Raw genomic sequence first — 57,671 nt, 5'->3', positions numbered from 1 at the left:
AGCTGACGGCCAGCGGCACGAGCATCAGCAGGAACGCGTGCACCGGGTCGCCGGTGTGGGACAGCAGGGTGAGCGAGGGCACCGTCACGACGGCGCCGAGCACTCCGAACGCGATCAGCATCGGACGGCGCCCCACCCGGTCGGAGAGCAGGCCCATGACCGGTTGCAGCACGACGAACACGAGCAGCGCGCAGAAGTTGATCCAGGCCGCCGTCGGCTTGGCGATGCCGCTGGTGTTGACCATGAACTTCTGCAGGTAGGTGGTGTACGTGTAGAAGAACAGCGTGCCGCCCATGGTCAGCCCGACGACGACCAGGCACTGCCGGGGGTAGGACAGCAGCAGCCGCAGGCTGCCGCGCGCGGGGCCGCTCCCTGGGTCCTCGCCCCCGCCCTCGGCCGCGGCACGCCGGTAGCTCTCGGACTCGTCCATGCCGCGGCGCAGCCACAGCACGACCACCGCCCCGGCGGCGCCGACGACGAACGCGATCCGCCAGCCCCACGCCTCCATCTGCGCGGAGCTGAGCAGCGACTGCAGGACGATCTGGATGCCGAGCGCGGTCAGCTGCCCGGCGATGAGGGTGACGTACTGGAAACTGGAGTAGTAGCCGCGGCGGCCGGGCGAGGCCACCTCCGACATGTAGGTGGCCGAGGTCGAGTACTCACCGCCGACCGAGATGCCCTGCAGCAGCCGCGCCGCCACCAGCAGCACCGGAGCGGCGACCCCGATGGAGCCGTACGACGGGGTCACCGCCACGATCAGCGAACCGGCCGCCATGAGCGTCACCGACAGCGTCAGCGCCGCGCGCCGGCCGCGCCGGTCGGCGTAGCGGCCCAGGACCCAGCCGCCGATCGGCCGCATCAGGAAGCCGACGGCGAACACCGCGGCGGTGTTCAGCAGCTGGGCGGTCTGGTCCCCCGAGGGGAAGAACGCGGCGGCGAAGTACACGCTGAACGCGGTGTACGCGTACCAGTCGTACCACTCGATCAGGTTGCCGATCGATCCGCGCACGATGTTGCTGACGACCCTGCGTTCGCCGCGGCGCGACTTTTCGCGCACGGCCGTGGTCTGTGTGGCCATCGGAACTCCCTTGTCTGCGGCCCGGGAGCACACAGAGTCGGCGGCACGGCGCGGCCGTTCAACAGCGGGGAGCAAGTCCTAACAGTCTCTTAGGGTCCGGGCGCCCGTTACCTTATGGAGCCGTGGCGGACATACGCGGGGATGTGCGGGGGTGGTGGCAGCGGGGCCGGGCGCTGGGGGCGGCCAATCCGTTGCTGGTCGACATCGGGATCGCGCTGCTGGTGCAGGCGGCGATGACGATGCCGTTCGTGGTGCCGCGCCCGCCCGAGCTGGAGCCGGCCACCTGGCCCGCGTACGGGCTCACGACCCTCACCGTGGTCCCCCTGGTCTGGCGGCGGCGCGCTCCGGTCGCCGTCCTGCTCGCGATCATCGCGGCCAGCGCCCTGTACCGGCTGGCGCTGGAGGGGCCCGGGCAGCCGCTGCCGTACCCCGGGCTCGTCATCGTCTACACGATCGCCGCGCTGTCGTCGCCGGCCAAGCGGCTGGCCACCGGGCTTGTGCTGCTGGTCGCCGTGCCCGGGTCGGTGTGGCTCAACACCCGCTCGGCGCGTGAACTGACCTTCTCCGGCTTCGTGTTCGCGGCGGCCTATGTCTTCGGGCGGCTGACCGATGCCCGCCAGCGGGCCAACCGGGTCGAGGCCGAGCAGGCCGCGGCGCGCGAGCGGGCCCGGATCGCACGGGAGATGCACGACGTCCTCTCCCACGCGGTGAGCCTGATGATCGTGCAGGCGGAGGCCGGCCCGGTGGCGGTCCGTACGGCCCCGGAGCGGGCGGAGGCCGCCTTCGACGCGATCTCCGAGACGGGCCGGGACGCCATGACGCAGCTGCGCCGGATGCTGGGGGTGCTGCGCGAGGGCGACGAGCCGGGGGCCGCCCCGCTCGAACCGCAACCCGGCCTCGCGGAGCTGCCGGATCTCCTGGACCGGGTCCGGGCCAGTGGTCTCGATGTCGTGCACCGGACGGCGGGGGCCGCGCGTCCGCTGCCGGACGCGACCGGGGCGACCGTCTTCCGGATCGTCCAGGAGGCGCTGACGAACACGGTCAGGCACGCGGATGCCCACACCGTGTCCATACAACTCACCTACGGGGAAACCGACTTGTGCATCGAGGTGACGGACGACGGACGCGGTCCGCAGTCCGGTTCCGGCGGCGGCCACGGACTCGTCGGGGTCCGCGAGCGGGCGGCGGCGCACGGCGGTACGGCGGTCACCGGGCCCGGCCCGGACGGCCGGGGCTTCCAGGTGCGGGTGCGTATCCCGGTACCGTCACCGTCCTTGGCGGAGGTGGCGCGTTGACGATCCGCGTGGTGGTGGCCGACGACCAGGAACTGGTGCGCAGCGGATTCGCGATGATCCTCGACGTCCAGCCGGACATGGAGGTGGTCGCGGAGGCGGGTGACGGGGCCGAGGCGGTCGAGGCGGTACGGCGGCACGACCCCGATGTGGCGCTGCTGGACATCCGGATGCCCCGCATGGACGGGATCGAGGCCTGCCGCGCGATCAGTTCGGCGGGCGACTGCCGGACGGTGATGCTGACGACCTTCGACTCCGACGAGTACGTGTACGAGGCGCTGCACGCGGGTGCGAGCGGTTTCCTGCTGAAGGACGTGCGCCGGGACGATCTCGTGCACGCCGTACGGGTGGTGGCGCGAGGCGACTCGCTGCTCGCGCCGTCCGTGGCCCGGCGCCTGGTGGAGCAGTACACGCGCCCCACCGCCCGCCGACGGCGGCCCGACCCGCGGCTGGACGTGCTGACCGGGCGGGAACGGCAGACGCTGCTGCTGCTCGCGCGGGGCATGTCGAACGCGGAGATCGCCGCGGAGCTGGTCGTCAGCGACCACACGGTCAAGACCCATGTCGGCAATGTGCTCGCCAAGCTGGGGCTGCGGGACCGGATCCAGGCCGTGATCTGCGCCTACGAGACGGGGCTGGTCGCGGCCGGGGATCCCCCGCCCAGGGGAGCGTCCCGTCCCGGTTCCTCCCCCGCGCCGGTGAGGGACTGACTCCCCGAAGACCGCCTGCGCGGGCGATCCACGACAAGCCGCCGCTCAGCAGGATGGAGCCGTCCATCCCAAGAGCACCTGAGCAACAAGGGTGCCCATCCATGGAGTTGAGCATGAGGCACACGACCCGCACCCTGCTGGCGGCGGCGCTCGTCCTGGGCGTCGCGGCCGGCCCTTCGGCACTGCCCGCCGCGGCGTCCACCCCGTCCGCCCCCTCCGCCGGGGCCTCGGCACCATCCACGGACCCCGCCCCGCAGGACCCGCTGCGGACCGCCATCGCGGGCCTGCCGACCGCGGACGCGACGGCCGCGCTGGTGCGGGTCGGCGGAAGGGAGGGCGTCTGGCGGGGCAGTTCGGGCGTGCACGACCTGAGGACCGGCCGGCCGGCCGATCCGTCCGCCCGCTTCCGCGCCGGTTCCGTGACCAAGGTCTTCACGGCGGCGGTCGCCCTGCAGCTGGCCGCCGAGGGCAGACTGAACCTGGACGGCAGTGCCCGCTCGTACCTGCCGGACCTGATCCCGGCGTCGTACGGGGACGTCACCGTCCGGCAGTTGCTCAACCACACCCACGGCATCCCGGCCCCCGACTTCCCCGGGACCACGGTCGAGGAGGCGTACGCGAACCGCTTCCGGATCCATGACCCCGAGGACATGGTCCGCTCGGCGACGTCTGAGCGACGGGAGTTCGCGCCGGGCGAGAAGCAGCACTACCTCAACATCGGCTACACGATCGCGGGTCTGGTGATCGAGCGCGTCACGGGCGACTCGTACGAGCACCAGGTCGCCCGCCGGATCCTGAAGCCGCTCGGGCTGCACGGCACGTACTTCCCCGGGACGAACCCGCGCATCATCGGCCCGCACAACCACGGCTACCAGACGATGCGGCTGGACGACGGGACGACCGGACTGCGCGACGTGTCGGTGTGGGGGACGACGGACGGCTGGGCGGCCGGCGACATCGTCTCGACCACGGCGGACCTGGAGCGCTTCACCAACGCCCTGTTCCAGGGCCGGGTGGTGCGTGGCCCGCTCCTGGAGGAGATGTTCACGCTGCCTAAGGTGACGGACTTCAGGAGCGGCGACCCGGCCGCCTACTCCGTCGGCCTCTCGATGAAGAAGCTGGGCGGCCGCGAGGTGTGGGGCAAGACGGGCGGCCGCTGGGGCTACAACGCGGCCATCGCCTCCACCCGCAACGGCTCCCGCACGCTGGTCTACAGCGTCAACTCCACGGACGCCAAGGGCCAGGACATGAACAAGGTGGCGCAGAACATCATGGTGGCGGCGTACGGCAGGCCATAGCGGCACGCCCGGTACCTTGGTGCGGGGGGGTGCGGAATGAGCGACTCTTCCCGCTGTTCGGTCTGCCCTCCCCCGTGCCCGCGCAGGCACGGGGGCGGTTCACGTGCCGGCGTTCTCGGCCAGTGTGTGCGCCACGAGCGCGTTGGCATGGCCGTGTCCCAGACCGTGCTCGGTCTTGAGCCAGGTGACGAGCTCCCTGTGCCGGGTCAGCGGCGAGGCGCGGATCAGGTCCTTCCACTCGGTGATCGGACGGCCGTACTTCTTCTCGATGGAGGGGAAGTAACTGGCGGGGCCCTTCACGGATGCGGTCACGTCGGTCGGTTCCTTTCCTTCACTCGCTGTCGCCGGTATGACCGGCCCGGCGCGAGGAAGCAATCGGCCCTGGCCGGTGATCCCGGTCACACCCTCCGCAGGACGGCGCGGGCCGGGAGGACGGTGGCCGCCGTGGCGAGCAGCAGGCAGACCGTCACCACGCCCGCGACCCAGGGCCAGGCCACCGACAACTCCACCGGCAGGCCCAGTTCCTCGCGCAGGCCGTGGACCGTGCCGAGCAGGGCGGGAGCGGCCACCGTCAGGCCGAGGGCCGCGCCCAGGGTGACGACGCAGCACGTTTCGGCCGCGAGCGCCAGCAGCACCTGACGCGGCGTCGCGCCGGACAGGCGCAGGACGCGGAGATCACGCACCCGGCCCAGGGTGGCCGTCAGCAGGGTGGAGGCGACGGCAAGGGCGGTGTAGCCCGCCGACAGGGCGACGAGGATCAGGGTGAACCGCAGGACCAGCCGGTCCTCCTCGGCGTCGTCCGAGGCCGCGTAGGCCGCCACCGGCATCTCTTCGGCGCCGAGTCCCGCGGGGAGCCGCGTCCCGTCGGGACCCGTTCGGTAGGCGACATCCGCCAGCGCCGAAGGGTCATGGGCGCGTACCAGTTCGCGGGGGAGGAAGACCTGGTACGGCATCGAGTCGTCGGCCACGGCTGTCACCCGCAACCGCCGCGTACGGCCGTCCTCGAACGTGAGGAGGGCGACGTGGCCTGTCCGCCAGCCGTGCGCGGCCGCCACGGCCGCCGTGACGACGACGGTGTCACCCCGGGGCGCGGGCACGGCGTACACCTGCCGGAAGCCGGACGACACCCCGGCCGCGGACAGGGCCGCCCTGCCCTCACCGCCGTAGACCGTGGTCGCCAGCAGCGCCGTGCCCTCGACCCGGTCGACCGCCGCGTCCGACAGGCCCGGCGTCCCCCTGGGCACCACCGCCGCCTCCGCCCGTACGGCCGCGGCCTGCCGGGCGGTGTCGGCACTCTGGGTCGTCTGCACGGTGCTGGTGATCAGTACGGCGAAGGCGACGGTCGCCAGCACCGGGGCGACGGTGGAGGAGGTGCGGCGCACCGCGGTGAGCATGTTCTCGCGTACGAGCAGGGCCGTCGCACCGGGACGCCGGGCGAGCGGCCGGGTCAGTGCCCCGATCACGGGCCCGACCAGCGCGGGCAGGAGGAGGGTCAGGCCCGCCGTCAGGCCCATCGCCGCGCCGAGGGCCAGCAGCACCATGCCGTCGGCCCCCGCCAGGGCCGTGCCCACCGAACAGACCGCGCCGACCCCCGTCAACGCCAGCCCGGCGGCCCACCGGCGTCGCGTCATCGGGTTGCTGTCCACCACCGCCTCCCGCATCGCCTCCAGCGGCCTCACCCGGGCCGCCCGTCGCGACGCGGCGCCCACTCCGGCGAGTGCCACCACCACGCCCAGAGCGACGGCCGCGGCCGGCACCCACCACCGGATGCGCACCTCGAAGCCCGCCGGCTGGAAACCCGCGTCGATCAGCAGCCCGGTCATCGCCGGCGCGAGCACCACGGAGAGCAGCGCCCCCGTCACCGCGCCGAGAAGACCGACCGTCAGCGCTTCGGCGTACACCATGCGCCTCAACTGCCGCGGTGTGGCGCCGATCGTCCGCAGCAGGCCGAACTCGCGGCGCCGCTGCGCGACGGTGAACGCGAACGTCGAGGAGACGACGAAGACCGTGACGAAGGCGGAGAGCAGCGCCATGGCGGTGAGCACCTGGCCGCCGATCCAGCGGGTCATCTCGTCCTGCCTCGGCGCGAGCGCATCGCGGGAGGCACCGGTCAGGACCGTGCCGTCGCCGCCGACGGCACCCCGCGCGGCGGCCGCGACGCGGGCGGGGTCGGCACCGGGCTCCAGGAGCAGCCCGATGACCCGTACGCCGCCCGCCAGTTCGGCGGCCCGCCGGTCGGTGACGTAGTAGCCGGGGCCGTTCACCGTGCCGGACACCGACCACCGCCGCGGCCCGTGCGCCGTCAGCACCGTGACGGTCTCGCCCGGCGCGCGGCCGAGTGCCTCGTCCACGACGATCTCGTCCGCCGTGGCCGGCCCTCTGCCCGCGCTCAGGCCGTACGCGGCGAGCGCCGCGGCCGACCAGGGGTGGCCCTGCCGTTCCCCCGCCCGCTGTTCGCTGCCCACCGCCTGTGCGTAGAAGGACCGGTCCGCCACCGCCGAGGCCACTCCCGGCAGTTCGGCCAGCGTCCGCCGCAACGTCTCGGCGCGTTCCGGTGGCCACGGCGGGTTCTCCACGAACACCCCCTCGGATCGCGTTCCGGCCGGGCTCTGCACCAGCACCGGCGCCCCCGCGAGCCGTTCCGGCACCCCCGTGCCCTCCGACAGCAGGACCAGCCCGCTCATGGCCACGACCGCGACGCCCAGCGCCACGGCCACGAAGGACCCCAGGAAGGAGGTCCATCGTTCCCGCACCGTCGCCAGGCTGATCACGACCGCACCTCCAGTGCGGCCGTCCGCGCCGCGATCGCCTCGGCACCGACGGCACCCGGCAGTTCGTCCACCAGCCGTCCGTCGGCCAGCAGCGCCACCCGGTCCGCGTACGCCGCGGCGGCCGGGTCGTGCGTCACCATCACGACCGTCTGTCCACGGCCGTCCACCAGGTCCCGCAGCAGCCGCAGCACCACCCGTGAGGCCCTGGTGTCCAGTGCCCCGGTCGGCTCGTCGGCGAAGAGGACGGCGGGCCGCGCGATCATCGCGCGGGCGATCGCGACGCGCTGCCGCTGTCCTCCGGACAGTTCGCCCGGCCGGTGCCCGTGACGGTCCGCGAGGCCGACCGCGTCGAGCGCCGCCCGCACCTCGTCCGCCGCCGGACGGCATCCGGCCAGTCTCAGCGGCAGTTCGACGTTCTGCGCGGCGGTCAGCGCCGACACCAGGTTGAACGCCTGGAAGACGAACCCCACCCGTTCCCGGCGCAGCACGGTCAGCGCGTTCTCGTCGAGCCCGCCCAGTTCCGTACCGCCGATCAGCACCTCGCCGGAGCTCGGCCGGTCGAGGCCCGCCGCGCAGTGCAGCAAGGTGGACTTGCCGGACCCGGAGGGGCCCATCACGGCCGTCATCGTCCCGGCGGCGAAGTCCAGGGTCACGTCGTCGAGAGCGGTGACGGCCCCTTCCCCGGCGCCGTAGCGCTTGGTCACCGACCGCAGCTCGACGGGCCGGACGGCCGACGTGCCCGGTGTCGTGGTCGTGTTCCTCGTGGTCGTGTTCCTCGTGGTCATGTGCCAAGGCAACGACGGGAACCCGGTCCGGCACATTGCCGCCAGGGCGAGAGCCGATACTCCATCTGGCACTACTGCCGTCGCCGGCCGGCGCCGCTACGGTCGACCGTGTGTCCCCTCGAACCGTTCTGGAGGCCCTGACCCGCAGCCCGTTGGGGTTCCTCCGCAGCGTCTGGCCCTGGCGGGCACTGGGGCACCTGCTGTCGGGCGGGGTGTTCGCGGCCGGTGCCTACCTGGCTGTCGGCGGACTGTTCACCGCGCCCATCGGCACCTTCGCCAGGGTGCTCTGCGCGGTCGCCGTCGTGGTCTTCGCCGCTGCCCTCGCCGGCCCCCTGGAGCGGCGCCGCCTCGCCCTCGTCGACCGCGGCGACCGCGGTGACCGGCCGGAACCGCGCAGCGGTCCGCGCACCGCCGGCTACGGCGCCGTGTCCGTCCTGGCGGTCGGCTGGATGGACCTCGCCCTCGTCCTGGTCTCGCTCGGCATCCCGGGCTTCCTCCTCCTCACGCCGCTGCAGCCCACCGCCTCCCCCTGGCAGAGCGTGGCCGGCCCCGTCGCGGGCGCCCTGCTCCTGCCGGTGGCCGCTTATCCCGTCGGCGCGTGGGCCGGTGTCCGCGCCGCCGTGACCCGTGCGGTCCTCTTCCCGCCGGACCGCGAACTGCGCGAGGTCGTACGCTCCCGGGCCCGGCTCGTCGACGCCTTCGAGGCCGAACGCCGCCGCATCGAGCGCGACCTCCACGACGGTGCCCAGCAGCGCCTCGTCGCCCTCACCGTGAAACTGGGCCTGGCCACCCTCGACCTGCCGCCCGGCAGCCCCGCGTCGCAACAGGTCGCCGAGGCCCACGCCCTCGCCAAGGAAGCGCTCACCGAACTGCGGGAACTGATCCGTGGCATCCATCCCCAGATCCTGACCGAGCGCGGCGTGCCCGCCGCCGTGCGGGACATCGCCGGGCGCTGCCCGGTACCCGCCGACCTCGACATCGACCTCCCCGGCCGGCTGCCGGCCGCGGTCGAGCAGACGGCGTACTTCGTGACCGCCGAGGCCCTCACCAACATCGCCAGGCACAGCGGTGCGGACCGCTGCCGCATCACCGCCCGCTGCCACGACGGCGTGCTCCGCCTCGACATCGAGGACAACGGCGGCGGCGACGCGGACCCCGCTCGCGGTACGGGCCTGACCGGACTCGCCGACAGGATCGCCGCCGCCGACGGCAGAATGCTCCTGTCCAGCCCGCCCGGCGGGCCCACCCTCCTCAGAGCGGAGATACCGTGCGGCACCCCCTCCGCATAGTGATCGCGGAGGATGCCGTCCTCCTGCGCGAAGGCCTCGTCCATCTGCTCCGGCGCTTCGGCCACCAGGTCCTCGCCGCCGTGGGCGACGGCCCCGCCCTGCTCGCCGCCGCCCGGGAACACCGGCCGGACCTGGTGATCACCGACGTCCGCATGCCGCCCGGGCAGACGGACGAGGGGCTGCGCACGGCCCGCCTCCTCCAGGCCGAGCAGCCCGCACTGGCGGTCCTCGTCCTCAGTCAGTACGTCGAGCAGACCTTCGCCGAGGAACTCCTGGACGACCGCCGCGGCAGCACCGGCATGGGGTACCTCCTCAAGGAACGCATCGGAGACGTCGAGGAGTTCGCGGACGCCGTCACCCGCGTCGCCGCCGGCGCCACGGTCGTCGACCCGGAGGTCGTACGCCAGCTGCTCGCCCGCCGCCGCGACCCCCTGGACCGGCTCACCCCCCGTGAACACGAGGTTCTCGCCCTCATGGCCGAGGGCCGTTCCAACGGGGCGATCGCCCGCCGCCTCGTGGTCACCGAGGCCGCCGTCGCCAAGCACATCGCGAGCATCCTCCAGAAGCTCCGGCTGCCCCCGGCGGCCCCCGACGACCACCGTCGCGTCCTTGCGGTGCTGGCCTATCTGCGCGCCTAGGTGTGCTGTCCGGGGACGTCGGGGACGGCCTTCACCAGGCCCGTCTGGTAGGCGATGACGACCAGCTGGGCGCGGTCGCGGGCGCCCAGTTTGGTCATCGCGCGGTGGATGTGGGTCCGTACGGTCAGCGGGCTGAGCACGAGGACCTCGGCGATCTCGTCGTTGGACCTGCCCTCCGCGGCCAGGGCCATCACCTCGCGCTCGCGGACGGTGAGTTCGGACAGGCGCTGCGGGGGCGCCAGATGGGTGTCGGGGGCGGGGGACATGAGGAAGCGGGTGATGAGGGAACGGGTGGCGGCGGGGGAGAGGAGGGACTCGCCGGAGGCCACGGTGCGCAGGCCGGCCAGGAGGGTGTCGGCCGTGACGTCCTTGCCGAGGAAGCCGCTGGCACCGGCGCGCAGCGCCTGGGCGACGTAGTCCTCGGTCTCGAACGTGGTCAGGATGAGGACGCGGGTGGCGGCCAGCTCCGGGTCGGCGCAGATGGCGGAGGTGGCGCTGAGGCCGTCCGTGCCCGGCATCCGGATGTCCATGAGGACGACGTCGGGGTGGTGGGCCCGGGTCAGTTCCACCGCCTCCGTGCCGTCCGAGGCCTCGCCGACCACCGCCAGGTCGTCGCAGGAGTCGATCAGGATCCGGAAGGTGGCCCGCAGCAGGGCCTGGTCGTCGGCGAGCAGGACGCGGATGGTCATGGGGTCGTTCCCTCTTCCGGGGCGTGCGAGTGCAGCGGGAGAGCCGTGGTGACTTCGAAGCCGCCTTCGGGGCGGTGACCGGCGCTGAGGCAGCCGCCGACGGACTGGGCACGCTCCCGCATGCCCATCAGGCCGAAGCCACGGTCCGGGCCGGGGGGCGGGGTGGCGGCGGCGGTCGCGCTTCCGTTGTCGGTGACGCTGATCGTCAGCCGGTTCCCGGAGTACGCGAGGCGAATGTGTGCCGTCTGCGCGGCAGCGTGCTTGGTGACGTTGGTGAGTGCCTCCTGGACGATCCGGAAGGCGGTCAGGTCCACGCCGGGTGAGAGGGGCCGCGGCTCCCCTTCGGTGGTGACCGTGACCTTGAGTCCGGCGGACTCGCAGGCCGAGACCAGCTCGGGGAGACGGCCGAGCCCGGGGGACGGCTCCAGGGACGCGGCGTCCGGGTCGTTCGGCCTGCGCAGCACGCCGACGGTGGCCTTGAGTTCGCGCAGCGCCGAGGAGGTGGTGCCGGTCAGGTCGTCGAGGATCTTCTGCGCCTGGGCGGGGCTGCTGCGCGCCAGGTGAGCCGCGGTGCCGGCCTGGGCGTTGGCCAGCGCCAGGTGGTGGGCCACGACGTCGTGCAGCTCGCGGGCGATGCGCATGCGCTCCTCGGTGACCCGCAGCCGCGCCTCCTCCTCACGGGTGCGCTCGGCGTGTTCGGCGCGGGCCTGCACCGACTGCAGGTAGGCGTGACGCAGCTGGGTCATCTTGCCGGCGGCGAGGGGCATCAGCAGCCAGAAGACCGGGCCGATCGTCCTGAGCAGCATCGAGAGGTGGCCCATGCTGTCGGAGAACACGGCCGCGAGCGTCACCGCCGCCATGGTCGTGAGGCCGTATGCGCGGGTGGTCGTGCGGTCGCTCTGGGCGGCCAGCCAGTAGAGCGCCGCCATGACGGGCGCCAGGAGCAGCGGCGTCACCAGGTAGCCCAGCGCGACCGCGGCCACGGTGCAGACCGCGGTCACGGCGACGGCCATCCGCACATGGGTACGGTGCTTCAGCAGGGCCAGGCAGGACACGCCCATGAGGGCGGTGGCGGCCCTCTCGTGGTCGGGCGGGTCGGCGCCGGGCATGGTGAGCGAGCTGCCGAGGGCCGCGCAGCCCATCAGCGCCAGGACGATCACGAGATCGACGGCGTGGGGGTGGCGGCCCTGGAACTCCTCGATGCGCTCCGCGTAGCGCCGGTCGAGTCCGAGCGACGCGCTGTCCCGGGGTCGCTTGCTCATCGGGTTCTCCGGTCGGTGTACTGGGTCCATCGTGACCGCTCCCGGCGGGAACGGGCGCCGGGGCCGCCCGTGTCCTTCGCCACGGGCGGCCCCGGCCGGGGGGATCGCCGGATCAGGTGCGCGCCACTTCCAGGTCGGCGGGAGCGGGATCCGGCGCCTCGGGCCGGCGGCTGAGCGCCTCGCCCTCCACGTCGACGCGGGGCAGGATCCGGTCCAGCCACTTCGGCAGCCACCAGGCCTTGTCGCCGAGCAGGGCGAGCACGGCGGGCACGATCGCCATCCGTACGACGAACGCGTCGAGCAGGACGGCGGTGGCCAGGCCGAACCCGATCATCTTGATCATGGAGTCGCTCTCGCCGATGAACCCGGCGAAGACCGCGATCATGATCAGCGCGGCGGCCACCACCACGCGGGCGCTGTGCCGGAAGCCGGATATGACCGCCTGACCGGGCCGCTCGCCGTGGACGTACGCCTCCCGCATCCGGGAGACGAGGAACACCTCGTAGTCCATGGCGAGCCCGAAGACGATGCCCACCAGGAAGATCGGCATCAGGCTCATGATCGGGCCGGTCTGCTCCACGCCGAAGATCCCGGCGCCGTGGCCCTGCTGGAAGACCACGACGACCGCGCCGAGGGAGGCCAGCACCGACAGCAGGAAGCCGAGGGCCGCCTTGAGCGGGACGAGCAGGGAGCGGAAGACCACCAGCAGCAGCACGATCGCCAGGCCGACCACGACCACGAGGTACGGGACCAGCGCGGCCTGCACCTTGTCGGCGATGTCGATGTTCAGCGCGGTGGTGCCGGTGACCTCGAAGGACGCCCCGGTCTCCGACTCGATGCCGGGACGCTCGCCCCGGATGGTCTTCACCAGGTCCTTGGTCTTCTCGTCGGTCGGCGCGGTGGACGGCACGACCGAGAAGACCGCGGTGTCACCGGCGTCGTTGAAGCGGGCCGGGGAGACGGACACGACGCCCTCGGTGGCGCCGATCTCCTTGGTGATCGTCTCCGCGGCGCCCTTCGGGTCGGAGTCGCCCTTGGCGTCCACGACGACGGTGAGCGGCCCGTTGAAGCCCGGCCCGAAGCCCTCGGCGAGCGCGTCGTAGGCCCGCCGCTCGGTGGTGGAGGCCGGCTTCGCCTCGTCGCCGGGCATGCCCAGCTGGAGCTGGGTCATCGGCACCGCGAGGGCGCCGAGGCCCACCACGCCGAGGAGCAGCACGGGCAGCGGGCGGCGCAGCACGAACCGCGCCCAGCGGGTGCCCCCGTTGTTGTCGGTGCTCTCCTCGACACGGCCGCTCTTGCGGGCCCGCCGCCGCAGCACGGCGTTCGGCCAGAAACCGAGGAAGGCCGGGACCAGCGTCAGCGCGATCAGTACGGCGACGACGACCGCGCCCGCCGCGGCCAGGCCCATCTTGGTGAGCATCGGGATGCCGACCACCGTGAGTCCGGCGAGGGCGATGACGACGGTGAGGCCCGCGAAGACGACGGCGGAACCGGCCGTGCCGACCGCCAGGCCGACCGCCTCCTGCGGGGTACGGCCCCGGGCGCGTTCCTCGCGGTAGCGGGAGACGACGAACAGGGCGTAGTCGATGCCGACGGCGAGGCCCAGCATCATCGCGAGGGTGCCGGTGGTGGTGGACAGGCCGAGCGCGTCGGACAGGGCGAGGATCGTGGCCATGCTCACGCCGACGCCGACGACGGCGGTCAGCAGCGGCAGCCCGGCCGCGGCCAGGGAGCCGAAGGTGATCAGCAGCACGACCGCGGCGACCGCGATGCCGATCACCTCGGCGAGCCCGCCCGGCCCGCCGCCGCCGTCCATCGCGCTGCCGCCGGCCTCGACGGTCAGCCCGGAGCCGCGGGCCTCGTCGATGGCCTGCTCCAGGCCGTGTCGGCTGGCGTCGGTGAGGTCGCTCGACGTGACCTTGTAGGTGACGGTCGCGAACGCCGTCGAGCCGTCCTTGCTGATCGCCTTCGCCTGGAACGGGTCGACGGCGCTCGCGACCTGAGATCCGTCGGCCAGCTCGGCCACGGCGTCCTCGATGGCCTGCTTGTGCTCGGTCGCGGTCACCTTCTCACCGCTCGGCGCGACGAAGACGACCCGGGCGGTGGCGCCGTCGGCGGAGGCGCCGGGGAAGCGCTGTTCCATCAGGTCGAAGGCTTTCTGGGACTCGATGCCCGGCATGGAGAACCCCTCGTCGGATGCTCCCGGAGCCTTCAGGGCGCCCAGTCCGACGGCGGCCAGGACGGCCGCCCAGACCAGGGCGACGTACCAGCGTCGCCGGAAGGCCAGGCGGCCCACTCGGTAAAGGAAAGTTGCCACGACAGGGGTCTCCACATCTGGTGCCGACTGTCCGCCCAGGCTGCCGGGATGTGTGCCGTCCTGTCGTCGTGCGCCTGCCGACAATCCCCCCTACTGAGAACGCAGTACGAACCGGCCTCCAGGTCCGCCGCTGGTACCACGGGCGCGGTACGGATGTCAGTCGGCGGAGGCCAGGCCGGTGGGCGGGCCGGCCAGGATGCCACCGTCCAGGACGCACTCGGATCCCGTCGAGAAGGTGGCGTCGGTGATGATGAAGAGCACCATGCGGGCGACCTCTCCGGGCTCGCCGAACCGGGGGACGGGCTGTCCCCTGACGTAGGAGTCGTCGAAGCCGGCCGTCATCGGGGTGCGGAACCCGGCCGCGCCGCACCCGCCCCCCACCAGCATCGGCCGCGGCGGGTCCGGGCCGCAGCCCGGAACGGCCCGGACGGTGTCACTGGCCCGCGCTCCCCTGATCGCGTTCCTCCGGCCAGGACGACGGCCACCGGACGGGCGCCTCGTCCGGCCCGAGCCGGGACAACGCTTCGTTCAGGCGTTCGCAGACCTCCTCGATCTCCCGCAGGGTCTGGTTCCGCTCGGTGACGACCGCCGAGAGCAGCAGGGCGGTCAGTGCCACGGTGCCGTTGAAGGCCTGCAGGATGACCATCTGGGCGAGGAGATCGTGACCCGAGAACGGTCCCGCCCCGTCGGCTCCCGCATCGATGGCGATCACGGAGGCGATCAGCGCGCACGGGGCGGCGCCGACCAGCTGGAAGCGGAAGGCCGCCCAGATCAGGAAGGGGACGACGACGAAGAGCAGGTTGACCGTACTGCGGGTGGCCACCGCGGTGAGCACTGCCGTGCCGCCCAGCAGGGCCACCGCCTCGGCCCAGCGGAGCACGGGTACGCCGCGTGGCCATCGGGCGGTGCGTACGGCCAGCAGCAACGGCGCGATGACCAGGACTCCCATCGCGTCGCCCGTCCACCACACCGACCAGGTCGGCCAGAAGTCGTGGGAACTCAGTGCGCCGGAGGCCACCAGGACGCCCGTGCCGACCGTCGCGCTGATCAGCATCCCGCCCAGGGCGCCGAGGAAGATCAGCGCCAGAGCGTCCTGCAGCCGGTCGAGAGCGGGACGGAACCCCACCCGCCGCAGCAGGAGACAGGCGAAGACCGGCGCCAGCGTGTTGCCGACCGTGATGGCGAGCACGGGGAGGATCGACGGCCCGAGCATCACGTTCACCACGAACGCCCCGAGAGCGATCCCCGGCCACATGCGCAGGCCCCACAGCAGCAGGGCGACGACGGCGATGCCGGTGGGCGGCCAGAACGGCGTGACCTGCCCGCGCACCAGTTGCTGCTGCAGCCCCAGCTCGGCGCTGCCGTAGTAGGCGGCCAGGACGGCAGCCAGCCGCAGGCCCTGGACGGCGTACGGCCGGAACCGGTTCGCGCGCGCCGGGTCGGTCATCCCGGCCTGCCCGGGCGGTCATGCCGGGCGAGGCGGGCCGCACCGGGGTCGTCCAGGCCGCGCATGGTGCTCACCCTTCGCCCTGCCCCTGCTCCCGGAGACCTCCGTACCGAAGGACCAGGACCGCGGCGTCGTCTCTGTGGCCGGTGAAGTCCGCCACCTTGATTATGTGCGCGGCCAGCTCGTCCGGCTCGGCGCGACAGGCGCTGCCGGCCAGTGCCGCCACCCGTTCGAGCCCTTCCTCGATCGGGTAGCCGGGGCCTTCCACCACGCCGTCGGTGAGCAGGACGAACGCTCCCTCGCCGGTCAGCGACCTACGGGTCGACGGGTAGCTCTGGCCGGCCTGGATGCCGAGCGGCAGACCGCCCTCGTTCAGCACGATCTCGCAGTGGCCCTCGGACCAGGCCCAGACGGCGGGGACGTGCCCGGCACGGGCGTCGACGAGCTCGCTCGTGACCGGGTCGAAGCGCAGGAACGAGCAGGTCACGAACAGTCCGGAGCCCAAGGCGACGAGCAGGTCGTTGGTGCGCCGGAGCACCTCCGCCGGGTCCGTGGTGGCGGTCGCGACGGCCCGCAGGCAGGTGCGCACCTGCCCCATGAGAGCGGCGGCCTCCACATCGTGGCCCTGCACGTCCCCGATCGCGAACCCCACCGAGCCGTCCGGCATGAGGAAGCCGTCGTACCAGTCGCCCCCGATGTCCAGCCCGGCCCGCGCGGGCGCGTACCGTCCCGCCACCCGCAGCCCGGGCAGGACCGGCAGCTCGGCGGCGAGGACCTGACGCTGCAACGCGGCAGCGAGCTCCACGCGGGCCTGCTGGAGCTTGATCCGCTCCAGTATCCGGCCGGTCAGATCCCCCAGCTTGTGCAGGAGATCTTCGGGCGTACTGGACGAGACGGCACGACGGCGGGGCATGGCATCACACTCCGGTTTCGTTCGGAGTTTGCGCCATTTGTCACGTCTCTCACGGTACGCCTGCGGGGGCGGCCGGGACCTCGGCGTCGATGACGAGCTCGTCGCCCGGACGGGACGTGCCGGCACTGAACTCAAGGTGCCGGAACCTTGACCCGCCTTCCCCGCGGCACGTACCTTCCCCACCGTCGGTAAACGGTTACTACCTAATTCTGTCGGCCGCAGAGCGGCGCGTACCGGCGCGGCCCTCGAGGGAGAGGTCCTCCACGATGAGACCTGCACGAGACCAGGACGAACCCACCGCGGACAGAGGCGGGCGCTCGGGGGCGCTGTCCCGCCGGGGGATGCTCAAGGGGGCGGCGGTCGCCGCCGGGATGGTGGCGATGGGGCCGGCCACCACGCGGCCGGCCTGCGCGGCGGACTCCTCGGGCACGGACGCGGACACGGCCGACGCCACCGCGCGCATGGGCGGTACGGCCGTCACCGTGTCGCTGGTGAACGGGGCGCTGCAGTGGTCCGCCGAGCGCGACGGCAGGACGGTGATCGGCACCTCGGCCCTGGGGCTCAGGCTGGGCGACGGAACCGTCCTCGGCAACGATGTCAGGATGACCGGGAGCCGGCGCCGGACCGTGCACGACACCTGGTCACCGGTGTACGGGCGCAACAAGAAGGTCACCGACCACTTCCAGGAGCAGTGCTGGGATCTGCGGGACGCCGCGTCCGGCATCCGTTTCGGCGTCCGGATCCGCGCCTACAGGACCGGCGTCGCCCTCCGTTACGTCCTGCTCGACCAGGGCACCGCCACCATCGCCGACGAGCTGACGACGTTCGTCTTCCCCGACGACACCACCGTCTACAGCGCCCGTGACGAGGACCCCTACATCCCGGTCGCCCCCGACAAGATCCCGGTCGGCGGAACGTCGAGCACGGACCAGGGCCCGCTGACCGACCTGCCGCTGACCGCCGACCTCTCGGACGGGCTCATCGCCTGCGTCTGCGAGTCCGCCCGGATCGACTACCCCCGGCTGATGCTCGGTTCGGTGCCGGGACAGCCCGGCACCCTGTCCGCCTTCCTGATGGAGCACACCGCCCGCGGCACCGGGCCGGTGGAGACGACGTCCACGGTCACCACCCCGTTCGCGACGCCGTGGCGCGCGGTCGTGATCGGGTCGACGCACGCCGAACTGGTCGACAACGCCGAGCTGGTGCTCAATCTGGCCCCGGAGATCGCCCTCACCGACACCTCCTGGATCAAGCCGGGCAAGGTCTTCCGCTGCGAGCTCAGCACCGCCGCCGGTCTCCAGGGCGTCGACTTCGCCGTGGCCCGCGGCATCGACTACATCGAGTACGACGCCGGCTGGTACGGGCCCGAGTTCACCACCCCCGACGCGACGAAGCCGATCGCCGCCATCGATCTGCCGTCCGTCATCTCGTACGCCACCAGCAAGGGCATCGGTGTCTTCCTCTACGTCAACCGGCTGGCGCTGACCGACGCGGACTCGCTGTTCGGCCTCTACAAGAGCTGGGGCGTAGCGGGCATCAAGCTCGGCTTCATCAACGACGGCACCCAGACGATGACCAGCCAGATCACCGGCTGGGCCCGGACGGCAGCCAAGTACCAGCTGCTGATCGACATGCACGACGACGTCCGGCCGTTCGGCTACGAACGCACGTACCCGAACTACATCAGCCTGGAGGGTGTCCGGGGCAACGAGCAGTTCCCGACCGCCACGCACAACGTGACGCTGCCCTTCGCCCGCAACATCGGCGGCCCGCTGGACTACACGATCTGCTATGGGCAGTCGCGCAACAAGACGACCAACGCCCACCAGATGGCGATGGCCGCGGTGTACTACCAGCCGCTCAACTTCCTGTTCTGGTACGACAAGCCGTCCAAGTACGCCAATACCTCCGGCTGGCCGGGACTGCCCTGGTTCAATGCCGTCCCCACGACCTGGGACGAGAGCAGGACCCTGGCCGGATCGATCGGGGAGTACGTGGCGGTCGCCCGCCGCAACGGCTCCACCTGGTACCTCGGGGCGATGACCAACGAGACGGCCCGGACGCTGTCCGTCCCGCTGTCCTTCCTGGACGACGAGACCACGTACACGGCGACCGTCTACGCCGACGGCACACCGGGCAGCAGCCCCTTCCGCACCCCCGTCGTGGTCAGCACCCAGGCCGTGACCTCGGACACCGTCCTGGACGTGGCCATGGCCAGTGCGGGCGGCCAGGCGATCGTCCTGACGCCGAGCTGATCCCGGGCAACCCGGGTGTGAGCGACCATGCGGCGGCGTGCCGTCGACGCGGCCGCGGGCCCGGCCGTAATTCGTTTGACCGGGCCACGGGGCGGGCCTGCATTGTTGCCAGGCACCACCAGTCGTGGTGCCGGTATTCCGAGGAGGCAGCGGCAGCGATGGAGATCCGTCCCACGACCGACGAGGATCTCGACGTCTTCGTCGACACAGTCCATGCCGCGTTCGGGCGCTTCCCGGAGACTCCGGTCGAGGGCGGCGGGCTCTGGTGGTCGGCGCTGGAAACGGAGCGCTGCCTGCTGGCCCTGACGGCGGACGGGCGGCCCGTCGGCACCGCCGCCGCGCACTCCTTCGAGCTCACCCTGCCCGGTGAGACCCTCGTCCCGGCCGCCGGCGTGACCGCCGTCGGCGTCCTGCCCTCGCACCGGCGCCAGGGCGTGCTCAGCGCGATGATGCGGCATCAGCTCGCCGAAGTGCGCGCCCGCGGGGAGTTCCTCTCCGTGCTGCTGGCCTCCGAGGCCTCGATCTACGGCAGGTTCGGCTACGGACCGGCGACCTACACGGCACGCCTGACGGTGCAGCGCCACCGGGCCGCCCTCGCCCTCCCCCGGGCGCGCGGAACGGCCGACGCACCGGCGACCGGCCCGGACAACGGCTCGGTCGAGGTGCTGCGTCGGGCCGAGTGCGGCGAGATCCTGGAAGAGGTCTACGACCGGTACCGCCGTGCCCAGCCCGGCGCGCTGTCCCGGCCGCACCGCTGGTGGGCCTTGCGCGCGGGGCAGCCCCCGATCTCGCCGGCGCCGCGTTACGTCGCCGTCCACCGGGACACCGACGGCGTCCCGGACGGGTACGCCAGCTACTCGGTCGACGCAGGCACCCTGACGGTCGACGAGACCATCGCCACCGACGACGCCGTCTTCACGGCCCTGGCCCGGTTCGTGCTCGGACACGACCTGGTCTCTCAGGCCGTGTTCCAGCACGTCCCGTCCGATCACCCGCTGCGCTGGCAGTTGGCGGACTTCCGCGCCGGCGAGGTGAGCGGCGACATGGACTGGCTCTGGGTGCGGCTGCTGGACGTCCCGCGCGCACTGACCGCGCGCGGCTGGTTCATGGACGGCGAGCTCGTCCTCGACGTCGAGGACCCGTTCCTCGGCGAGCACGGCCGCTACCTGCTGACCGTCCGGGAGGGCAAGGCCGACTGCGTGCCGACGGACCGGGAGCCCGACCTGTCCCTGGACATCCGCGATCTGGGCTCGGTCTACCTCGGCGGCACCGCCCCGAGCACGCTCGTGCGCGCCGGACACATCCGGGCCCACCGCCCGGGCGCGGCCACCCTCGCTGACGCCCTTTTCCGCGCCGACCGCCCCCCGCACTGCCTGCACTGGTTCTGACCGCGCGCTCGCAGACCCTTCCGTCTCCCCCGACGGCTCAAGTCCTTTGCGCGAACTCGCCGGATCCTCGGCCGGTCAGCCGTACATCGCCACGCGGTAGAGAGCCGCAAGCGCGTCGTCGATGGGATGGGGCTGCGGCTTGCCGGAGGAGTCGAGCCTGTTCCACCTCTGCAGGTTCACCGCGACGGCCAACTGCCGTTTGCCGTCGGCACGGGTCATGGCCAGCGTTCCGCCACCCCAGACCGTGCCGCCATGGCCCCAGAAGACGCCCTGCCCAGGACCCTCCATCGGGTGCAGGCCGAGGCCGTAGCCGATCGTCCTTCCCTCCTGGGAGACGACCGGGACCGTGCGTTGCATCTGCGCCAGCGACGACGGGCTGACGATCTCCCCGGCCAGCAGCATGCGGAAGAAGCGGTTGAGGTCCGCGACGGTCGATATCAGCGAGGCCGAAGGCCCCACCCATGACATGTCGTAGACGCTGTAGTCGCGCGGCGGGTCGATCATGCCGAACCACGCCTCGTAGAGCTGCGCATGCGGCCCGTCGACGTACGGTCCGGAGGGGAATGCGGTGTCCCGGAGCCCGGCGCGCTCGATGACGTTCCGGGTGATGTACCACTCGGCCGTGGTACCGGTCACCTTTTCCAGGAGTTCGCCGAGGAGCAGGTAGTTGGTGTTGGAGTACACCCCCGGCGTACCGCCCGGAGCGCCGACGGCAGGTGCGGTGACCCCCATCTCGATCAGTTCGGTGGGGGCGAACCGCGTGAACCGGTGGTCGTCCAGGCTCTGGGGCCCAGTGTCCGCGAGGACGGGGAACGCCCTGAGGGAGGGGTAGGCACAAGGGAGGTACTCGGCGAGGCCGCTGGTGTGGTTGATCAGCATCCGGACCGTGATCGCGTCACCGCGCTCCCCGGGAACCAGCTTCGGAAGGTACCGGCCGATCGGCGCGTCGAGACCGATCTGACCGCTCTCGACCTGCTGCAGGACCGCGGCGGCGGTGAAAGTCTTGGTGACGCTGCCGACGCGGTGACGCATGTCGGCGGTGACAGGGCGAGCGGTGGCGACATCGGCGACCCCGGCGGCGCCGCGCCAGACCTGGTCGCCGTCACGCACCTCGGCAAACAGTCCCGGTATCCCGGCACGGTGGACGTTTTCCAGGGCGGCGTTCAGCTCCGCGGGATTCAGTGGGTTCCTCACAACCTGCGTCCTTTCGCATTCCCCGAGGTGAGCTCCACGTCGGTCGCCGGGCCCGGGCAACAGGGCACGGGTGACACGTCGGCGCGCGCCTGCTGCCGGGAGCCTCGGCACGCTCACGCCCCTCATTATGCACGCAGTGCGTGCAACACCAAGTGCATAGGTTAGGCTGAAGGTCGGCGAGAGGAGTGGGATGGCAGGCCGAAGGCGCTGGTCGACCGAGGAGATCCTGGATGCGGCGGCGGAGCTGCTGCGCACGAGCGACACCGAGTCGTTCAGCGTGCGCAAGCTCGCTGCGGCCCTCGGGACCGATTCCTCCAGCCTCTACCGGCACTTCCGCAGCAAGACCGAACTGCTGCGCGCGGTGGCCGACCGGATCCTCCTGGCCGCCATGGACGGCCACCGCCCCGAGGGCGACTGGAAGCAGCGCATCACCACTCTTGCCCTGCGCGTGAGAGACGCCTTCGGCCAGCAACCCCAGCTCGCCGCGGTCTGGGGACGCTACGCGTCAAGCGGCACCGGTTCCCGGCTGGTCATGGAAGAGCTGCTGCAGGCCCTGCGAGCGTCGGGGCTGCCCGAGGAGGAGATCCCGGCGCGCTACCACCGGCTCGCGGTCCTCATCGCCGCTTTGATCGCCTCCGAGGCCGGGGTCAGCACCATCACCGCCGAAGAGTACGAGCAGGGCATGGAGCTGTTCCGCGTCGCGGTACTGGGCGCCGACCCCGAACGCTTCCCCGCCCTGGCCCACTTCGCGCGCGACATCCGCCCCCTCGGGGCAGACCGCCGCGCGGCGTTCGAAGAGATCCTCGCCGCCCAACTCGCCCACATCGAGGCCGCGATCTGACCGAGCCGGCCGATCGGTGAGGACCCAGGTCTTCCTCACGCGACGGCGAGCAGCAGTCGCACTGTCTCAACGCCGTCGCCCACGCCCCACGCATCCGCGACGGCGCGGGCGCCGGAGGCGGCGGGCGCCCTGCCGGACGGGCCACTCGGGCGGCGACCGGTGTTGACGCAGGCGATGGACCGGGCCGCTATCTGCCCCGCCCGTTCACGGGTACGCGGCTCGAAGCTCGGGTGCTCCGCCGCCTCGCGGCCGCCGTGGCCGGCAAGCACCGCATCCACGTTCCTCGATGGCGAGTTCCCGCAGGTGCGGCGCGCGCCGGAACGAGCGATGGACCGCCGGGCTGCTCATCGGGCCGTGGTCCGCGCCCGCACCTACGTGCCATGGGGTCGCGGCCCGTTCCTGGCCGCCCAGCCGGCCCAACGCCGGGGCGCCGGCTCAGTCGAGCAGTGCCACCCTCGGCTGCACCGTGCCCTCGGCGTCCGGGTCGGTGACCGTGAGCCGGTAGTGCTCGGTGAGGGTGGCGCCCGGGTGCACCGTGCGCTGGGCGGTCGACAGGCCGGTGTAAAGGGTGCCGCTCTGGCTGCCGAGCTCTGTGCGGGTCCAGTGGCCGGTCGCCGTGCGCCGCTCGACCTGGATGTCCGACTGCTTGAGGAACGGTCCGGCGTCCGGCGACTCCACCAGGAGCTGCGGGGCGACCGTCCTGTCCGCCGACGAGGTGTTGCGGTAGGTGGCCGTGAACTCGTGCTGCCTGCTGTCGGACGGGAGGGGGCTGGTGGGCAGGTCCACGAAGCCGACGGGGAGGGCGGGTGCCTGCCCCCGCGCGCCCGTGGACTGCGCGCCGGCGGCCTGATGCGTGGCGGCGACGGCGGTTCCCGCCGTGGACAGGCCGGTGAGCGCCACGGCGAGGGCCAGGGAAGCAACCCTGAGACGGCGGTTCTTGGACTGCATGTTCGCTGATCCTCCGGGTTCGCTTGAGTGGACCGGGTTCCCCCGTCAGGCTCCCGGCCAGGGGCGTCCCACGACTGCGAAAAGATCGTAGGCAGCGGCCGTCACCCTGCGGATCGGCCGTACGGCCGAGGATTCCGCGACCGGCTTCCGGCCGAATGGCCGAGGCGGACAACGCCGTTGAGGCGCCCGCGGCCGGCACCGGGATCGGGCCCGGCCCTCCGCAGTACCCCGCGTGGCGGCGGTCGATGCCCCGCGCTGCCGTTCTGTCTTCACCGACGGGGTGACGAACAAGCCAACTACCGTCAGGTAGTGGACAGATATGGTAGAAGGACGATCACAAGACCGTTCTTGTCAGTCTTTCCCTTCCAGTTGAGCGAAAAACTCTCCAACCTCGCCGGCATCGGTGAGTGCTTGGCGTCACTTGACCCGAGGGGAAACACACAGTGACTACGCCCCATCACGTCCCGCCCGGCCGGGACAGACGCCTGACGCCCCGGCTCGGGCGCCGTTCCGGTTCCCGGGCGCTGAGACGCTTCACGCGTCTGAGGATCGCCTCGGCCGCGGTGACGGCCCTCGCCGTCGCCGGGGTGGGATCCCAGGCGGTGGTCGCCCAGGCGGCCCCGACGGCCCCCCAGGACCCCCCGGTGCCGTCCCTGTCCTGGTCCGACTGTCAGAACGGCTTCCAGTGCGCGAACGCCGAGGTGCCGCTTGACTACCGTGACCCGCAGGGCCGCACGATCACCCTGGCGGTGATACGCAAGCAGGCCGCGGACCCGGCGAAGCGCAAGGGCACCCTCTTCCTGCAGCCCGGAGGGCCCGGCAACTCCGGAGTGGACTTCGTCCGCGGCAACTACGCCGGCCTGCCGGCCGCCCTCCGCGACTCCTTCGACGTCTTCGGATACGACGTACGCGGTGTCGGGCGCAGCTCGCAGGTCCAGTGCTGGGACGACCCGACGTACACGCAGGCCGTCACCGCGGCCAAGGGTGTCCCCGGCCCGGACGCCTACGAGCCGGCGGTGCGCCAGGCCGCCGATTTCGACCAGGCCTGCGCGGACAACGCGGGCGATCTGCTGCCCTACGTGGGCACCCAGTACGTCGCCCGCGACATCGACCTCCTGCGCCAGGCCCTGGGTGAGGACGAACTCACCTACTACGGGCGCTCGTTCGGCAGCTACATAGGCACCGTCTACGCCGCCATGTTCCCGGAGCGTGTGCGCGCCCTAGCACTCGACGGCGCGTACGACCCGGAGCACTACGCCAACCGGCCGTACGCCTACGACCGGCCCCAGTACCTGGCCCTGGACGGCGCGATGAGCCGCTTCCTCGACTGGTGCAAGGCCGACCAGGCCACCTGCGGGTTCGGTGACGGCGATCCGCGGGCGGCGTTCGAGAAGCTCAAGGCCGACCTGGACGCCGACCCGGTGCCGACCGCGAACGGGGGCCGGGCGAACGGCTACACCCTCGTCTACCGCCTGATGTTCAACATCAACGAGGGCAAGGTCATCTGGCCCTCGCTCGGCGAGGCCCTGCGCAAGGCGCAGCAGCGCGACAACACCTCCTTCCTGCTGCGGCCGCCGTCCCCGGCGAGCTTCGACTTCCTGAACCCGAACGTGGTCGTCGAGTGCATCGACAAGGACTACCCGAGCGACCCGGCCCTGCTGAAGCGGCAGGTCACGACCAACGCCAGGCTGGCGCCGCTGCTCGGCCCGGCCATGGCGTACGGCCCGCCGACCTACGACCACCAGCACGCCACGGCCTGCGCCCAGTGGCCCGGCGAACGCGTCAGCCGCTACGACGGCTCCTACCGCGCGAAGGGCTCCGCGCCGATCCTGGTCATCGGCACCACCGGCGACCCGGACACCCCGTACCGGGACGCGGTGGCCCTGTCCCGGGAGCTCGACAACGGCCGTCTGCTCACGTTCAGGGCCGAGGGGCACACCGCCTTCGGCCGGAGCGCCTGCGCGACGGACGCGGTCACCGGCTATCTGGTCGACCTGAAGGTCCCGGCCCGTGGCACGACCTGCGCGGACGAGACCCAGCCGCCGTCCTCCACGCCCACGACGGCCCCGTCCGGGACGACGCTCGGCGAGCTCCGGCACGGCGTCAGCGACCGCCTCGACCGCCTCGGCGTCCTGCACTGACCCAGCACTGACTCCATCTCCGCACCACCCTCGAAGCGCCGGGCCCCATGGTCCGGCGCTTCGTCGTTGCCGGGGAGCCGGGGGCTCGTCGCATCCGCCGCTTGTTCATCATGGTGAATAAGAATCAAGTACGAGTCTATTGACGCTCCTGCGGCGGGGATTTAGCGTCCGAGAAAGCGCTTTCTCCACCCGGAACCGGGTGACCTTTCGCACGGACCGTTCATATCAGCGAACCGATCGGCACCGCACCCGACACCGTCACAGGAGACCAACGATGCAGCTGAGACCCGTCATCGCGTCCGTCGGCCTGCTGGCCGGCGCGCTCGTCGCGCTGTCCGGCCCCACGGCGCAGGCCGCCTCCGTCCGTTACGAGGCCGAGAGCTCCCCGGCGGTCTGTACCGGCACCATCGACTCCGACTGGGCCGGCTACTCCGGCAGCGGATTCTGCAACGGCACCAACGCGACCGGCGCCTACGCGCAGTTCACCGTGAACGCCCCTGCCGCGGGCACGGCGACCCTGCGGATCCGCTTCGCCAACGGGACCGCCACCGCGCGGCCCGCCGACGTCGTGGTGAACGGCTCGACCGTCACATCGGCCTCGTTCGAGGGCACCGGGGCCTGGAGCACATGGGCGACGAAGACGCTCACGGTGTCGCTCGGCTCGGGCAGCAACACCATCCGGCTCAACCCGACCACCTCCGCAGGGCTGGCCAACATCGACCACCTGGAGGTGGAGACGGGCGGCACCACCCCGCCGCCGTCGGGCAACGCCCTGTACGTGGCACCGAACGGCACCGACAGCGCCGCCGGAACGGAGTCGAGCCCGACCACGCTCACCTCGGCCATCACCCGCGTCGCGGCCGGCGGCACGATCTACATGCGCGGCGGGACCTACCCGTACGCGCAGACGGTCACCATCGCCCAGGGCAACAACGGCACCTCCGGCGCCCGCAAGACGCTGGCCGCCTACCCGGGTGAGACGCCCGTACTGAACTTCTCGGCCCAGAGCGAGAACTCCGCCAACCGCGGGCTCGCCGTCAACGGGTCGTACTGGCACGTCAAGGGCATCGTCGTGGAGCGCGCCGGGGACAACGGCATCTTCGTCGGCGGCAGCAACAACATCTTCGAGCGCACGGTGACCCGCTTCAACCGGGACACCGGACTGCAGCTGTCGCGGATGGCCTCCAGCACCCCGAAGGACCAGTGGCCGTCCAACAACCTCATCCTGAGCGCCGAGTCGCACGACAACGCCGACTCCGACGGCGAGGACGCCGACGGCTTCGCCGCGAAGCTCACCTCCGGGCCCGGGAACGTCTTCCGCTACGCCGTGGCCCACAACAACATCGACGACGGCTGGGACCTCTACACCAAGTCGGACACGGGAGCCATCGGCCCGGTGACCATCGAGGACTCCCTCGCCCATGACAACGGCACCCTCAGCGACGGGTCCCAGGCCGGCAACGGTGACCGCAACGGCTACAAGCTCGGCGGCGAGGACATCGAGGTCGACCACGTCATCCGGCGCAGCATCGCCTACAAGAACGGCAAGCACGGGTTCACCTACAACAGCAACCCCGGCACGATGACGGTGTCGGACAACGTCAGCATCGACAACACCCAGCGCAACTTCAACTTCGACGGCGGCACCTCGGTGTTCCGGAACAACACCTCGTGCCGCAGCGGCAGCGGAACCAACGACCGCGTCATCGGCGACGCCGACAGCTCCAACCAGTTCTGGTCCGGCTCGAACGGGTCCCGGTGCTCCTCGTACACCGGGGCGATGAAGTGGTCCTTCGCCGCCGACGGCCGTCTCGTGGTGACCTTCGGCGGCAGCCAGGTGGCGCCGTAAGGGCCCGTCTCACAGGGGCCGGCCGCCGCCCGGTCCGTGGGCGGCGGCCGGCAGGGAGGCCGAGGTCAGACCTTGGTGAAGCACAGGGTGTAGTCGGCGCCCCGGTTGCTGGAGTACTCGATGCCGTAGTCGTACTGCGATCCGCACGTCTCGTTCGGGCCGAACTTCTTGTCGCCGGTCTTGTACTCGGCCTCGGCCGAGTCGCAGTCGACGATCGTGGGCAGCGGCTCGCCCTTGGGGTCGTCGACCTTGACGCAGTCGCCGACCTCCGGGTCGTGGGTCTCGGCCTCCGCGGCCGCCGCGGACGCCGAGGCCTCCGCCTTCGCCTTACCGCCCGTAGGGCTGGTGTTGTAGTCCCAGACCCAGTAGCCCACGGCGCCGAAGACGGCGATGACGACGACGGCGGACTTGACGGCCCGCAACAGGCCTCCGGGCTGCGGCTGCCGGGGCCCGCCCGGCGGCTGCGGCTGACCGTGGGGCGGCTGGTTCTGGTACTGCGGTGGTGCGGACATGCCTGGGTGTCCCCCGTAGCGAAAGTGAACAGGTGGAAATCAACGAGAAGTTGACAGTCGCAGGTTATCTTTCGGCCATTGGCCGAAGCCCATGGGGGCATGCCCCACCCGCTGCGGCAGACGGTTCTCGCCATCCCCTTGCACATGGGCTTCAGCGGAAGAGAACCTTCGGCATGGCTGTCATCCACCACACGTCCCTCAAGCCGGCCAAGCTGGAGCTGCTCACCTCCTGGCTGCCCTCCCGCCCGTGGTACCGCGGCGGCGTGGGTGAACCGGCGTTGACCAAGGCGGGCGGCTTCCGGCTGGACGACCCGCAGGGCGAGGTGGGGATCGAGTTCATCGTGGTCAACGACTCCTGTGGCCCTCACCCGACCACCTATCTGGTGCCGCTCACCTACCGAGGCGCCCCGCTCGACGGAGCGGAGCACGCCCTCGTCGGCACCATGGAGCACGGCGTGCTGGGGCGGCGCTGGGCCTACGACGGCTTCCACGACCCGGTCCTGCTCGCCCAGTTGTCGGCCCTGATCGAGGGCCGGGTCCAGGCCCAGGACCAGAACACCAGCGACCTGCCCGCCCGGGACGTCACCCGCGCCTACGCCGGTGAAGGCCCCGTGCCCACGGACTTCACCACCGCTGCCGTCGACGACCAGGAGGGCACCGAACTGCGGGCACCGCACGGCACCGCTCTCCGCCTGCACCGGATCCTGCACCCCGCCCCGCACGGCTCGCCGCTCCCCCCACCCGGAGCGACCGGCCACGTCAGCGGCTCCTGGACCCTGCCGGACGGCACCCGAGGCCGGGGAGTGTTCGCCGTTGTGGACACCAGCCGGCGTGTGCCCCACTGAGGCGGGGCCCCTGCCGTGACCGGACGTGTCCGTTGTTCCCGGTCAGGCGGAGGCCCCGGCCCAGGCGGTGTCAGCCGGTGGAGCTACTGCCCGCCGGCAGGACGGTGAAGTCGAACTGGCTGATCTCGTCGTAGCCGCACTGGTCGTCCTCGCCGTACGAGTAGCCCGTCGTGAAGAAGTAGCCCGTGCCCGCCTTGGCGTCCTTGCCGATCTTGATGCGCATCCGGGCGTCCGCGTACTCGCCGGGCTCAAGGCTGCCCAGGGTGGCGAAGTTCGTGTTGTCGTCCCACTCCGCGCCCTCGCCCTCGACGGGCTTCCACGCGCCGCTCCTCGGGTCCGACCACTCGACCGTGACGGCGAGTTCGGACACGTCGTCGATCTTCGGGTCGGCGGTGCCGACGTAGAGCGTGAGGTCGGTCTCCATCAGCTTGACCGTGGAGACGTTGGTGACGCGGTAGGTGAACTCGTGCCACCCGGATCCGGCGACGATCTCGCTCGGGAGGCCGCGCAGCCCGGTCTTCCCCCGGTCCTCCTCGGGAATGCCGGAGCAGAAGGCCGGGCGGGTGTACGTCGGCGACGGCGACACGGACACCGAGCCGCTGTGCGCGGACGCGCTCCCCGTCGCCTGCGCGGCAGGAGCAGCGAGCAGTGTCGCCAAGCCGACGACGGCGACGGCGGTCGCGGCCGGCAGAGCACGATGAAGCTTCATGGATCCCTTTCATGGAAAACCGGATGTTGCCGCTTACATGACATGCCAACCCGTCAACAGGTTGTGCTCCGCGCCGAGTTGGGTGCGGTCAGGGAAGAAGCCGGCGGCGCTAGCCTGGCGATCATGGGGGACTGGGAGATCCGGCCGGCTTCGGTGGCGGACGTCGAGGCGGTGGCCGAGTTGCGGGCCGTGGTACTGCGGCCGGATCTTGAGCGGCTCGGGCGTTACGACGACCAGCGGGTACGGCAGCGACTGCGGGACGGGTTCGCTCCGGCGCACACCTGGGTGATCGAGGTGGGCGGCACGTTCGCCGGCTGTGTGGCGCTGCGGCCGGCCGAGGACGCCCACTGGCTGGAGCACTTCTACCTGGCTCCGCATCTGCAGGGCGGCGGCATCGGCGGGGCCGTGCTGCGGGGGCTGCTGGAAGAGTGCGACCGCGACGGCATCGTGGTCCGGCTGAACGTACTGCACGGCAGTGCGGCCCGGCGGCTGTACGAGCGGCACGGGTTCACGCTCCACAGCGAGGATCCGGTGGACGTGTTCATGGTGCGTGAGCCGGCCCGCCGCGCCCCCTTCCGCCCCGCTCCGTCCTGAGGTCACTCACGGGCCTGGCACGACCGTTCCTGACGACGCGTCGCGGGGAACCGTGGCCGCGGCGATCACCTCGTCCAGTGCCGCCCGGGAGCGCCGCAGGTCCTCGATCATGCCGTCGATACGGTCCCGCTCCGCCGTGAGGTCGGTGATCAGCCGGGCGTCGGCGACGGCGGAGGGGCCGCCATCCGAGTCCCGCATGCACGGGAGCAGCTCCGCGATCTTCGAGCTGCACAGGCCGGCCGCGTACAGCTCCTGGATGCGGACGACGCGGGCGACCGCGCCCTCGGGGTACTCGCGGTGCCCGCCGGGGGTGCGTTCCGCGCTCAGCAGCCCCTGCTGCTCGTAGTAGCGCAGGGACCGCGGGCTCACCCCGGTACGCCGGGCCAGCTCACCGATCCGCATGACGCACCTCACATCCCTGCCGCTTGAATCTGACATGGATGTTAACTCCTAGCGTGACGGGCATGACCGACACACGCGTTGCCCCCAGCCTCTTCGCCCCTGCCCGCCTCGGCCCCCTGGACCTTCCGAACCGTCTGGTCATGGCACCGCTGACCCGGAACCGCGCCACCGCCGACGGCGTCCCGACCGCGCTCATGGCCACCTACTACGCCCAGCGGGCCTCCGCGGGCCTCATCATCGCCGAGGCCTCCACGCCCAACGCGGTGGGCCAGACCTACCCGAACATCACCGCCATCCACGACACCGCACACATAGCGGGCTGGCGTCGGGTCACCGATGCCGTGCGCGCCGCCGGGGGCCGGCCGATGTTCCTGCAGATCCAGCACGGCGGACGGGTCGGCCACCCCGACACCAGCGGCCACATGCCGCTCGCGCCGTCCCCGGTCCCGCTTCCCGAGCCGATCCACACACCCGGCGGGAAGCAACCGGCCGTCACCCCGCGCGAGATGACCACCGACGACATCCGCGCCACCGTCGCCGACTTCGCGACCGCCGCCCGCAACGCGCTGGAGGCGGGATTCGCCGGCGTCGAGGTGCACAGCGCCAACGGCCATCTCCTCCACCAGTTCCTCGCCCCGAACACCAACCGCCGCACCGACGCCTACGGCGGCCCCCCGGAGAACCGCATCCGCTTCACCGTCGAGGTCGTCGACGCGGTCCTCGCCGAGATCGGCCCCGAGCGGACCGGGCTGCGCATCTCCCCCGGAAACACCGTCAACGGCATCGACGAGGGCGACGAGACCGAAGCGCTGTACGCGGCGCTGGTCTCCGCCCTGGCCGACCGTGGCCTCGCCTACCTCCACGTCGGCTTCGCCGACCCGGACTCCGCCGTCTACCAGGACATCCGCGAGCAGTGGCCGGGCACGCTCATCGCCAACCCCGTCCTGCCCGCCGGCCAGATCCCCGCCGACGGCGGCAGGCACGCGGCCGAACGGCTCCTGGCCGCCGGCGCCGACCTCATCGCCCTCGGCCGCCCCTTCCTCGCCAACCCCGACCTCGTCGAACGCCTCCGTACCGGCGCGCCCGTCAACCCGGTCCGGAACAAGTACCTGATGTACGTGGGCGGGGAGACCGGCTACACCGACTATCCCGTCAACGCGTAGCGCTGCCCGGTGGCGTGCGGCCCTGCTACGACAGACCGATCGCCGCGCAGTCCGCCGCGTACTCGGCGGTGCAGATGTCCTTGGCGGTGTAGACGCCGTCCTGGATGACCGTCTGCTTGACGTTGTCCTTCGTGAGGGCGACCACCGGCACCAGCATGGTCGGGATGTTCTTCTGGGTCGGGCTGTCGACCCGGTCGCGGGTCAGGGCGTCGAACTGGATGTCCTTGCCCTGGACCTTGGCCACCGCCATCTCCGCGGCGTTGTCCGCCTCCAGCAGGAACGACTTGTAGACGGTCATGTACTGCTCGCCGGCGATGACCCGCTGGACCGCCGCCAGGTCGGCGTCCTGTCCGGTCACCGGCGGCATCTTGGTGACGCCCGCCTCCTTCAGCGCCTCGATGACGGCGCCCGCCATGCCGTCGTTCGCGGAGTAGACGGCGGCGATGTTGTTCAGGCCGATGGCGTCGATCGCCTTCTTCATGTTCGCCTTGGCGGTGGCGGGGAGCCACTCCGGGGTGTCGTACTGCTTGGCGATGATCACCTTGACCTCCAGCTCGCTGAGGGCGCCCTTCTTGAACCGCGCGGTGTTCGGGTCGGCGACGGAGCCGTTCATCATGACGATCTTGCTCGTCGCGGCCTTCTTGCCGAGCGCCTGCACGAGGGCGCGGCCCTGCACCTCGCCGACGAGTTCGTTGTCGTGGGATATGTACGCGTCGATGGGGCCCTCGGCGAGCCGGTCGTAGGCGATGACGGGGATGCCCGCGTCCTTGGCCTTGCGGACGTCCGACGCGATGGCCTTGGCGTCCACGGCGTCCACCAGGAGCACGTCCACCTTGTCGGCGATCATCTGCTCGAACTGCTTGCTCTGCTTCGCGGAGCTGGCCTCTGCGTTGGCGTAGAGCACCTTGCCCTTGTTGTCGGTGAGGGAGGCGACCCTCTTCTTGAAGAGGGGGTAGTCGAACTTCTCGAAGCGTCTCGTGTCCCGGTCGGGCAGGAGGAGACCCACCGTGATGTCGTTGCCCTTGTGCGGGCTCGCGGAGCTGGCACTTCCGCTGACGTCCTCGATGACGCCGCACGCGGCGAGCACAAGGGCCGACGCCGAGGCGGTCAGGGCCAGGGCGAAACGGCGGGGAGCGGTCCTGCGGAGGGGATGAGCGTTCACTACAGGTGCCTTCCGGGGCGGGAGTGCAGCAGAGCAACCGGGGTGACTGAAAAGCCAACGCGGGGGCGGCCTGCGACGTCAAGCGGCACCGGTTAACGAGATTGCAACAGCGATGTGTTCAAATCGTGTTGGGCCATGGCGCCGTACGCGATGAACCCCACGATCGCGAGCGCCCAGGCGAAAGTGACCGGCTCCAAACCCATGGCCAGACCACCGCGGGCGTGGTCGACCGCCATCCAGTCGGCGAGGGAGGCGCCGAGGGGGCGGGTGACGACGTACGCGGACCAGAAGGCGGCGACCGCGTCCAGGCCGCCGAAGCGGTGGGCGAGGGCGGGGACGCAGATCGCGGCCGCGAACAGGACGACGGAGCCGAGATACTCCAGGCCGGCCGTGGCGGTGAGGTCGCCCGCGGCGGTGCCGAGCGCGAACGTGGCGAGAACCGCGGCCCAGTAGAACGCCTCCCGCCGGCGGGTGCGGACGCCGTGGACGGAGAGGGTGCGCTCGCTCGCGTACCAGAGGACGAAGACCGCGGCCAGGACGAGCAGGAAGGCGGGGGCCGAGACCTGGTACGGGACGCCGAGGCCCACGTGCAGTACATCCGCGGCCATCGTGCCGAACACGCTGACCATGACGACGGCGGTCCAGTAGGCCCAGGCCGCGTACCGGCGCAGAGTGAGCTGGACGGCCAGGGCGGCCACCAGGGCGAGACCGCCGAGGGCGACCGCCGGGACGGGGCCGAGTTCACGGGCCAGGAGGTCGGACGCCGTCTCCCCCATGCCGGTGGTCAGCACCTTGACGATCCAGAAGTAGACCGTCACCTCCGGCACCTTGTTCGCCATCGTGCGCAGCGGACCGCGAGGGCGGGCGTCGAGGTCGTCACGGAGGTGCTCGGTGGTCATGAGCCGCACGATGACACGGTCGGCCGCCCCTTTCCCAGGCCCTTTTGCCAATGCTTTGGGGCATTTGGCGCGCACGTTGCCACAGCTCGCCGGGAACCTGGGTCCTGGTAGAAACTTCACCTACTGCACACCTCCACGACGAGCAAAGGTGTCCCATGGGCAGAGGCGTCACACTTCGCGACGTAGCGGCGCGCGCGGGCGTCTCCAGCCGGACCGTGTCCAACGTCGTCAACGGGTACGCGCGGGTCTCCGAGGAGACCCGGGCCCGCGTGCAGAAGGCCGTGGACGAGCTGGGTTACCGGCCGAACGTGCTGGCCCGCAACCTCGCCGCCGGCCGCTCCGGGCAGATCGCGGTGGTCGTGCCCTACCTGGACACGCCGTACTTCGCGGAACTGCTGCAGGGCGTCATCCGCGCGGCCCGCGTCCAGGGCTACAACGTCCTGATCGACCAGACCGACGGGGACGCCGAGCACGAGAAGCTGTTCCTCACCCGGGGCTCCACCAGCCTGCTCTTCGACGGCGTCATCTTCAGCCCGCTCGGCCTGTCCCAGTCCGACCTGTCCGTGCGCGACACGAGCCTGCCGCTCGTCATCCTCGGCGAGCGGGTCAGCGACGGCACCTTCGACCATGTCGGCATCGACGACGTCACCGCCTCCATGGAGGCCACCGAGCACCTGCTCGGCCTCGGCCGGCGCCGCGTCGCCGCGATCGGCGACCAGCCCTACCGCACCGGCGAGGCGGCCCAGCTGCGCACCCGCGGCTTCCGGCTGGCCCACGAGCGGGCCGGGCTGCCCGTCCACGAGGAGCTCGTCATCTCCACGCCGCGCTTCAACCGCTCCGACGGCGCCGAGGCCATGGCCCATCTGCTGGACCTGGAGCAGCCGCCGGACGCCGTCTTCTGCTACAGCGACCTGGTGGCCCTGGGCGCCATGCGCACGCTGGCCTCGCGCGGGCTGCGGGTGCCCGAGGACGTCGCCGTCATCGGCTACGACGACATCGAGGACGGCCGGTACTCCAACCCGTCCGTCACGACGATCTCGCCGGACAAGAGGATGATCGCCGAGACCGCGGTCGAACGGCTGCTCAACCGGATCGGCAGTGCGACGCCGGTACCGGGCCTGGAGATCCGGGCACCCCACCGGCTCGTCGTGCGGGAGAGCACCGTGGGACGGCAGGCCGGACACGAGCCGCGCCGGCCGTCCGAAGCCGACGGCGCCGGCCTCACCGGCTGACGGCCGTGCCGTCCGGTCGGCCCGCGACGCGGACGCCCGGGCGGCACGGAGGACGTCCGTACCGTCCGGTCGGCCCGCGTGCCCGGGGGTGCGCGGGTTCAGGAGCGGGGGGCGCCCAGGGCGTCGCAGCTCAGGCCCGGGGCGGTGGGGGTGGTGCCGCGGATGTGGCCGTCGCCCGTCAGGACGTACTTGGTGGTGGTCAGCGCGGTCAGGCCCATCGGGCCGCGCGCGTGCAACTTCTGGGTGGAGATGCCGAGTTCGGTCCCGAGCCCCAGCTCCGCGCCGTCGACCAGCCGGGTGGAGGCGTTGACGGCCACCACCGCGGTGTCCAGCGCGGCGACGAACCTGCGGGCGGCGGCCTGCGAGTCGGTGACGATCGCCTCCGTGTGGCCGCTGCCGTGCAGCCGGATGTGGTCCACGGCGGCGTCCAGCGAGTCGACGACGGCGGCGGCGATGTCCAGGGAGAGGTACTCGCACCCCCAGTCCTCGTCCGTCGCGGGCACCACCGACGCGTCGTGGGCGCGCACCCTGGCGTCGCCGTGCACGGTCACGTTCCGCTCCGCCAGGGCCGCGAGGGCGCGCGGCAGGAACGCGGGGGCGACGGCGGCGTGCACCAGGAGCGACTCGGCGGCGTTGCAGACCGACGGGCGCTGTGTCTTGGCGTTCAGCAGGATGTCCAGCGCCATGTCGACGTCGGCGTGCTCGTCCACGTAGACATGGCAGTTGCCCACGCCCGTCTCGATCACCGGGACCGCCGAGTGGCGCACCGTGGTCTGGATGAGCTGCCGGCCGCCGCGCGGGATCAGCACGTCGATCAGGCCGGTGAGGGACATGAGTTCGTGCACGGAGGCATGGGTGGTGCCGGGCACCAGCTGGACGGCGTCCGGCGACAGCGTGGTGCCCGCCAGGGCTTCCCGCATCACGTCGACCAGCGCGGCGTTGGTCTGCCGGGCGGTCGACGAGCCGCGCAGCAGGGCCGCGTTGCCGGTCTTGAGGCACATCACCGCGGCGTCGACGGTCACATTGGGACGGCCCTCGTAGATCATGCCGACGACACCGAGGGGCGTACGGATCTGCCGTACCTCCAGACCGCTCGGCATGACCGACCCGCTGGTCACCTCGCCGAGCGGGTCGGGCCGGTCGGCGACATCGCGCACCATGGCCGCCAGGGACTCGATCTGCGGCTCCCCGAGTCGCAGCCGGTCGATCACCGCCTCCGGCTGTCCGGCCGAACGGGCGGACGCCAGGTCCTTCTCGTTCGCGGCCAGGATCTGCGGGGCGCGGGCGGTCAGCCGCCCGGCGATCGCCGTGAGGGCCGCGTCGCGCTCGGCTCCGGTGGTGGTGGCGAGCCGTGTCGCGGCGGAGCGGGCGGCGAGGGCGGCCTCACGGACGGTGCCGGATGCCAGGGAGGTACAAGAAGGGGTGCTCATCGGCTCGTTCGTCCCATCGGTCGGTACAGGTTCATCGGCTCGTACGCGCCCACCGGGGCGTACGGTTCAGCGGACCGTACGCGTACGTCGGCCCGTACGGGGTCACCGGCCGGTGCGCGGTCACCGGCCCGTGCCCGCGTAGACCACGGCCTCGACATGTTCGCTGTCCAGGCCGAAGGCGGTGTGCGCGACGGCGACCGCGGACTCCAGGTCCTCGACGTGCACGACGACCGAGATACGGATCTCCGAGGTGGAGATCATCTGGATGTTGACCCCGGTCTCGGCCAGCGCCGCGAAGAGCGTGGCCGACACCCCGGGGTGCGAGCGCATCCCCGCGCCGACCACGGAGAGCTTTCCGATGCGGTCGTCGTGACGCAGGCCGAGGTAGCCGATGCGGTCCTCGATCTCCTGGAGGGCGCGCAGCGCGGCCGGCGCCGCCGCCGTCGACAGCGTGAAGGAGATGTCCGTGCAACCCGTCGCCTCGGCCGACACGTTCTGCACGATCATGTCGAGGTCGCAGCCGGCTTCGGCGAGCGCGGTGAACACCGTGGCGGCCGCGCCGGTCTTGTCCGGGATGCCCACGATGGTGATCTTCGCCTGGCTGCGGTCGTGTGCGATCCCGGAGATGATGGGGTCTTCCATGGCGGTTTCCGTCGCTCTCTCTGTGTCGGTCGGACCGGAGGTGTCGGCGATGATGTCCGTGCGGCGTCCGGCGGTGAGATCGCCGGTGGCGTCGTCCGCGAACGAGGACCGCACCCGCAGCGGAACCCGGTAGCGCTTGGCGTACTCCACGCAGCGCGAGTGCAGGATCTTGGCGCCGTGCGCGGCGAGTTCGAGCATCTCGTCGTAGCGGACGGCGGGGATGAGACGCGCGGCCGGCACGATCCGCGGGTCGGCGGTGAAGACGCCGTCGACGTCGGTGTAGATCTCGCACAGGTCGGCGCCGAGGGCCGCGGCCAGCGCGACGGCGGTGGTGTCCGAGCCACCGCGGCCCAGGGTCGTCACGTCCTGCGTGTCCTGCGCGATCCCCTGGAAACCGGCCACGATGACGACCGACCCGGCGTCGAGCGCGGCACGGAGCCGGGCGGGCACCACGTCGACGATCCTCGCCCGGCCGTGGGCGGCGTCCGTGATGAGGCCCGCCTGCGATCCGGTGAACGAGGTCGCGTGGTGGCCGAGTTCGGCGACGGCCATGGCGAGCAGCGCCATGGAGATGCGTTCGCCGGCGGTGAGCAGCATGTCCAGCTCCCGGCCGTTGGGGCCGGTGCTGATCTGGTCCGCCAGGTCGAGCAGCTCGTCCGTGGTGTCGCCCATGGCCGACACCACCACGACGACGTCGTGTCCGGCCTCCCGGGCCGCCACCACGCGTCCGGCGACCCGCTTGACGCTCTGCGGGTCGGCCACCGAGGAGCCGCCGTACTTCTGCACGACGAGCGCCATTCGTTGTCCTTTCTCCTGCCTGCGGGACTGGCCCGCAGGGTGTCCGAGGGGGTTCGGGGTCCGACGTGCTGATGGTCGAGAGGTGCTGATGGTCGAGAGGTGTTAGCGGTCGAGCAGTTCCTCCACCAGCGAGGTGCAGCCTCCGCACCCCGTGGTGGCCCTGGTCCGTTCCGCGACGGCGGCCAGGTCGGACGCGCCGTCGGCGCGGCACCGCAGCAGTGCGCCCTTGGTGACGCCGTTGCACTGGCAGACGACGGCGTCGTCCGGCAGTGACTCCGGGCTCTTTCCGGGCCCGCCGTCGGCGAGTTCGGGAAACAGCAGCAGGCGCCGGTCCCGGGGCACGGGCTCCTGACGGTCGAAGAGCCGGGTGACGCGGCCGGCGGTCGAAGTGTCGCCGAGCAGGACCGCCCCGGCGATGCGGTCGTCCCTGAGCAGGATCCGCTGGTAGACGCCCCGGCGGGTGTCGGTGTACCCGATGACCTCGACGGCGTCCCCGGACGCGCCCTCGGCGTCGGCGCCGGCGTGGCTCCCGGCGTACGGGTCGCCCATCGCCGCGAGGTCGATGCCCGCCGCCTTCAGGCGCGTGACCGCCGCGGCGCCCTGGTACGGCACCGCGTCCGCGGCGCCGGTCAGCGCGTCGGCCACGATGCGGGCCTGCTCCCAGGCGGCGGCGACCAGGCCGGAGACGGTTCCCGCGTGCTCGGCGCAGTCTCCGACCGCGTACACGGACGGGTCACTCGTCCGCATCCACGCGTCCACCAGCACTCCTCTGCCGGTGTCGAGGCCCGCGGAGCGCGCCAGCGCGGTGTCGGGCCGGGTGCCGCACGCCACCACCAGGAGGTCGCCCGGGACGGTCCGGCCGTCGGCGAGCTGCACTCCCGTGAACCGGTCACCGCCCGTCGCAGCCACCACATCGATGCCGGTGAGGGCACGGATGCCCAGCTCCGCCAGGGACGCGGCCAGCATCCGCCCGCCGGGGCCGTCGAGCTGGCGCTCCATCAGGTGCGGGGCCACGTGCAGGATCTGCACGTCCAGGCCGCGCTGGGCGAGACCCCGCGCGGCCTCGATGCCGAGCAGGCCGCCGCCCAGGACGAGCGCGCGGGCCCCCGTGCCGGCGAGCCGCATGATCTGCCGGCAGTCGTCGAGGGTGCGGAAGGGCACGACTCCCGGCAGCAGCCGTCCGTCGTCGCGGGCCAGCCGCTTCACGGGCGGCACGAAGGGCAGGCTGCCGGTGGCGAGGACCAGCCGGTCGTAGCGGAGGACGTCACCGTCGTCCAGGGTCACCGTCCGCCGGGAGGGGTCCACCGCGAGGGCCGTCCGGCCGGTACGCACGGAGATCTCCGGCGGGAGACCGGGCAGGTCGATGCTCTCCTCGGTGGCCCGTCCCGCCAGCAGGTTGGTCAGCAGGACCCGGTTGTACGCGGGGCGCGGCTCGCCGCCGACGACGGTGACGCGCACCCCGGTGCCCCGGCGGTGCGTCTCGGCCGCCACGCGGTGGCCGGCCATGCCGTTGCCGATGACCACGACGTGCGTCATGCCACTCGCTCCAGTCGTACGGCGGAGACCTTGAACTCCGGCATCCGGGACACGGGGTCGAGGGCGTCGCCCACCAGCGAGTTGGCGCGGCCCGCGCCGCCCCAGTGGAACGGCATGAACAGGGTGTCCGGCGGGACCGCCGCGGTGATCCTGGCGTCCGCCTCGGCCGTCCCGCGACGGCTCACCAGCCGTACCCGGTCGCCCGCCGCGATGCCGTGCCGGGCCGCGAGATCCGGGTGGATCTCCACGTACGGTCCGCTCGCCTCGGCGGTCAGCGCGGGGATGCGACGGGTCTGGGCACCGCTCTGGTAGTGCTGCATGATCCGTCCGGTGGTCAGGTGCAGGGGGTAGCGTGCGTCGGGCTCCTCCGCCGCCGGCCGGTGCTGCACGGCGACGAAGCGGGCCTTGCCGTCGGGGTGCGCGAAGGCGTCGAGGAACATGCGGGGGGTGCCCGCGCCGTCGTCACAGGCGTCCTGCCCGGCGGCGGCCGCCGGGCTCGGCCAGAACACCCCGCCCTCGTCGTCGATGCGCTCGTAGCTGATGCCCGAGTAGTCCGCGGGACCGTCGGCCGAGGCGCGGCGGAGCTCCTCGAAGACCTCCGCCGGCTCGGCGGAGAAGCCGGTGGGCCGGCCGAGCCGGCGGCTCAGCTCGGTGATGATCCACAGGTCGGTGCGGACACCGGGGGGCGCCGGGAGGGCGCGGCGTCTGCGGATGACGCGGCCCTCCAGGTTGGTCATCGTGCCGTCCTCCTCCGCCCACTGGGCCGAGGGCAGGACGACATCGGCGAGCTCCGCGGTCTCGCTGAGCACCGGGTCCGACACCACCAGCAGGTCCAGGCCGCGCAGCCGCCGCTCGGCCAGGTTCGCGTTGGGGGCGGAGACCACGGGGTTGCTGCCGAAGACCAGCAGGCCGCGCGGGCCGCCCGGGGTGCCCAGGGAGCCGATCAGTTCGTGCGCGCTGACGCCGGGGCCCGGCAGCGAGTCGGCCGGTACGTCCCAGACGCGGGCGACGTGGGCGCGGGCCCCCGGGTCGTCGATGCGCCGGTAACCCGGCAGCTGGTCCGCCTTCTGCCCGTGCTCCCGTCCGCCCTGGCCGTTGCCCTGCCCGGTCAGACAGCCGTATCCGGAACCCTCCCGGCCCGGCAGTCCGAGGGCCAGCGCCAGGTTGACGAACGCGCTGACGGTGTCCGTGCCGTTGCTGTGCTGCTCGGCCCCGCGCGCGGTGAGGACGAGCGCCCGGGGCGCCTCGGCGAGGAGACGTACGGCCCGGTACTGGTCGGTGACCGGGACGCCCGTGATGCGCTCGACGTGTTCCGGCCAGTAGGTGGCGACGGCCTCGCGCACGGCGGGGAAGCCCCGGGTGCGTTCGGCGACGTAGCGCTCGTCGACGAGCCCCTCCGCGACCGCGATGTGCAGCAGGCCGTTGGCCAGGGCCAGGTCCGTGCCGGGTACGGGGCGCAGGTGCAGGGTGGCCCGGGCGGCGGTGGCGGTGCGGCGGGGGTCCACGACGATCAGGGAGCCGCCGGCCGCCCGCTGGGCGTCCAGGTGCCGTACGAAGGGCGGCATGGTCTCCGCCGGGTTGGCGCCGGCCAGCAGCACCGCCCGGGCCCGGCCCACGTCGGTGAGCGGGAAGGGCAGGCCCCGGTCGAGGCCGAAGGCGCGCAGGCCGGCCGCGGCGGCCGAGGACATGCAGAAACGGCCGTTGTAGTCGATGTTCGCGGTGCCGAGCGCGACCCTCGCGAACTTGCCCAGCAGGTAGGCCTTCTCGTTGGTCAGCCCGCCGCCGCCGAACACCGCGACGGCGTCCCGGCCGGAGGCCCGCTGGATCTCCTCGATCCCGGCCGCCACCCGGTCCAGGGCCTCCTCCCAGCCGGCCTCCTCCAGCGGCCGGCCGGGACCGCGCCGGACCAGGGGCGTGGTGAGCCGGCGCCCGGAGGTCAGCAGGTCGGTCGCGGTCCAGCCCTTGCGGCACAGCCCGCCGCCGCTGCCGGGGACGTCGCGCGGGGCGACCGTGACGCGGCCCGAGGCGTCGGGGCGCAGCCACATGCCGCACTGCAGGGCGCAGTACGGGCAGTGCGTGGCCGTGCCCTGGTCCATGAGGGTCGTCCCGCTCGTCGTCCCGCTCGTCGTTCCACGCGTCGTCTCACGCATCGTCGGTTCGCTCCTCGTCGCCGCGGTCGCCGCGGTCGCCGCGGTCGCCGCGCCGTAGGCAGCAGGCCCAGGTGAGGGCGGTGCACAGCGCGTAGTAGCCGGCGAAGGCGAACAGGGCCGCCCCCGAGTCGCCGGTGCCGTCGATGGAGACGCCCAGCGCGCGGTTGACGAGGAATCCGCCGAGCGCACCGATCGCGGAGACCAGCCCGAGCGCGGCGGCGGCCAGGCTGCGCCCCTCGGCACGGGCGGTGCGCCGGGCGAGGGCGTCCGTCTGCGGGACGGCGCGCAGGGCGCGGGAGACGAACAGCGCGGGGATCATCCGGTACGTGGAGCCGTTGCCGATGCCCGCGGTGAGGAACAGCAGCAGGAAGGAGAGCAGGAAACCGGTGTGCGCGTGCGCCTCGAGAGCCGCCCGGGCGCCCACCGAAGCCGCCCCCATGAGCAGGAAGTTGACCAGGGTGACGAGGGCGCCGCCGTAGCGGTCGGCCAGCACGCCGCCGAGCGGCCGGACGCACGCGCCGACGAGGGCGCCGAGGAAGGCGTAGGACACGGCGGCCGAGCCGGGGAACTCCACGGTGAGCAGCAGCGGCAGCGCGGTGGAGAAGCCGACGAACGAGCCGAAGGTGCCGATGTAGAGGACGGCGACGAGCCAGGTGTTTCCCGACCTGACCGCGGCGAACTGCCGGGCGGGCGAGGCGTGGGCGGTCCGCAGGTTGTCCATGCGGAGCAGCGCACCGAGCGCGGCCAGGACGATGAGCGGGACCCACATCAGCCCCGCCGCGGTGAGCCCCGCCGCGGCGATGACGAGCGGGACCACGAGCTGCACGGAACTGACGCCGACGTTGCCTCCGGCGGCGTTCAGGCCGAGGGCGGCGCCCTGCTTGGAGTCGGGGTAGAAGTGCGTGATGTTGGCCATGCTGGAGGCGAAGTTGCCTCCGCCGAGCCCCGCCGTCGCCGCGCACAGCAGGAAGAACCAGTACGGCGTGCCGGGGTCGGAGACGGCGACCGCGAGCAGGATCGCCGGGACGAGGAGCAGCAGGGTGCTGACGACGGTCCAGTTGCGGCCGCCGTACCGGGCGGGGGCGAAGGTGTACGGGATCCGCAGCACGGCGCCGACCAGGCTCGGCAGCGCGACCAGCCAGAAGAGCTGGTCCGCGGTGAAGGAGCGGTCGGTGAGTTCCACGGCGACGACGCTCCACAGCGTCCAGACCGTGAATCCCAGGTGCTCGCAGGCCACGGACCAGACCAGGTTGCGCCGGGCCACCCGCTGCCCGGTGCTCCTCCAGAACGCCGGATCACCGGGCTCCCAGTGCTCGATCCAGCGGGCCTTGAAGAGGCGGGACAGGGCGGACCGATCAGCCGACGCACCGGCCGAATCAGCCCCCGGCCCAGCCCGATCAGCCAACGCACCGGCCAAGCCGGCCGCCGGGACGACCGGACCACCCGGCTCCGCGGCCGAGCCGACCGGGGAACCGGCCAAGTCCCCCGCAGACGCGGCCCGATCGCCGGACGAACCCGCCAAGTCACCCACGGACGCGACCCGGTCAACCGACGGATCCGCCGTGTCGCCCGCCGGGGCGGCCCCCTCCGGGAGGGCCGACGCGGTGTGCGGCGCGGGGCTCACCCGACCGGCTCCTTCCGGGTCTGCAGGATGCGGATGCTGCGCGTGATGCCGCGCACGGTGGGCAGGGTCTTGAGCTGTGCGATCACCTCGGCGAGCGCGGCGTCCGTGGCCTGGTGCGTGGCGACCACGAGCTGCGCCTCCGCGCCCAGGCCCTCCTGCCGGACGGTCTCCAGCGACACCCCGTGCTGCGCGAAGACCGCGCAGACCTGCGACAGGACGCCGGACTCGTCGGTGACGAGCATGCTGAGGTGGTGCTGGTTGGCCACCTCGGCCATCGGCCTGAGCGGCAGGATGCGGGAGAACCCGGCGGGCGGGGCGACCCGGCCCGCCACCCGGTCGCGGCTGAGCTCCACGATGTCGCCGAGAACGGCGCTGGAGGTGGCGAGCCCGCCCGCCCCGTGACCGTGGAACATCAGCTCACCGGCGGCCTCCGCCTCCACGAGGATGCCGTTGTACACGCCGCGTACACCGGCCAGGGGGTGCTCCAGCGGGATCAGCATGGGGTGGACCCGGGCGCTGACCCCGTCCGGCGTGCGGTCGCAGACCCCCACGAGTTTGATCACGCACCCGTTGGCCGCGGCGTGCGCGATGTCACCCGGCCCGATGTGGGTGATCCCCTCGTAGTGGACGTCCCCGACGGGCACTTCGGCGTCGAAGGCGAGCCGCGCCAGGATCGCCATCTTGGCGGCGGCGTCCGCGCCCGTGACGTCGGCGGTGGGGTCCGCCTCCGCGTAGCCGAGCCGCTGGGCCTCGTGCAGGGCGCCCTGGAAGGTGCCCCCGGAGGCCGACATGCGATCCAGGATGTAGTTCGTCGTGCCGTTGACGATGCCCGTCACCCGCCGCACCCGGTCGCCGACCAGGGACTGGTTCAGCGGACGCAGCAGCGGTACGGCGCCCGCCACGGCGGCCTCGTAGGCGAGGCCGACGCCCTGCTTGCGGGCGATGCGGTGCAGGTCGACGCCCTCGCTCGCGATGAGCGCCTTGTTGGCGGTGACCACGGACGCCCCGGCCTCCATGGCCGCGGCGACCAGGGTACGGGCCGGCTCCACGCCGCCGATCAGCTCGACGACCACGTCGATGTCCCCCCGGGTCACGAGGGCTTCCGCGTCCGTGGTGACCAGCGCGTCGTCGATGCCGGGCAGGGACCGTGGACCGCGTACGGCGACGCCGGCGAGCTGGACCGGAGCGCCGACCCTGGCGGCCAGTTCCTCGGCGCGCCCGCTCAGCGCGCGAGCGGTCTCGGCACCGACGTTGCCGTGCCCGAGCAGAGCTATGCGCACCGCATCCGCTGCGCGTTTCATACGTTCCCCCTGTTGGTGATTGCTGTGCGAGACGGCTCTCCCGGGCGGCGGGCGCCGCTCAGGAGACGATCGGCGCTTCGGCCGTACGGCTGTCCTCGGCGGCCGGCGCGCCGCTGTCCGCGGTGTCCTGGCCCGTACCGGCCGGCCCGGACCGTCCGGCCGTCACGCGCTGGAAGATCTTGGCGCCGATGACCAGGGAGACCGGGAGCAGCAGGTACCAGCCGAAGAAGAGGAAGACGACCAGCACCGCGACGAGCGAGACGACGGCGCCGAGACGGCCCCAGGGGCTGCCGCGCAGCAGCTTGGCCGCGGCCGAGAGTCCGGCGACGTACACGGCGACGAAGCAGGCCGAGGCAGCGGTCATGATCGGGTCGAGCCGGATGTCCAGGACGGCCGCGCTGGTCAGCAGCACCGCGGTCAGCGACGCGAGCACGACCAGGCTGGGCTTGGGGATCTCCCCCGCGCCGTTGCCCTTGCCCAGCCAGCGGGGCAGGTCGCCGTCGCGGCCGAGCGCCGCACCGAGCCGGGAGCCGCCGGCGATGTAGGCGTTGACGGTGGCGAACGTCAGCAGCGCGGCGGCGACGGCGGTCACGGCGCGGGCGGAGTCGCCGATGCCGCGCTCCAGCAGCAGGGTCAGCGGTACCGAGCCACGCTCGGGGTCGGAGCCGAGCACCGCCATCGAGGTGGTGGCCACGCCCAGGTACAGCACGGCGACGACGGCGATGGTCAGGCCGGTGACGATGGGCAGCTGGCGGCGCGGGTTGGAGAACTCGCCGCCCAGGTGGGAGACCGCCTCCCACCCGGAGAACGCGAAGAACAGCAGCGTCGCGGCGTGCCCGACGGCCATCCAGCCGTGGGGCGCGAACGGCGTGAAGTTCTCCGCGCGCGAGTCCGGCGCCGCGACCATGATGGCGACGGCCATCAGCGCGGCGAGCATCCCGACGAGCAGCAGCTGCAGCCCGCCGGACAGCCTCAGGCCCATCCAGTTGCTGACGTACGCGGCGAAGAGCAGGGCCGCCGCGACGGCGAGGGACATGAGGTAGCCGCCGCCCAGCGCGTCGGCCACGTAGGACCCGCCGACGATCGCGGCGCTCGCGGTGCCCACGGGGACGGCGAAGTAGAACAGCCAGCCCACGGGGGCGGAGGTGCGGGGGCCGAACGCCTTGGCGGCGAAGGTGGCGACGCCGCCGCCGTCGGGGTACCGCATGCCCAGCACCGCGAAGGAGCCCGCGATCGGGATGCAGAAGGCGACCATCAGGGCCCAGGCCACCAGGGAGGCCGGACCTGCTTCACGTGCCGTCAGTGCGGGCAGGGCGAGAACACCGCCGCCGAGAACCGCGCCCACGTACAGCGCGGTTCCCTGTGCCACGCCGATGCGGTGGCTCGAACTCATCTCGTCATCTCTCCCAGGTGTCGATCGGGTGGGTCTGTGGGGGGGTGGTCGTCGGTCACCTGGACACGAGGTCGTCGCACAGCGCGCGTGGACATGTGTCGAGGCCTTGCAGGAAGCGGTCCGCGACGTCGAGGAAGCCGGGGACCTCCAGCAGGAAGGCGTCGTGGCCGATGTCGGTGGTCCGGTCCTGCTCGTGCCGGGCGGCCAGCCCTCGGGCCGCGAGCTCGGTCTGGATGCGCGCGCTGTGCTCGGGGCCGAAGAGCCGGTCGTGGGCGAAGCTGTAGAGCAGCACCTCGGGCAGGACGGCGGCCTGGCGCAGCCGGTCGGGCACGGCGAAGGCGTCGAAGCGGTCCATGGCGCCCAGCAGGTGCAGATAGCTCCGCGGGTCGAAGCGGCGCAGGAACTTGTCCGCCTGGTGCTCCAGATAGCTCTCGACGGCGAAGTCGCCCTGCACCGTCGTCGAGGCGTGGGTGCGGGTCCCCTCCCGGCGCGGCGCGCGGCCGAACTTGCGGTGCAACGACTGCTCGGAGAGGTAGGTGAGGTGTGCGATCATCCGCGCCGTACCGAGCCCGGCGCCGGAGTCCGCCTCCGCCGCAGGTCCCGGTGAGAGGGCGGCGCTGTTGCGGATGGCGTAGCGCGCGACCGCGTTCCACGCGAGGTTGTCGGCGCTCTGGCGGCCGGTGCCCGCGATGATCGCGAATCCGTCCGCGTCGTCCGGGTGCCGCAGCAGCCACTCCAGGGCCTGCATGCCGCCCAGCGATCCGCCGACGACCGCGCGCAGCCGGCGGACGCCCAGAGCGGACACGAGTTCGCGGTGGACCGTGACCATGTCGGCCACGGTGATGTCCGGGAACCCCCATCCGTGCGGGTGCCCGTCGGCCCCGGCCGTCCACGGGCCGGTGGTGCCCGCGCAGCCGCCGAGGACGTTCGCGCAGATCACGAAGTAGCGGTCGGTGTCCACCGGTCTGCCGGGGCCCACCATCGTCTCCCACCAGCCCGGCGTGTCGTCGGCGCGGTGCCGTGCCGGGTGGGAGTCACCGGTCAGGGCGTGGCAGAGGAACACCGCGTTGTCCCCGGCGCCGTTCAGCCGCCCGTACGTCTCGTACGCCACCTGCACCGGTCCGAGCCGCTCGCCCGAGGCCAGCCGCAGCGGGCGGTCGGGCGGGAACAGCACCGCGAGTGCCATGTGTCTGCTGGTCGGCGCGGACCAACCCGTGAACTCCACCATCTCCCCCTGATCAGTCGTCGGTCCTGCTGCGGCTATACGGCGGCCAGCGCCTGCTCCAGGTCGTGGACGAGGTCGTCCGCGTGCTCCAGGCCGACCGCGAGACGGACCGAGCCCTGGGTGATGCCGGCGCCGAGCAGGTCCTTCTCGGGCAGGTGGGCGTGGGTCGTGGAGGCGGGGTGGGTGGCGAGGGAGCGTACGTCGCCGACGTTGGTGACGTGCGAGAACAGCTTGAGCGCCTCGATGAACCGGGCTCCGGCCTGGCGCCCGCCCTTCAGCTCGACCATGACCATCGGGCCGTACTCACCGCCCAGGTACCGCTTGACCTGTTCGGCCTCGGTGCCCTCGGCCAGGCTGGGGTGACGGACCAGCTCGACCTTGGGGTGCTCGTTGAGGAACTCGGCGACCGCGAGGGCGTTCGCGGAGTGCGCGGGCATGCGCAGCGGCAGTGTCTCGATGCCCTGGAGGATGAGGAAGGCGTTGAAGGGGCTCATGCACAGGCCGAGGTCGCGCAGCAGGGTCTCGCGGGCCTTGAACAGGTAGCTGCTGCGGCCGCGGGTGTCGGGGACCTTCTTGCACTCCTCGCCCCACACGACGTTGCCGTACGCGGGGTCGGGCTGGGTCATCTGCGGGTGGCGGGGGGAGTTGTCCCAGTCGAAGGTGCCGCTGTCGACGATGATGCCGCCGATCGCCGAGCCGTGGCCGCCGAGGTACTTGGTGCCCGAGTAGACCGAGACGGCGGCGCCGTGGTCGAACGGGCGGCAGGTGAAGGGCTGGAGGGTGTTGTCCATGATGAGCGGGATGCCGTAGCGCTCACCGATCTCGGCGACCTCGCTGATGGGGAAGATCCTCAGCCGCGGGTTGGGCAGGGTCTCGCCGAAGTACAGCCGGGTGCGGTCGTCGGTCGCCCGCTCGAAGTTCTTCGGGTCGGCCGGGCTGACGAACCGGGTCTCGACTCCGAGCCGCCGCAGCGTGGCTCCCAGCAGGCTCCAGATGCCGCCGAAGAGCTCGTTGGAGGAGACGATGTTGTCGCCGGCCTCGACGAGGTTGAGGATCGCGAGCGTCACCGCCGCGTGCCCCGAGGCGGTGGCGAGGCCCTGGACTCCGCCGTCTATCTGGGTCATGCGCTCTTCCAGGACGTTGAGCGTGGGGTTGCCCAGCCGTGTGTAGGCGTGCCCGTTGCCTTCGAGGCCGAAGAGCCCGGCCGCCATGTCGGCGTTCGGGAACTCGTAGGCGGCCGTCATGTAGATGGGCGTGATGAGCGGCGGGTTGACACCCATCCGGACGTGCCGGCCGCCCTGGATGGTCGCCGACTCGCGCCGGGAGTACCCGCGCTGGTTGAACAGCTCTTCTTCGTCGTTGGTCAGCACGACAGGAGGGTCCCTTCGAAACGTGTGGATCAGCGTGGCTGTGGTTCAGCTGTGCTGCGCAGGGCAGGACCCGCGGAATCCAGGGATTGTTGAACGATTCTTGGATTCTACGATCCAGGGGAATGGATCCGGCCTCGATTTCTCGGCGACCATCCCGCGGTGGCCGAAAACGGACCCTCTCCTCGCAGCTATGACGGGGCGTCAGGAAAGCGGGCGGGCCGGTCAAAGGTATGTCATGGACTGGTAAAGCTCCTCCAGGCGCCGGTTGACCCGCCGCAACCAGCACCCGAAACGCGCCATGCACCGGCGGGCGAAGGATGGCCGGTTCATGCGCCCACGGCCCGTGCGTGCAGCAGCGACACCGCGCGGCGGGCGGAACTGATGGCCCCGGCCTGCCAGCCGATGTACTGGGTGAGCCAGTCACCGGCCAGATAGACCCGGCCCGAGGGCTGGTTGAGCAGCTCGTACGCGGCGCCCGAGTTCTCCGGCCACTCGATCCAGCCGGCCTCGATGTGCTCGATCCGGTGCCAGGCCACGGCGAAGCCGGAGTCGAGCTCGCGCCGGTAGGCGGGGCCGTGGATGCGCTCCCCCAGGGCGACGGCCCGCCGGATGCGCTCGGCGGGCGGCAGCTGGCCGAACGCCACGGCGTCGTCGCGGTAGTGGTAGTAGCCGACCACGATCCCGCGCTCGGAGTGGAAACCGTGGGAGGGGTACCAGACGTGGGTGAGCGGCAGGTCCGTCTCGGTGATGCCGCCGTAGATACGGTGGTCCTCCTCCCACCACCGGCGCCGGTACTCCAGGCCCAGCTTGCCGACCGCGAGCGGGCGCGGCACCCGCAGCGCCGAGCCCACCCCGGCCCCGAGGTTGTGCGCGGTCCGCGCCAGCACGTGCGGCGGCAGCGCGGCCACGCAGAAGTCGGCCCGCTCGACGTGCTCCCGGCCGTCCGCGCCCTTGTAGCGCACCTCGACGCCCGTGCCGCGGTCGCGGATCTCCCCGGCCACGGCCCCGTAGGTGATGCGCCGTTCGCCGATCCGGTCCACGAAGGCCCGCACGATGCGGTCCATGCCGCCCACCGGCTGGAACATCATCATCGCCTGGTCGTAGTCGAACTCGAACGAGATGTACCGGCCACTGGCCCGGGCGAAGACGTCCTCCAGCGACGGCGGCGCTCCGTAGCGCTCGCCGGTGTCGCCGGCGGCCCCGGGAGGCGTGCGGTAACCGCGCCGCGTACCGCCGCGGTACGCCCAGCCGTCCTCGCGTCCGCCGATCTGACCGAAGTCCTCGACGAACGTCAGCAGCCGCTCACGGTCCTCGGCGGACAGCTCCTTGTCGAGCGCGCCGCGGTCGGCCGCCTTCGCCAGCAGCTCCGACACGTAACCGTAGGTGTCGGCCTGCACGGTGCGGTGCCGCAGCGGCGTTCCGATCTTGTCCAGATAGACGTAGGCGTCGGCGTTCTTGTTGGCGAACGGCTCGATGGCCACGCCGAGTTCACGGCAGTAGTCGAGCGTGATCATGTGCTGCGCGATACGCGCGGGGCCCGCGTTCAGGTACTGCCCCGAGGCGAACCGCGCGCGCTGCGTGACGCCGCCGGACTCCCGCTCCCGGGTACCCCCGCGCACCGTCCAGTTACGGCCGCCCGGGCGGGACTTGGCCTCCAGGATCCGGCAGTCGTAGCCCGCCTTGCCCAGTTCGTACGCCGTCGTCAGGCCCGCCACGCCCGCGCCCAGGATCACCACACGTGCCGGACGGCGTCCCCCGGTGAAATCGCCCGCGCGCGGCGGCACATACGCCGAGGGGGACCCGGCGGCCCGGGCGTCGGGCGCGAGACCGAGGGCACCCATCGTCGCCCACAGTGCCCCGGCGCCGCCCAGGGCGCCCACCGACCGCAGAAAGCTGCGTCTGCTGCCGTACGAATCCGCCACAGCCGCCTCCAACTCATGTGTCGCTGTGTGACGGCAGAAAGCCTCCGTGGCCCGGCGGGCACACGGAATGGCCGCCCGACCGCTCGCCCGGCGTGCCCGATCGGGCAGTAGCCGACCGGCTACTCCGACGGAGCGGTCGGGCGGATCTCCCCGAACGCGGTCCGCTCCATGAGGCTCGGGGGAGGCCGAGTCGACCGAGACCACTCAGGCGGCGTGCGGCACGAGAGCGGACACGAGAGAGGGAAGCGGCGATGAGTGAGGTCTACTCCATGGACCCGCGTACCGGGCTGACGGTGGAGATGGTCGCGTCGGACTCCGACGCCGCGGAGGTCTCGCGGGTGTGCGCGGTCGCCGCCGAGGCCACGGCCGGACTGGACCGGATGGGGCCGGCCGGGCGGGCGGAGCTGCTGGAGGCGATCGCGGCCGAATTGCAGTCGGACGGTGAGGCACTGGTGGGTGTCGCCGACCGGGAGACCGCGCTCGGCGCGGACCGGTTGCGCGGCGAACTCGCCCGTACCTGCGGTCAGTTGCGCTTCTTCGCCGAGGTGCTGCGGGAGGGCTCGTACCTCGACGCGGTGATCGACCACGCCGCCGCGGCGAGCCCGGCCGGCCCGGAGCGGCCGGACATGCGGCGCGTGCTGCTGTCCTTCGGCCCGGTCGCCGTCTTCGGCTCCAGCAACTTCCCCCTGGCGTTCTCCGTCGCGGGCGGCGACACCGCGTCGGCCCTGGCCGCGGGCTGCCCCGTCGTCGTCAAGGCCCATCCCTCCCACCCGGCCACCTCCCTGGCGGCGTTCCGGGCGGCGACCAGAGCCGTGGCGGCGGTGGGCGCACCGGTGGGCACGCTGGGGCTGGTCTGGGGTTTCGAGGCGGGCCGGGAGCTGGTCCTCGACCCGCGCATCCGGGCCGTCGCCTTCACCGGCTCTCTCACGGGCGGGCGGCATCTGCACGACCTGGCCGCCTCGCGGCCCGAGCCGATCCCCTTCCACGGCGAGCTGAGCAGCCTCAACCCGATCCTCGTCACGCCCGGTGCGGCACGGCAGCGGGCGGAGGCCGTCGGCCGGGGCTTCGTGCAGTCCTTCTCCTTCGGGCACGGCCAGGTGTGCACCAAGCCGGGCCTGCTGCTCGTCCCCGCCGGTGACGACGGGGCGGCGCTGCGCGAGGAGGTCGCCCGCGGGGTGGCCGAGCTCGCTCCCTCCTGGCTGCTGAACGACGGCATCCGCGCGATGTTCCAGCAGGGCGTCGAGCGGCTCTCGACGCTGCCCGGGGTGCGCACGGCCGCCGTCGGCGGGTCCGCCGGGGACGACGGGCGGACGGTGAGCCCGGCCCTGGTCACCGTCGACGCCAAGCGTCTGCTGACCGGAGACTCCCCGCTCCTGGAGGAGTGCTTCGGCCCGTTCGCCGTCGTCGCCGAGTACCAGGACGTCTCCGAACTGGAGGAGGTGGCCGGGGTGCTCGGCGGTCAGCTGTCCGCCGCGATCCACTCCACCGACGGCGAGTCGGACCTGGCCGGGCGGCTGCTGGCCCGGCTCGGCCGCACCTGCGGCCGGATCGTCTGGAACGGGTTCACCACGGGCGTCGTCGTCGGCTGGGCCACACACCACGGCGGGCCCTACCCCGCCACGACCTCCGCCGAGCACACCTCGGTCGGCGCCGCCGCCATCCGCCGGTTCCTCCGCCCCGTCTGCTACCAGTCCGTACCCGACACCCTGCTGCCGCCGGAGCTCCGCGAGGCCAATCCGCTGGGCATTCCGCGCCGGGTGGACGGGGTACTGGGCTGAGGGGTCCTTTCACCTGAGCCGGGTGGGGCGCGGTTCCCACGGCTGCGGACACGTGATGGTCCCCCCCCAACTCCCCGCGATGCCCGCAGCCCCTGGCCCCCGCCTCCCCACCACCCCGGCCCCCGACCTCCCACCACCTCGCCCCCGGCATCAGCCCCCGCCGGACACCGCGCCGCACGCCCGTGGCCCGGGCTTTTCGCAACGGTGGGCGACCCCTCACACACGATCCCCGGACAGATCAAGGCGGCTCTCGGACAGAAAGCGCTTGCGCGCCCCCCTCCTCGACGTCACACTGATTTCCGGCGCGCTACGAGTTCGCCGGCCCGCCCACTCGGTCCGAGCCACCGCTGTTGCACGGTCAGCGTCGACCGTCCGGCCGACCAGGGCGTCGATGTTCCAGGGGGGACGCAGCATGCTCACAGCCGCTCACCGCGTGGCATTACTCACCCGAAGCGAAGTGCTCCGCATGGGGGTCCGCAGCCTCCTCGCGCAGACACCCGGCATCGCGTCCGTCCACGACTACGCGTACGAGCCGCACGCGGCCGCCGCCATCGACTTCGCGGATGTGGACATCCTGCTGCTGTCCTGCCCCCGCGAGGAGTGGGCCCGCGAGACCGCGGGCCGCGCGAGCGCGGCGGGCGCGAAGGTGCTGCTCCTCCTGGACGACCGTATGGCCTCCGACCCCGACTCCGTCCGCGGCGTCACGGCCCACGGCATCCTGCTGAAACACGAGCTGACCTCCGACAGCCTCACCCTGGCGCTGGCCCAGGTGCGCACCGGCGGCTTCCCCATGCCGCTCGCCTTCTCGCACGCCCTGCTCAAACGGCCCGCGGCCTCGTCCGTCAGCCACCGCGAGCGCATCGCCGCGCTCACCCCCCGCGAACGGGAGACGCTGCTGCTCCTGGTGGAGGGACTCAGCAACAAACTGATCGCGCGCCGGCTCAGGATCTCGGAGCACGGCGTGAAGCGGCTGGTGGCCAACATCCTCGCCAAGATGAACTGCCCCAACCGCACACAGGCGGCGGCCATCGCCGTACGCGAGCACCTCGTGGCCACGCCCGGGGCTGTGGCGTCCGGGCAGTTGACACGAGGGCTCGACGCCGATCCCCTTCGGGCCGGGTGACCGGGTCCCCGCACGCCTGAGCAGCGGACAGCCATCCCCGGGCCCGCGCGGGCCCGGGGATGGCGTGGTCTCCACCCCGTCGGTGCGGGGCTCCTTACTTCGCGTCGATCAGCTCGTGCGGCGGGACGGTCACGGTCCGGGCACCCGGCTCACCGCCCAGGACGACCTTGCGCAGGGCGACGTTGTTGTCGGTGTTCGTCTCCTGGAGCCGCTTCTCCGGGTTGGCGATCACCTGGATGTAGTACGTGCCGTTGGGCAGGTCGGTGATGTCGAAGGACTGGCCGGGACGGTACTGGGTGTACGTGTCACCGGAGCCGACGTCGAGGACCTCGCGGACGGAGATCGAGTTCTGCTGACCGCACGCGGTCGACAGGTCGGTGTTCTCCGGGTGCCAGTTGGCGTTCTTCACCGTGTAGTCGATGGCGTCGGTGTTGGCCAGGCAGAACGCCTCCTTGCCGCTGCGCACCTCCTTGGTCTGGTCCTCGCTCAGCAGGCGGTAGCTGGCGAAGTCCGTGAAGTGCCAGTGCTCGTGGCCCTCCCGCGGGTCCCACTCCATGGTTCCGGTGGGCGTGTACCCGACCTGCTTGCCCTTCGCGTCGTAGAAGTACTGGTACGCGTCCATCAGGTCCTTGCCGGGGCTGCGGAAGCCGTCCACGACGAGCGGCGCGGGGCCCGCGTTCCAGACGTTCGCGCTGAAGGCGAGGTAGTCCTTGCCCGGTACGTCCCCGTCCTCGCCGTCGGTGATGGCGATGTCCCAGGCGGGCAGCGACCGCAGGTCGGGCTTGGGGGTGTTCGCCGGGGCGCCCGCCTTGCCGGTGGGCCGCTTGGCGGCGGGCTTCAGCGCGGGCGCGACGCGGGAGCCGTCGGTGTGCCCGGGGCCGTCACCGAGGTGCGGGGTCATGCCGCGGTCGGCGAGCGCGTGGGGGAAGGCGGGCGGGACGGGGACGTCGGCGCCTCGGGGGCCGTAGTGGTGGGAGGAGTGCGCTCCCTGCCCGGCGGCCTGGTGGCCGGAGTGCCCGCCGTGGCCGCCGTGGCCGCCGGCGTGCCGGGTGGAGGACCGCCGGGCGGCCAGGCCCGCGCCGCCCTCGTCCCAGTCGCGCTCCCGCACCGTCACCTTGATGGTCGGCCGGTCGTCGGGAATGGTGAACAGGTCGCGGTACTTCTTGGCCACCGACACCTTGGCCGTGTACTCGCCCGCCGGCAGGTCCACCGGCTGGTAGCTGTAGTCGACGTTGCTGGTGTTGGCCGCCCAGCCCTTCTCGACTCCCCACACCGAGCCCAGGGTGAAGGGGTTGGTGGGGCAGCTCTGCGGATAGTGCGAGGTCGCCGGGGCGTCCGGGCGGAGCCGTCCGGAGGCGTTGTTCGGGCAGAACGCCTGGCTGGTCTTCGCCACCTCCTCACCGGCCGCGTTCGTGATGGACACGTCGAGGAAGCCGGTCAGGCCGGAGAAGTCCTTCACCAGACCGGCGGGCAGGGTCTTGGCGCGGGTGCCCTTGCCGTCGCGGAGGATCTGCTGGGCGACGACAGGGTCCTTGTAGGACTTCCTGGTCACCTTGAACTCCAGGGGCGCGTCGTCGACCGTGAGGTACGTGCCGAGATCCAGCTGGACGCCGGGCTCGTCCTTCCAGCGGTCGAGGGTCACGGAGTTCGACGCGGCCACCAGCTTCAGCTTCGGCTTTCCGGCGGACGCTTTCGCCTGGGCCGCCCCGGCGCCCGGTGCGGCTCCGGACACGGTGACGACGACGGTGAGCGCGGCTCCCGCCGCGAGCGCCGCCCGGTGTAAGCGGCTGCTTTTTTCCTGACTGGTCATCGGTCTCATCGGTTCCTCGTCTTCGAGTGCCATGGTCAGGTCTGTGAGCAACCTGTGAGATTGGTGAAAGCGCTGTCGAGGTTGTCTCGCACGGAAGAAAAGAGAGGAAGGAGAGCAGAACGGCAACCGGACCTCCCCCGAGAATCCCCGCAGGAGTGTCACAAGGCACGCACACGGTCTTGCGAAAGCCTCGCTACCGTTCTCGCCAATCGCTCCCCTGTGCGTTGTCAACACCAGGAAGACAACAGATGGATTACTGCTCCACGTGTCGTCGGCACCTCAACGGCGCCCTGGTGTGCCCGGGGTGCGGTGCCTACGCTCCCGACATCGCCCCGGGCGTCGTCGACGGCCACGCCGTTCCGGGCCGGGCCATGACGGGTACGGCGGCGACCGCTGGGGCGCCGGCCTGGGAGCCCCCGGCGACGGACCCGGACGAGACCCCGCGGACCGGCCCGTCCGCGCACGAGGCGAGCGCCCTCCCCGCGCCGGAGGGGCGTGCGGCGCGGCGCCGCCAGCGGGCCCGCTGGAAGAAGAACCAGCGCCGGGCCGTGGTGGCGACCGCCGTCGCCCTCGTCGGCGGCGGCCTGACGTTCGCCTCCCTGGACCGTCACTCGCCCGACCGGACCCAGGCCTCCTCGGCACCGGACGTCACGGGCATGGGCTCCGCGGAACGTCCCACGGAGCAGCGCACCCACCCGACGTCGGCCCGCCAGGACGCCGACTGGTCCACCCCCACGCACCCCGCCCGGTCACCCGGGGCGGACACCCGGCGCCGCGGGCACGCGGCCACATCCCCGGACACGCACACGGACACCGCCGCCACACCTCGCCCCACGACGACCCCCACCGCACCGTCCCGGACCACGGCCGGCGGACAGTCCTCCGCCCGCACCGGTACCAGCGGCAGCGGCACCGGCACCGGTTCCGGCACCGATTCGGGTACGACGACGACCCAGCAGACGTCCCCGCCGCCGGCCGCCGCCGGCAACGACACCTCCTCGGGAACGTCCTCGGGAACCTCTTCGGGCACGGGCGAGTCCAGCCCCACCCCGGCGGCGACCGCACCGGCGCAGGTCTGCGTTCTGGTGCTGTGCCTGGGCTGACGCAGCGGCTGCACCCGGCTCACCCGTCGTTGTCCCGCCACCACCCACCCGTCGGTGGTGTGTCGAAGCGTGTCGCCGTCGACGCGTTGCCGCTGAAGTCGTTGTCCGACACCCGGCCGCCCGTCCAGGTGGCGTCCTCGGTGAGCCACAGGGCGTGAGTCTGGGTCCTGGGCTGCTGGTCGTCCCGGACGCGGTTGCCGGCCAGGTGGGGATGGCTGACGGTGGCCGCCGCCGTGACACCGGCCCGGGGGGCCGGGGCGTCGGGCAGGTGGTAGGCGGAGCCCGGGGCGGGGGTGCCGTCGGGCCAGGCGGTGTCCGCGCCGGGGCGGACCGGGACCAGGGCCAGCTCGGTCTCGGTGTTGAAGGCGACCAGGGCCGTCTGCGCTCCCACCGTCAGCCGCTTGCCGCGGTGCGAGTCCGGGGCCCAGTCGGCGTTCTCGTCGGTCAGCGTCAGAGGCGTGCAGTGGACACCCTCGCCGCCGCCCCGCGTCGCCGGTGCGCCGCGGCGGCCGTTGTTGCGGATGCGGTTGCCCAGGATCGCCGGCTCCCGCAGGGGAGCGTCGATGCGAACGCCGTCCAGGGCGTTGTCCCGGATGTCGTTGGACTCCAGGACGATGTCCGTGGCCGCTTCCTGGTCCCCCTCGGCGAGGTTGTGCTGCCAGTAGCCGTACCGGCCGTTGTTGCTGATGCGGTTGCCGCGGAAGGCGTAGGGACCGGGCGTGTTGCCGAGCCCGATGCCGTCGCGGACGTTGCCGTCGATGACGCAGCCGGTGACGATGCCGCCCCGGCCGCCGACGCCGGAGGTGCCCTGCGAGGACACGTCGAACCCGGCCTGGTGGTTGCCGAGCATCGTCGAGGAGGTCACCAGCAGGCCGTCGGCGCCCCAGTCGGAGATGCCGAAGCGGTTGTCCTCGGCGTGGCAGGCGGTGATGCGGATGCCACGGGGCGGCGGCCAGTTCTCCTGCTGGAGCTCCACGAAGATGCCGTTGGTGCCGTTGCCGGTCGCCGTGCAGGCGGTGATCGTCAGGCGTTCGACCATGCCCCAGCCGCCGATGCCGATCCCGATGCCCGCGCCGCCCATCTTCTCGCCGGGGTCCTGCGCCCCGCACCGCTCGGCCAGCACGCCCTCGACGACCGTGTCCTGAAGGAAGTCGCAGCCGAAGCCGGTCGCGGCGGTGTCATGGATGTACAGGTCGCTGAAGCGGCCGCGGAGCACGTACTGCAGGCCGAGGCCCTTGGCGAGAGGGTCGTACTCCTGTGTCCGCGCCCGTGAGCCGTCGACCTCGAAGTGGGCGAAGGTGAGGTCGGCGAGGTGGTTGTCCCGGCCGGCGCCGTGCTGGGCGGCGGTGAACCAGGCCAGCGGCACCGGAGTCGTGGGGGCGCCGGGGTTGCACAGCGTGAAGCAGGTGGTGCCCCGCCCGGCGCCGATCAGGGAGACGCCGCTGCGCCACAGCACGGGCTGGTCCTGGATGACGTAGCGGCCGGCGGGGACGTGGACGGTACGGGGACGGCCGTCCGCGGCACAGGCCTCGCCGAGGGCGTCCACCAGCTTCTGCAGCGCCGGCTGGTCATTGGCCGTGCCGTCCCCGACCAGGCCGTACTCACGGGCGTCGACGGTCAGCGGCAGGGACATGCCGGCACTCCTCACCTCGGGCTCCTCGGTCCCCGCCGGGTACCCCGTCGCCGGCCGCCCGCACCGCTCGTGGTCACGGCCGTCAGAGGCCGTAGCGGCTCTTCACGTGACGCCAACCTGGTTCAGGGCGTTCGTGAAGTACTCCTGGCCCACGCGCTGGCCCCAGTCGCCGCCGACGCCGCCCTGGAAGCCCTTGGTCAGCCACAGGGA

The 57,671-nt window shown here is 72.2% G+C and carries 46 protein-coding genes and 2 pseudogenes (2 of these 48 only partly in view); 17 read left to right on the top strand and 31 right to left on the bottom strand.

Features of this window, described 5'->3' with window-relative positions; genetic code table 11:
• On the bottom strand, positions 1 to 1,078 hold the 5' portion of the coding sequence (locus tag NW895_RS36925; RefSeq protein WP_289941275.1) for an MFS transporter. Its footprint begins 266 nt before the window's first position; only the first 1,078 of its 1,344 coding nucleotides appear in the window; the start codon lies at positions 1,076 to 1,078; its stop codon lies off the left edge, out of view.
• 233 nt (positions 1,079 to 1,311) lie between these two features.
• Between NW895_RS36925 and NW895_RS36920 the strand changes: the two genes are divergently transcribed.
• From NW895_RS36920 to NW895_RS36910, 3 genes are all read left to right on the top strand, one after another.
• A complete protein-coding gene (locus NW895_RS36920; RefSeq protein ID WP_289941321.1) occupies positions 1,312 to 2,373 on the top strand; it encodes a histidine kinase in 1,062 nt (353 codons plus the stop codon).
• A complete protein-coding gene (locus tag NW895_RS36915) occupies positions 2,370 to 3,080 on the top strand; it encodes a response regulator transcription factor (RefSeq protein WP_289941274.1) in 711 nt (236 codons plus the stop codon). The genes NW895_RS36920 and NW895_RS36915 overlap by 4 nt, the downstream gene beginning before the upstream one ends.
• A gap of 113 nt (positions 3,081 to 3,193) precedes the next feature.
• Positions 3,194 to 4,378 (top strand): serine hydrolase domain-containing protein, encoded by a 1,185-nt coding sequence (locus tag NW895_RS36910; protein WP_289941272.1) that lies wholly within the window; start codon positions 3,194 to 3,196, stop codon positions 4,376 to 4,378.
• Between the two features lie 99 nt (positions 4,379 to 4,477).
• Here NW895_RS36910 and NW895_RS36905 read toward each other — a convergent pair whose 3' ends face one another.
• The 3 genes from NW895_RS36905 to NW895_RS36895 all read right to left on the bottom strand — a co-directional run bounded on the left by NW895_RS36905 (position 4,478) and on the right by NW895_RS36895 (position 7,934).
• On the bottom strand, positions 4,478 to 4,690 hold the full coding sequence (locus tag NW895_RS36905; RefSeq protein ID WP_289941271.1) for a DUF4287 domain-containing protein: 213 nt from the start codon (positions 4,688 to 4,690) through the stop codon (positions 4,478 to 4,480).
• A gap of 86 nt (positions 4,691 to 4,776) precedes the next feature.
• Positions 4,777 to 7,149, bottom strand: coding sequence for an ABC transporter permease (locus NW895_RS36900; RefSeq protein WP_289941269.1), 2,373 nt, complete (start codon positions 7,147 to 7,149; stop codon positions 4,777 to 4,779).
• Positions 7,146 to 7,934 (bottom strand): ABC transporter ATP-binding protein, encoded by a 789-nt coding sequence (locus tag NW895_RS36895; RefSeq protein ID WP_289941268.1) that lies wholly within the window; start codon positions 7,932 to 7,934, stop codon positions 7,146 to 7,148. The genes NW895_RS36900 and NW895_RS36895 overlap by 4 nt, the downstream gene beginning before the upstream one ends.
• A 110-nt stretch (positions 7,935 to 8,044) precedes the next feature.
• On the opposite strand from NW895_RS36895, the gene NW895_RS36890 reads away from it, so the two are divergent.
• Complete coding sequence (locus NW895_RS36890; protein ID WP_289941267.1) at positions 8,045 to 9,223, top strand: sensor histidine kinase; 1,179 nt, start codon at positions 8,045 to 8,047, stop codon at positions 9,221 to 9,223.
• On the top strand, positions 9,202 to 9,861 hold the full coding sequence (locus NW895_RS36885; protein ID WP_289941266.1) for a response regulator transcription factor: 660 nt from the start codon (positions 9,202 to 9,204) through the stop codon (positions 9,859 to 9,861). Before NW895_RS36890 ends, NW895_RS36885 begins: the two co-directional genes overlap by 22 nt.
• Here NW895_RS36885 and NW895_RS36880 read toward each other — a convergent pair.
• From NW895_RS36880 to NW895_RS36855, 6 genes and pseudogenes are all read right to left on the bottom strand, one after another.
• Positions 9,858 to 10,550: a response regulator transcription factor gene (locus NW895_RS36880; RefSeq protein ID WP_289941265.1), complete on the bottom strand. Its 693-nt coding sequence runs from the start codon at positions 10,548 to 10,550 to the stop codon at positions 9,858 to 9,860. The genes NW895_RS36885 and NW895_RS36880 overlap by 4 nt on opposite strands.
• Entirely contained in the window at positions 10,547 to 11,812 is a 1,266-nt protein-coding gene (locus NW895_RS36875; RefSeq protein WP_289941264.1) for a sensor histidine kinase, read from the bottom strand. The genes NW895_RS36880 and NW895_RS36875 overlap by 4 nt, the downstream gene beginning before the upstream one ends.
• A 112-nt stretch (positions 11,813 to 11,924) precedes the next feature.
• A complete protein-coding gene (locus NW895_RS36870; RefSeq protein WP_289941262.1) occupies positions 11,925 to 14,129 on the bottom strand; it encodes an MMPL family transporter in 2,205 nt (734 codons plus the stop codon).
• A gap of 156 nt (positions 14,130 to 14,285) precedes the next feature.
• A pseudogene (locus tag NW895_RS36865) lies at positions 14,286 to 14,429 on the bottom strand (3-alpha-hydroxysteroid dehydrogenase); the annotation flags it as partial.
• 133 nt (positions 14,430 to 14,562) lie between these two features.
• Positions 14,563 to 15,576: an MASE1 domain-containing protein gene (locus NW895_RS36860; RefSeq protein WP_289941259.1), complete on the bottom strand. Its 1,014-nt coding sequence runs from the start codon at positions 15,574 to 15,576 to the stop codon at positions 14,563 to 14,565.
• Positions 15,577 to 15,646: 70 nt separating this feature from the next.
• The gene (locus NW895_RS36855; protein WP_289941258.1) at positions 15,647 to 16,489 is read right to left on the bottom strand and encodes a PP2C family protein-serine/threonine phosphatase; all 843 of its coding nucleotides are present in this window, start codon (positions 16,487 to 16,489) and stop codon (positions 15,647 to 15,649) included.
• A gap of 266 nt (positions 16,490 to 16,755) precedes the next feature.
• Here NW895_RS36855 and NW895_RS36850 point away from each other — a divergent pair, with 266 nt between their 5' ends.
• Complete coding sequence (locus NW895_RS36850; RefSeq protein ID WP_289941257.1) at positions 16,756 to 18,744, top strand: glycoside hydrolase family 97 protein; 1,989 nt, start codon at positions 16,756 to 16,758, stop codon at positions 18,742 to 18,744.
• A 158-nt stretch (positions 18,745 to 18,902) separates the two neighbouring features.
• Positions 18,903 to 20,132 (top strand): GNAT family N-acetyltransferase, encoded by a 1,230-nt coding sequence (locus tag NW895_RS36845; protein WP_289941256.1) that lies wholly within the window; start codon positions 18,903 to 18,905, stop codon positions 20,130 to 20,132.
• Between the two features lie 75 nt (positions 20,133 to 20,207).
• On the opposite strand, the gene NW895_RS36840 is transcribed toward NW895_RS36845, so the two are convergent.
• On the bottom strand, positions 20,208 to 21,326 hold the full coding sequence (locus NW895_RS36840) for a serine hydrolase domain-containing protein (RefSeq protein WP_289941255.1): 1,119 nt from the start codon (positions 21,324 to 21,326) through the stop codon (positions 20,208 to 20,210).
• Positions 21,327 to 21,516: 190 nt separating this feature from the next.
• Here NW895_RS36840 and NW895_RS36835 point away from each other — a divergent pair, with 190 nt between their 5' ends.
• Entirely contained in the window at positions 21,517 to 22,167 is a 651-nt protein-coding gene (locus NW895_RS36835) for a TetR/AcrR family transcriptional regulator (protein WP_289941253.1), read from the top strand.
• 35 nt (positions 22,168 to 22,202) lie between these two features.
• Here the strand turns inward: NW895_RS36835 and NW895_RS36830 are convergent, their stop codons facing one another.
• Both NW895_RS36830 and NW895_RS36825 read right to left on the bottom strand, forming a co-directional pair.
• A complete protein-coding gene (locus NW895_RS36830) occupies positions 22,203 to 22,436 on the bottom strand; it encodes a hypothetical protein (protein WP_289941251.1) in 234 nt (77 codons plus the stop codon).
• A 166-nt stretch (positions 22,437 to 22,602) separates the two neighbouring features.
• Complete coding sequence (locus NW895_RS36825; RefSeq protein ID WP_289941249.1) at positions 22,603 to 23,115, bottom strand: signal peptide protein; 513 nt, start codon at positions 23,113 to 23,115, stop codon at positions 22,603 to 22,605.
• 563 nt (positions 23,116 to 23,678) lie between these two features.
• Between NW895_RS36825 and NW895_RS36820 the strand changes: the two genes are divergently transcribed.
• Together NW895_RS36820 and NW895_RS36815 are read left to right on the top strand one after the other, a co-directional pair.
• Positions 23,679 to 25,256, top strand: coding sequence for an alpha/beta hydrolase (locus NW895_RS36820; RefSeq protein WP_289941320.1), 1,578 nt, complete (start codon positions 23,679 to 23,681; stop codon positions 25,254 to 25,256).
• A 274-nt stretch (positions 25,257 to 25,530) separates the two neighbouring features.
• Complete coding sequence (locus NW895_RS36815; protein WP_289941248.1) at positions 25,531 to 27,105, top strand: carbohydrate-binding protein; 1,575 nt, start codon at positions 25,531 to 25,533, stop codon at positions 27,103 to 27,105.
• A 65-nt stretch (positions 27,106 to 27,170) separates the two neighbouring features.
• Here NW895_RS36815 and NW895_RS36810 read toward each other — a convergent pair whose 3' ends face one another.
• A complete protein-coding gene (locus NW895_RS36810) occupies positions 27,171 to 27,617 on the bottom strand; it encodes a hypothetical protein (RefSeq protein ID WP_289941247.1) in 447 nt (148 codons plus the stop codon).
• Positions 27,618 to 27,790: 173 nt separating this feature from the next.
• Here NW895_RS36810 and NW895_RS36805 point away from each other — a divergent pair, with 173 nt between their 5' ends.
• Complete coding sequence (locus tag NW895_RS36805) at positions 27,791 to 28,462, top strand: 1,4-alpha-glucan branching protein (protein WP_289941246.1); 672 nt, start codon at positions 27,791 to 27,793, stop codon at positions 28,460 to 28,462.
• Positions 28,463 to 28,532: 70 nt separating this feature from the next.
• On the opposite strand, the gene NW895_RS36800 is transcribed toward NW895_RS36805, so the two are convergent.
• Complete coding sequence (locus NW895_RS36800; RefSeq protein WP_289941245.1) at positions 28,533 to 29,171, bottom strand: hypothetical protein; 639 nt, start codon at positions 29,169 to 29,171, stop codon at positions 28,533 to 28,535.
• 123 nt (positions 29,172 to 29,294) lie between these two features.
• Between NW895_RS36800 and NW895_RS36795 the strand changes: the two genes are divergently transcribed.
• Entirely contained in the window at positions 29,295 to 29,765 is a 471-nt protein-coding gene (locus tag NW895_RS36795) for a GNAT family N-acetyltransferase (RefSeq protein ID WP_289941244.1), read from the top strand.
• 6 nt (positions 29,766 to 29,771) lie between these two features.
• On the opposite strand, the gene NW895_RS36790 is transcribed toward NW895_RS36795, so the two are convergent.
• Positions 29,772 to 30,167: a MerR family transcriptional regulator gene (locus NW895_RS36790; protein WP_289941242.1), complete on the bottom strand. Its 396-nt coding sequence runs from the start codon at positions 30,165 to 30,167 to the stop codon at positions 29,772 to 29,774.
• Positions 30,168 to 30,229: 62 nt separating this feature from the next.
• Between NW895_RS36790 and NW895_RS36785 the strand changes: the two genes are divergently transcribed.
• Positions 30,230 to 31,330, top strand: a complete 1,101-nt coding sequence (locus NW895_RS36785; protein ID WP_289941241.1) for an alkene reductase — start codon at positions 30,230 to 30,232, stop codon at positions 31,328 to 31,330.
• A gap of 25 nt (positions 31,331 to 31,355) precedes the next feature.
• On the opposite strand, the gene NW895_RS36780 is transcribed toward NW895_RS36785, so the two are convergent.
• Positions 31,356 to 32,492, bottom strand: coding sequence for a substrate-binding domain-containing protein (locus tag NW895_RS36780; RefSeq protein WP_289941239.1), 1,137 nt, complete (start codon positions 32,490 to 32,492; stop codon positions 31,356 to 31,358).
• A 92-nt stretch (positions 32,493 to 32,584) separates the two neighbouring features.
• Positions 32,585 to 33,391: a hypothetical protein gene (locus NW895_RS36775; protein ID WP_289941238.1), complete on the bottom strand. Its 807-nt coding sequence runs from the start codon at positions 33,389 to 33,391 to the stop codon at positions 32,585 to 32,587.
• A gap of 155 nt (positions 33,392 to 33,546) precedes the next feature.
• Between NW895_RS36775 and NW895_RS36770 the strand changes: the two genes are divergently transcribed.
• On the top strand, positions 33,547 to 34,623 hold the full coding sequence (locus NW895_RS36770) for a LacI family DNA-binding transcriptional regulator (RefSeq protein WP_289941237.1): 1,077 nt from the start codon (positions 33,547 to 33,549) through the stop codon (positions 34,621 to 34,623).
• 98 nt (positions 34,624 to 34,721) lie between these two features.
• On the opposite strand, the gene NW895_RS36765 is transcribed toward NW895_RS36770, so the two are convergent.
• The 10 genes from NW895_RS36765 to NW895_RS36720 all read right to left on the bottom strand — a co-directional run bounded on the left by NW895_RS36765 (position 34,722) and on the right by NW895_RS36720 (position 49,933).
• A complete protein-coding gene (locus NW895_RS36765) occupies positions 34,722 to 36,053 on the bottom strand; it encodes a glutamate-5-semialdehyde dehydrogenase (RefSeq protein ID WP_289941235.1) in 1,332 nt (443 codons plus the stop codon).
• 120 nt (positions 36,054 to 36,173) lie between these two features.
• Complete coding sequence (locus NW895_RS36760) at positions 36,174 to 37,493, bottom strand: aspartate kinase (RefSeq protein WP_289941234.1); 1,320 nt, start codon at positions 37,491 to 37,493, stop codon at positions 36,174 to 36,176.
• Positions 37,494 to 37,595: 102 nt separating this feature from the next.
• Positions 37,596 to 39,029 carry an FAD-dependent oxidoreductase gene (locus NW895_RS36755; protein WP_289941232.1) on the bottom strand — a complete coding sequence of 478 codons (1,434 nt, stop codon included), beginning with the start codon at positions 39,027 to 39,029 and terminating at the stop codon, positions 37,596 to 37,598.
• A complete protein-coding gene (locus tag NW895_RS36750) occupies positions 39,026 to 41,125 on the bottom strand; it encodes a molybdopterin oxidoreductase family protein (protein WP_289941319.1) in 2,100 nt (699 codons plus the stop codon). Before NW895_RS36750 ends, NW895_RS36755 begins: the two co-directional genes overlap by 4 nt.
• A 46-nt stretch (positions 41,126 to 41,171) precedes the next feature.
• Positions 41,172 to 42,443, bottom strand: coding sequence for an MFS transporter (locus tag NW895_RS36745; protein WP_289941227.1), 1,272 nt, complete (start codon positions 42,441 to 42,443; stop codon positions 41,172 to 41,174).
• Between the two features lie 356 nt (positions 42,444 to 42,799).
• Complete coding sequence (locus NW895_RS36740) at positions 42,800 to 44,104, bottom strand: homoserine dehydrogenase (RefSeq protein WP_289941226.1); 1,305 nt, start codon at positions 44,102 to 44,104, stop codon at positions 42,800 to 42,802.
• Positions 44,105 to 44,162: 58 nt separating this feature from the next.
• Entirely contained in the window at positions 44,163 to 45,497 is a 1,335-nt protein-coding gene (locus NW895_RS36735; protein ID WP_289941225.1) for an amino acid permease, read from the bottom strand.
• 55 nt (positions 45,498 to 45,552) lie between these two features.
• A complete protein-coding gene (locus NW895_RS36730; protein WP_289941224.1) occupies positions 45,553 to 46,683 on the bottom strand; it encodes a homoserine O-acetyltransferase in 1,131 nt (376 codons plus the stop codon).
• Positions 46,684 to 46,757: 74 nt separating this feature from the next.
• Positions 46,758 to 48,092, bottom strand: coding sequence for an O-acetylhomoserine aminocarboxypropyltransferase/cysteine synthase family protein (locus NW895_RS36725; RefSeq protein WP_289941223.1), 1,335 nt, complete (start codon positions 48,090 to 48,092; stop codon positions 46,758 to 46,760).
• 326 nt (positions 48,093 to 48,418) lie between these two features.
• On the bottom strand, positions 48,419 to 49,933 hold the full coding sequence (locus NW895_RS36720) for an FAD-dependent oxidoreductase (RefSeq protein ID WP_289941318.1): 1,515 nt from the start codon (positions 49,931 to 49,933) through the stop codon (positions 48,419 to 48,421).
• Between the two features lie 332 nt (positions 49,934 to 50,265).
• Here NW895_RS36720 and NW895_RS36715 point away from each other — a divergent pair, with 332 nt between their 5' ends.
• Entirely contained in the window at positions 50,266 to 51,792 is a 1,527-nt protein-coding gene (locus tag NW895_RS36715) for an aldehyde dehydrogenase (NADP(+)) (protein ID WP_289941222.1), read from the top strand.
• 466 nt (positions 51,793 to 52,258) lie between these two features.
• Complete coding sequence (locus NW895_RS36710; protein ID WP_289941221.1) at positions 52,259 to 52,915, top strand: response regulator transcription factor; 657 nt, start codon at positions 52,259 to 52,261, stop codon at positions 52,913 to 52,915.
• 94 nt (positions 52,916 to 53,009) lie between these two features.
• Here the strand turns inward: NW895_RS36710 and NW895_RS36705 are convergent, their stop codons facing one another.
• Positions 53,010 to 54,725 carry a lysyl oxidase family protein gene (locus NW895_RS36705; protein ID WP_289941220.1) on the bottom strand — a complete coding sequence of 572 codons (1,716 nt, stop codon included), beginning with the start codon at positions 54,723 to 54,725 and terminating at the stop codon, positions 53,010 to 53,012.
• Positions 54,726 to 54,973: 248 nt separating this feature from the next.
• On the opposite strand from NW895_RS36705, the gene NW895_RS36700 reads away from it, so the two are divergent.
• Complete coding sequence (locus NW895_RS36700; protein ID WP_289941219.1) at positions 54,974 to 55,828, top strand: hypothetical protein; 855 nt, start codon at positions 54,974 to 54,976, stop codon at positions 55,826 to 55,828.
• Positions 55,829 to 55,847: 19 nt separating this feature from the next.
• Here the strand turns inward: NW895_RS36700 and NW895_RS36695 are convergent, their stop codons facing one another.
• On the bottom strand, positions 55,848 to 57,461 hold the full coding sequence (locus tag NW895_RS36695; RefSeq protein WP_289941218.1) for a right-handed parallel beta-helix repeat-containing protein: 1,614 nt from the start codon (positions 57,459 to 57,461) through the stop codon (positions 55,848 to 55,850).
• A 123-nt stretch (positions 57,462 to 57,584) separates the two neighbouring features.
• Positions 57,585 to 57,671, bottom strand: a pseudogene (locus NW895_RS36690) (hypothetical protein); its annotated part runs 409 nt beyond the window's last position; the annotation flags it as partial.

This window comes from Streptomyces sp. S.PNR 29 (assembly GCF_030386795.1).
In the GTDB taxonomy this organism is placed as follows: Bacteria; Actinomycetota; Actinomycetes; order Streptomycetales; family Streptomycetaceae; genus Streptomyces.
The sequence above is the reverse complement of the archived record's forward strand: the minus strand, read 5'-3'. Positions and strand labels throughout refer to the sequence as shown.

What these genes read in the sequence shown, in the direction of transcription:
- NW895_RS36895 (WP_289941268.1), bottom strand. Translation starts at nt 7,934, where the DNA reads ATGACCACGAGGAACACGACCACGAGGAACACGACCACGACACCGGGC.
- NW895_RS36735 (WP_289941225.1), bottom strand. Translation starts at nt 45,497, where the DNA reads ATGAGTTCGAGCCACCGCATCGGCGTGGCACAGGGAACCGCGCTGTAC.
- NW895_RS36700 (WP_289941219.1), top strand. Translation starts at nt 54,974, where the DNA reads ATGGATTACTGCTCCACGTGTCGTCGGCACCTCAACGGCGCCCTGGTG.
- NW895_RS36775 (WP_289941238.1), bottom strand. Translation starts at nt 33,391, where the DNA reads ATGACCACCGAGCACCTCCGTGACGACCTCGACGCCCGCCCTCGCGGT.
- NW895_RS36730 (WP_289941224.1), bottom strand. Translation starts at nt 46,683, where the DNA reads ATGGCACTCGCGGTGCTGTTCCCGCCCGACCGCCCGCTGCGGCTGGCC.
- NW895_RS36705 (WP_289941220.1), bottom strand. Translation starts at nt 54,725, where the DNA reads ATGACCAGTCAGGAAAAAAGCAGCCGCTTACACCGGGCGGCGCTCGCG.
- NW895_RS36785 (WP_289941241.1), top strand. Translation starts at nt 30,230, where the DNA reads ATGACCGACACACGCGTTGCCCCCAGCCTCTTCGCCCCTGCCCGCCTC.
- NW895_RS36800 (WP_289941245.1), bottom strand. Translation starts at nt 29,171, where the DNA reads ATGAAGCTTCATCGTGCTCTGCCGGCCGCGACCGCCGTCGCCGTCGTC.
- NW895_RS36770 (WP_289941237.1), top strand. Translation starts at nt 33,547, where the DNA reads ATGGGCAGAGGCGTCACACTTCGCGACGTAGCGGCGCGCGCGGGCGTC.
- NW895_RS36710 (WP_289941221.1), top strand. Translation starts at nt 52,259, where the DNA reads ATGGGGGTCCGCAGCCTCCTCGCGCAGACACCCGGCATCGCGTCCGTC.
- NW895_RS36790 (WP_289941242.1), bottom strand. Translation starts at nt 30,167, where the DNA reads ATGCGGATCGGTGAGCTGGCCCGGCGTACCGGGGTGAGCCCGCGGTCC.
- NW895_RS36755 (WP_289941232.1), bottom strand. Translation starts at nt 39,029, where the DNA reads ATGACGCACGTCGTGGTCATCGGCAACGGCATGGCCGGCCACCGCGTG.
- NW895_RS36795 (WP_289941244.1), top strand. Translation starts at nt 29,295, where the DNA reads ATGGGGGACTGGGAGATCCGGCCGGCTTCGGTGGCGGACGTCGAGGCG.
- NW895_RS36720 (WP_289941318.1), bottom strand. Translation starts at nt 49,933, where the DNA reads ATGGGTGCCCTCGGTCTCGCGCCCGACGCCCGGGCCGCCGGGTCCCCC.
- NW895_RS36825 (WP_289941249.1), bottom strand. Translation starts at nt 23,115, where the DNA reads ATGCAGTCCAAGAACCGCCGTCTCAGGGTTGCTTCCCTGGCCCTCGCC.
- NW895_RS36760 (WP_289941234.1), bottom strand. Translation starts at nt 37,493, where the DNA reads ATGGCGCTCGTCGTGCAGAAGTACGGCGGCTCCTCGGTGGCCGACCCG.
- NW895_RS36875 (WP_289941264.1), bottom strand. Translation starts at nt 11,812, where the DNA reads ATGAGCAAGCGACCCCGGGACAGCGCGTCGCTCGGACTCGACCGGCGC.
- NW895_RS36765 (WP_289941235.1), bottom strand. Translation starts at nt 36,053, where the DNA reads ATGAGCACCCCTTCTTGTACCTCCCTGGCATCCGGCACCGTCCGTGAG.
- NW895_RS36845 (WP_289941256.1), top strand. Translation starts at nt 18,903, where the DNA reads ATGGAGATCCGTCCCACGACCGACGAGGATCTCGACGTCTTCGTCGAC.
- NW895_RS36810 (WP_289941247.1), bottom strand. Translation starts at nt 27,617, where the DNA reads ATGTCCGCACCACCGCAGTACCAGAACCAGCCGCCCCACGGTCAGCCG.
- NW895_RS36910 (WP_289941272.1), top strand. Translation starts at nt 3,194, where the DNA reads ATGAGGCACACGACCCGCACCCTGCTGGCGGCGGCGCTCGTCCTGGGC.
- NW895_RS36805 (WP_289941246.1), top strand. Translation starts at nt 27,791, where the DNA reads ATGGCTGTCATCCACCACACGTCCCTCAAGCCGGCCAAGCTGGAGCTG.
- NW895_RS36880 (WP_289941265.1), bottom strand. Translation starts at nt 10,550, where the DNA reads ATGACCATCCGCGTCCTGCTCGCCGACGACCAGGCCCTGCTGCGGGCC.
- NW895_RS36920 (WP_289941321.1), top strand. Translation starts at nt 1,312, where the DNA reads ATGACGATGCCGTTCGTGGTGCCGCGCCCGCCCGAGCTGGAGCCGGCC.
- NW895_RS36750 (WP_289941319.1), bottom strand. Translation starts at nt 41,125, where the DNA reads ATGGACCAGGGCACGGCCACGCACTGCCCGTACTGCGCCCTGCAGTGC.
- NW895_RS36740 (WP_289941226.1), bottom strand. Translation starts at nt 44,104, where the DNA reads ATGAAACGCGCAGCGGATGCGGTGCGCATAGCTCTGCTCGGGCACGGC.
- NW895_RS36855 (WP_289941258.1), bottom strand. Translation starts at nt 16,489, where the DNA reads ATGCCCCGCCGTCGTGCCGTCTCGTCCAGTACGCCCGAAGATCTCCTG.
- NW895_RS36815 (WP_289941248.1), top strand. Translation starts at nt 25,531, where the DNA reads ATGCAGCTGAGACCCGTCATCGCGTCCGTCGGCCTGCTGGCCGGCGCG.
- NW895_RS36850 (WP_289941257.1), top strand. Translation starts at nt 16,756, where the DNA reads ATGAGACCTGCACGAGACCAGGACGAACCCACCGCGGACAGAGGCGGG.
- NW895_RS36695 (WP_289941218.1), bottom strand. Translation starts at nt 57,461, where the DNA reads ATGTCCCTGCCGCTGACCGTCGACGCCCGTGAGTACGGCCTGGTCGGG.
- NW895_RS36835 (WP_289941253.1), top strand. Translation starts at nt 21,517, where the DNA reads ATGGCAGGCCGAAGGCGCTGGTCGACCGAGGAGATCCTGGATGCGGCG.
- NW895_RS36860 (WP_289941259.1), bottom strand. Translation starts at nt 15,576, where the DNA reads ATGACCGACCCGGCGCGCGCGAACCGGTTCCGGCCGTACGCCGTCCAG.
- NW895_RS36715 (WP_289941222.1), top strand. Translation starts at nt 50,266, where the DNA reads ATGAGTGAGGTCTACTCCATGGACCCGCGTACCGGGCTGACGGTGGAG.